The sequence below is a fragment of the Mangrovicoccus ximenensis genome (assembly GCF_003056725.1).
GTDB lineage: Bacteria > Pseudomonadota > Alphaproteobacteria > Rhodobacterales > Rhodobacteraceae > Mangrovicoccus > Mangrovicoccus ximenensis.
This window is the reverse complement of the sequence record NZ_QBKZ01000023.1, coordinates 55,699-110,195: the sequence shown is the minus strand read 5'-3', so window position 1 is coordinate 110,195 and position 54,497 is coordinate 55,699. Positions and strand designations below refer to the sequence as shown.

Here is a 54,497-nt window from a genome sequence, read left to right as displayed (position 1 = left end):
CGTCATGGATCATCCTGCTCACTCCCCGATCACCGGGCCGCCGGTCTGGCGCGCCACGGTCATGCCCTCGGCCACGCGGGTCCGGCAGGCCTGGACATTGGTCTCGCCGTCGACCTCGACGAGGCAGTCGAAGCAGGTGCCCATCATGCAGAACACGCCCCGCGGCTGTCCCGAGACCACGCTGTCGCGCAGCTCCCGTTCGCCCGCCGCGACCAGCGCCGCCGCCAGGCTGTCGCCCTCGCGGGCCTCTATGCTGCGGCCCTCGAAGGTGAAGCTCACCTTCGCGCCGGTTTCCTCAATGCGCCGCGCCATGGAACCTCCGCGTGGAAAAGATGTCGATCTCGGGATCGAGCGCGCCGCGCGCGATCATCGGCGCCAGGGCCATCGCATGGGCCCCGGCCAGGGTGACGCCGGAATGGCAGTTCACGGTGAAGGCGCCGGGCATTTCGGCGCTTTCTTCGTAGACCGGCCCGCCATCCGGGCTGAGGATGCGCACCGCGGCCCAGCTGCGGAGGATCTTCAGCCTCGCCAGATGCGGGAAGCAGCGCACCGCGTTGCGGGCGATCTGGGCCATGGGCGGGCTGGTCGAACGGGTCGAATAGCCCTCGTTCTCATGGCTGTCGCCCATCATGATCGAGCCTTCGGCGGTCTGGCGGACAACATGCGTCGGCATCGGCAGGAAGGGCCGGCAACGCTCGGTGACGAGGATCTGGCCCTTTTCCGGGCGGATCGGCATGTCGAGCCCGACCATCGGCGCCAGCCGCGTGTTGCCGTGCCCGGCAGCCAGAACCAGCTTGGCGCCGCGATAGGTCTGCCCGGCAGTCTTCGCATAGAAGCCGGTGCCGTCCTTTCCGACTTCGGTGACCGGGCCGTCGGTCGCCATCCGCGCGCCCGCGGCCTTCAGCCCGGCATGGAGCCCGCGCAGCAGCCGCAGCGGGCTGGCATGCCCGTCATGTCGCCCGTAGCAGCCGCCGATCACCTCGGGGCCGAGCCCGGGAAGCGCCTCGCGGACCTGCTGCGCGTCGAGGATTTCGGCGCCGTAGCCCGCGCCGCCATTGACGTTGTGCATCCGGTCGTTCAGCGCGCGGGCATTCTCCAGCTCGTCCTCCGAGAGGCAGAGGATCATGCCGCCGGGCTTGGAATAGTCGGGCGAGATGCCGCCCGCCTCCTCCAGCAGTTCCGCGAAGCCCGGCCAGAGATCGGCCGAGCGGCGGGTCCAGCGGGCATAGTCCGGCAGGTTCTTGCCCTTGGTCTGCACCCAGACCAGCCCGAAATTGCCGCGCGAGGCCCGGAGCGCGATGTCGCCCTCGTCGATCACCGTGACCCGCTCGCCCTCGCGGGCCAGCCCCCAGGCCACGGCGGCGCCGACGAGGCCGCCGCCGACGACGATGGTGTCTGCGCTTGGTTCGGTCGTCATGCCTTCTTGCCTTCTCCGATCAAGAGCCTGTCGAGGCCGTAGAGACGGTCGACCAGGATCATCAGCGCCAGGCTGAAGATCACCGTGACCGAGGAGACCGACGCGACCAGCGGGTCGGTGGTCTGGGTGATATGCGAGAACATCCGCACCGGCAGCGTCGTCGTCGAGGGATTGACGATGAAGACCGTCACGGTCAGCTCGTCGAAGCTGGTGATGAAGGCCAGCACCCAGCCGCCGACCACGCCGGGCAGGATCGCGGGCAGGGTGATGCGGCGGAACACCGTCCAGCGCCCGGCGCCGAGGCTTTCGGCCGCGCGGGCCGCCGACATGTCGAGCCCGGTCACGGCGGCCAGCACCAGCCGCAGGATGAAGGGCGTGATGATGATCGCATGGCAGGCGGTCAGCCCGGCGAAGGTGCCGTTCAGCCCGAAGAGGCTGAGGAAGCGCAGGAAGGCGATGCCCAGCACCACGGTCGGCACCATCAGCGGCGACAGGAAGATCGCCTGCAGCGCGTCGCGGCCGCGGAACCGCGACTGGCCGATCGCCAGCGCGGCCGGGATCGCCAGAAGCGTGGCGACGGTGGCGGCGGCGAAGGCGAGCTGCAGACTGATCCAGGCCGCCTGGATGAAGTCGGGATTGTCGAGGATCGCCTCGTACCAGCGCAGCGAAATGCCGCTCGGGGGGAATTCGAGGAAGCCCTCGGGGGTGAAGGACACGCCCAGCACGACCACGATCGGAGCCAGCATGAAGGCGCAGAACAGGATGTTGAAGGCTTTCGAGAAAGCGCCGTTGCGGTTCATTGCAGCCCCTCCCCGAAGCGGCGCTCGACCAGCCGGTTCCAGGCCAGCATCACCGCCATGACCGAGATCAGCAGCAGCATGGCGATGGCGGCGCCCAGCGGCCAGTTCAGCGTGTTGAGGAATTCGTCATAGACGGTGGTGGCGACGACCTTGACCCGGCGCCCGCCGAGGATCGCCGGCGTAGCGAAGGCGGAGGCCGCCATGGAGAAGACGATCAGCGAGCCCGACAGGATCCCCGGCATTGCCTGCGGCAGCACGATCCGGCGGAAAATGGTGAAGGAGGATGCGCCGAGGCTTTCGGCCGCCGCCTCGGTCGCGGGGTCCTTGCGCTGCAGCGCCGCCCAGACGGCGAGCACCATGAAGGGCACGAAGACATGCACCAGCGCCAGCACGATGCCGCCTGAAGTGTACATCATCCGGAAGGGCCGCTCGATCAGGCCCCAGTCCATCAGCGCGGTGTTGATCACGCCGCGGTTGCCCAGCAGGATCGCCCATCCGAGCGTCCGCACGACCACCGAGATCAGGAGCGGACCGATCACGATCAGCACGACGAGCGAGCGCCAGGCCGGGGACAGGCGGTAGAGGATCAGGGCCTGCGGCACGCCGATCAGCGCGCAGATCGCGGTCGTCGCGGCGGCGATGGCGAAGGTGCGGCCGAAGATCTCCCAGAAATAGCCGTCGCCCAGAACTTCGGCATAATTGGCGAAGGAGGCGGTCGGGATGATGCCCTCGTAGAAGTCGAAGCTGTTGAAGCTCAGCACGAAGGTCATGGCGAGCGGCACCAGCAGCAGCACGCCGAACAGCGTCAGCGCCGGGCCGGACAGGAGCCAGGGACGGGAGGTCATGCGGCCTCTCCCGCCGGCAGGATGCGCATGTCGGCGGGGGACCAGTCGAGCCCGACCTCGGCGCCGATCTCGACTTCCTGCGCGCCGGAATTCGGCCGCGCCACGAGAAAGCCGCCGAGGGGCGTGTCGATGGCCAGCATCCATTGCGCGCCGAGGAAGACGCGTTCCTGCACGGTGCCGCGCAGCAGGCCCTCGCCCGGAGCGGCAAGGCGGATGCGCTCGGGGCGGATGGCGATCTCGGCGGGGCCGGGGCGCAGATGCGCGACCGGGCCGCGCAGCGTCACGCCGTTGCAGGCCAGCACCGATCCGGTCGCGTCGCGGCTTTCCAGCATGGCGGCGAAATTGTTGCTCTTGCCGAGGAAGGTCGAGACGAAGCTGCAGCGCGGGGTTTCGTAGACGTTGAACGGGCTGTCGACCTGCTGGAGCTGTCCGCCGTCCATCACCACGACCCGGTCCGACATGGCCAGCGCCTCGGACTGGTCATGGGTGACCATCAGCGTCGTGACCCCGGCCTCGCGCTGGATGCGGCGCAGTTCCAGCTGCATCTCCTCGCGGAGCTTGGCGTCGAGATTGGACAGCGGCTCGTCGAGCAGCAGCAGCTCGGGCTCGATGACGAGCGCGCGCGCCAGCGCCACGCGCTGCCGCTGGCCGCCCGACATTGCGCGCGGATAGCGGTCGGCGAGGGCGCCCAGATGCACCAGCTCGAGCGCCCGCTCGACCCGCGCCTTCAGCTCCTTCTTCGCCACCTTGCGCATCTCCAGGCCGAAGGCCACGTTCTCGCGCACGGTCATGTGCAGGAACAGCGCGTAGCTCTGGAACACGATGCCGAGGCCGCGTTCGCGCGCGGGGATCGCCGCCAGGTCGCGCCCGCCCAGCCGGATATGCCCGGCCGAGGGCTGCTCGAAGCCCGCGATCATCTGCAGGGTCGTCGTCTTGCCGCAGCCCGAGGGGCCGAGCAGCGACACGAATTCGCCCTTCTCGACGCTGCAGCTCAGGCTGTCGACCGCCGTCACCTCGCCGTAGCGCTTGGTGAGGCCGTCCAATGTCAGGAATGCCATCTTCTCTCCCGGATGGTTGCAGGGCGGGGAGGATCCCCGCCCCCGTTTGCCGCGCGGGCGATCAGCGTTCGACTTCGCGCGCCCAGCGGGCGGTCCAGTCCTGGCGGGCCGGGTTGATCACGTCCCAGTCGACGGCGACGAGCGAGTCGATCTTGTCGCCATAGGGCAGCGTCTCGGCCAGCTCCTGCGGCAGCTCGCTCTCGATGTTGACCGGACCGGCGCCGACGGCATCGGCCAGCCGGACCTGGATTTCCGGGTCGAGCAGGTAGTCGATGAAGGCCTGGGCTTCTTCGGGCGCGTCGCTGTCCACCACCGGGCAAGCCGCCAGAAGGAGCGCGACCGCGCCTTCCTCGGGATAGGCGAAGGCGGCCGGGAATCCGGTATCGGCCAGCGACTTGGTGCGGCCCGACCCCCAGATCGACAGCGCGATCTCCTGCGACTGGAAGAGTTCGGACATCTTGCCCGAGGACGGTTCGAACACCAGCACGTTCGGCGCGATCTCGTCGGCCATCGCGCCGAAGCCCGGATCGATGTCGGTCTCGCCGCCGCCCGCGAGCCGCGCCGCCATGACCAGCGCGTGCAGGCCGTAGGTGTTGGTGATCGGCGGGATCGACAGGATGTCGGCGTATTTCGGGTCCTTCAGGTCTTCCCAGCTCTTCGGCGGTTCCCAGCCTTCGCGCTCGAACCATTCGGTGTTGTAGGTGAAGCCGGTGGCGACGAAGCCGAGGCCGATCGAATTCGGGCCGAGCTTGGCCAGGTCGTAGACATCGGCCTTGACCGGGCTGTCGGCGAGCGGCGCGCAGAAGCCGAGCGCATCGGCCTGGTACATCGGACCGTCATCGAGGATCACGACGTCGAGTTCCTGGGAATTGCGCTGCGCCTGCAGCCGGGCGAGGTTCTCGGTCGAGTTGCCCGGCACGAAGGCGACGGTCACGTCATGGGCCGCCTCGAAATCGGGAATGATCAGTTCCTTCAGCAGCGTCTCGAAGGAGCCGCCATAGCCGCCGACGGTCAGGATCTTGTCCTGCGCCAGCGCCGGAAGCGCGGTCGTCAGGCCGAGAAGCGCGGCAAGCGCGGTCGTGCGTTTCATGGTGTTGCATCCCTGTCGTTTTTTCTGATGCGCCGATCAAGCCCGGTGACAGCCAGGGCTGCAAATGAGATTAGTTGGACTTTCCATTCCATCTGGTTATGAGTGACACATGGCACGGGCAAATATGCGGCAGATCGAGGCGTTCAACGCCGTTATGAAATGCGGATCGGTGACCCGGGCCGCCGAGACGCTGTTCATCAGCCAGCCGGCCGTGACCAAGCTGATCCGGGGCTTCGAGGACAGTTGCGGATTCGCGCTGTTCGACGGGCGGGCGGACGGTTGCATCCGACCGCCGAGGCGCAGCGGCTGTTCCTCGAGACCGAGAAGCTGCTGACCGGCGTCGCGCGGGTGGAGAACATCGCGCGCTCGATCCGGGAGCTGGAGCGCGGCGAGGTGGCGGTCACCGCCTATCCCGCGCTCAGCCTGCGCTTCCTGCCGAAGGTCGCCGCCGGTTTCCTTGCCAGCCGGCCGGACGTGCGGCTTTCGATGGAAACGCGGTCCTCGCGGGCGATCTACGAATCCATGCTGACCGGCACGGCCGATTTCGGGATCTCCCTGGTGCCGACCAGCCATCCCGGGCTCGACAGCAAGTTGTTCCACGAAAGCCACATGATCTGCGCGTTGCCGCCGGGGCATCCGCTTGCCGAGCGGCCGGTGATCGACCTGCGGGACCTGGCCGGAGAGCCTTTCATCTCGCTCGGCCGCGACGACCTGTCGGATGTCGTCACGGCAGAGGTCTTCGGCAGGGCCGGGCTGGATGTCGATCCGGTCATCCGCGTGCAGATGGCCGATACCGCCTGCAGTTTCGTGGCCGGCGGGCGCGGCGTGGCGCTGGTCCCGTCGCTGGTGACGGCGGGCTGGCGCGCTGAGGAGGTCACCTTCCGCCCGACCTGGCCCACCGCCAAGAAGGAGATGTGGCTCTATACCCGCACCTACGAGCCGCTCTCTATGCTGGCCGGCAAGCTGCTGGAGCGGATCCGGTCCGAGCTCGACCTTCTGGAAGAGCGCTACCGTCCCGATCCCGAGGCGGTCGCCGCGCTGCCGCCGTTGCCGGCTTTTTGACGCATCCATAACTTCAGGGCATGGATTTCGAAACTCTTGTCATTTGCGCGCGGCCCATGCCCCCGGCAGTCTCCGGCCGGGGCCCGGTCCGGGCCAGTTCAAGGAGTTCACGATGATCACCCGTTCCATCCGCACGAAAATCCATCACCGGATCGTGGAGCACGAAAACACCATCTATATCGGCGGCCTCGTTGCGGACGACCGCACCAAGGACATGAAGGGCCAGACCGAAGAGATCTGCGCCAAGCTCGACGCGCTGCTGGCCGAGGCCGGAAGCTCGAAGGAGAAGCTGCTGTCGGCGATGATCTATGCCACGGATTTCTCGCAGAAGGACGGGCTGAACGAGGCCTGGACGACCTGGCTCGACCCCGAGCACCTGCCGGTGCGCGCCTTCCTCGGCGTGGCGCAGCTGGGCGAGGGCGTTCTGGTCGAGATCGTCGTCACCGCCGCGAAGTGATCTGTTGCATCCGGGCGCGGACCTGCCCCCGGCAGGTCCCGCCCGGAGCTTGGGCAAGGGCAGCCCGGTGCTCCGCCCCGCTGCGGTCGGCGAAGGGCCGGCAGGCTCCGCGAGCGGCATCCGGATATGGGCGGCGGCGATCTGCGCGGGATCGGCGGAACCTGCCTGCAGGGCGGCATCGGCGACGGCCTTCACCGCGGCCCACCCGGCCCAGTCCTCCGACGACATGTCGCGCCCGGAGAGGCGGCGGAACCGCTGGTTGAGCTGCGGCGCGCCATAGCGCTCGAAGGTCCAGTGCCAGGCGCGGGGCACCAGCCCTTCGGAGCCCACAACCGGGCGCGGCGCGTAGGTTGCATAGGGCAGGAACCGCCCGAAATCCCCCACGTCATCGACCAGCCAGACGACGTCGTGCCGGACGCCGCCGCTTAAGAGAGCGATATTGGCCTCGTCCCGGCGGCGCGGATCGTTCGTCAGTTCGAAGGACCGCTCGGCGGCGATGCGCAGCCCGAATTTGCCGGCCGACGCCCGGGCAGCCGCGGCCTGCGCCGCGTCGGCCTCCGTCGGCCCGCGGATGAGCAGCACGTCCCGCCAGTTCCGCGCCCGGAGATACTGGGCCAGAGCGTCGGCCAGCATCGCTTCGGAGGGGATGGCGTGCAGCAGGTTCGGCGCGCAATGCCCGTGCCGCCAATGGTCGGCGCGGTCTCGCAGGTTGATGAACAGCGTGTCGTCGCGGGCCATCTGCAGGGCTTCGGCCATGCCGTCGGGAGGCAGGTCGAGAAGGATCGCCGCCGGACGGCTGTCCTCGATCGCCGCCAGCGCAGGGGCGAGCCTGTCCGCTCCGGCGATCACCTCTTCGGCCGCGAAGGCGAGTCCGAGCGCGCGGCCGAGGACGCGGGTGTCGCGCAGTCCGAGCCGCACGCCCTCGATCGGCCGGTGGCGGTCGCGCAGCGACAGGCCGGTATAGAAGGGCTGCGGCTGGTAATGCGGATCCGCCGCCATGCCGAAATAGACGAGCCGCACGGTGTCCTGCGCTGCGAGCGGCCCGCAGAGCAGGACCAGCAGCAGGAGGCTCCTAAGGAGGCTCCTAGCGATCGTCGATGAGAATGTCATAGGGCACGCGGCCGACCGGGATCGAGGTCAGGGCCTTGAGGCTTCCGGTGTCGATGACGGTGACGTCGTCCGAGAGGCCGTTGGCGACATAGAGGCGGCTTTCGTCCGCGGTCAGCGCCAGCCCCCAGGCGCGGCTGCCGACCAGGACGTAGTCCAGGACCTTGCGCGCGGGCACGTCGACCACCGCCACATGGTTCGCCCGGCCGAGCGCCACATAGGCGCGCGTCCCGTCGGCGGAGATCTCCAGATCGACCGGCGTCACCTGTTCGGGACGGAAGCCGGTCGGCAGGAAGGTGACGTCGCCGACCAGCTTCAGGCTCTCGACGTCGATGATGTCGACGATGCCCGCCAGTTCCGCCGAGACCCAGAGCTCGCGCCCGTCGGGGGTCAGCGCGAAGCGGCGCGGCCGGGTGTCGACCGGGATGTCGGCGATCACCTCCCCGGCCGCGAGGTCGATGACATGCACGAGGCTCGCTGCCTCGGAGGCGACGAAGGCCAGCCGCCCGTCCGGCGTGACCTGGACGCCCTCGGGCTCCTCGCCGGTCAGGAACTCGGCCAGCAATTCGCCGGTGACGATGTCGATCACCGAGGCGGCGGCGTCTTCCTCGTTGGAGACGATCAGCCGCCGCCCGTCGGGATGCAGGTCGAAGGTCTCGGGCGCGGGCACGCCGCGGATGCGGCCGGTCAGCTCCAGCGTCGCGGTGTCGTAGATGGCGATCATGTCGTCATCGGCGCAGCCGACGAAGAAGCTGCTGCGGTCGGCGCTGAAATGCATGCCGCGCGGGCGGGCGCAGGTTTCGATGCTGCGCACCAGCTCCAGATCCGGCGACAGGATGCTGAGCGTGTCGCCGCGTTCGTCGGCCACGATCGCCAGCCCGGTCTGCCCGGAAACGGCCGCAGCGCTCGCCCAAAAGGCGAAGCCGGAAATTCCCAAAACGGATCGGATCTGTGCAAGTCGCATAACGGAGTGCTGTTTTTTTTTTTTTTTTTGGGATAGGCTACGCAACTTAGGGGAGATCGGCAACGCAAACCTTAGGGAGGACACGTCATGGCGGAATGGTCGTCAAAGGCGTCGCTCGTATGTGTGGCTTTGGTTGTTTCGAGTGCAGCGACGGCTCAGGAGGAAACCTCGGCAAGCACGCTCTACGGCGACTTGCAGTCGGTGACGCAAAACATGCTCACGCGGGCGGCGGGGGACGGGAACAATTTCCTGCACACCAACGGGAACTACGCGCAGACGCGCTATTACCCGGCCAGCCAGATCGATGCGGGCAATGTGAGGAACCTGCGTCCGGCCTGGATCTTCCAGACCGAGATCGTGGACACGATGGAGACCTCGCCGATCGTGGTGAACGGCGTGATGTACGTGACCACCGCGTTCAACCATGTCTATGCGCTCGACGCGCGCACCGGCCGCCAGATCTGGCACCACAAGCACGCGATGGGCCCGGTCACCACCTATTGCTGCGGGCCGAACAACCGCGGCGTGGCCGTGGCGGGCGACAAGGTCTTCATGGGGACGCTCGACGCCAAGCTCGTGGCGCTCGACGCGAAGACCGGCAAGCAGCTCTGGGAAACCCAGATCGCCGAGGCCGAGCTGGGCTATTCCGAGACCATGGCCCCGAGCGTGGTCGAGAACATGGTGCTGATCGGCACGAATGGCGGCGAATACGGCATCCGCGGCTTCGTCAAGGCCTTCGACACCGAGACCGGCGAGCTGATCTGGACCTTCCACACGGTGCCCGAAGACTCGACCGGCGTCTGGGCGACGCATGACGCCACCGGGCGCGACATGATGCGCGACATCGAGGCCGAGAAGGCCGCGCTGGCCAGCATGGGCGACCCCTACGAAACGCTCGGCGGCGGCGTCTGGCAGAACCCCGCGGTCGACCTGGAAACCCGGCGCATCTATTTCGTGGTGGGCAATCCCTCGCCGGATCTCGACGGCAGCCTGCGCCCGGGCGACAACCTCTATACCGACAGCCTGGTCTCGGTGGATCTCGATACCGGCGAATATGTCTGCCATTTCCAGTACATCGCCCATGACGTCTGGGATCTCGACGCGGTCTCGCCGCCGATCCTGACCATGGTCCAGGACGAGGCTGGCAATGACGTCAAGGGCGTGCTGCATGGCGGCAAGACCGGCCATGTCTATGTCCACAAGGCCGATGACTGCTCGATGATCCGCTTCTCCGAGGCGATGGTGCCGCAGGAGAACATGTGGACCCTGCCCACCGCCGAAGGCGCGCGGATGCTGCCCGGCGCCAATGGCGGGGTTGAATGGTCGCCGATGGCGATCGATCCGCAGCTGCGGCTGAGCTACGCCATCAACCTGCACCAGCCGATGACCTACACCGTGCGCTCGACCCCCTATCCCGAGGGCAAGCTCTGGCTCGGCGGCTCCTTCGACGTGATCGCCGACGAGGAACAATGGGGCAATGTCACGGCGGTCGATTACGATACCGGCCGGATCGCATGGCAGGTGCGCACCGCCGAGCCGATGATCGGCGGCATCCTGGCGACGGCCGGCGGGCTGGTCTTCACCGGCGAGGGCAACGGGCTCTTCAAGGCCTATGACAGCTCGAACGGCGCCGAACTCTGGCGCTTCCAGGCGGGGGCGGGCGTGAACGCGCCGCCGTCGAGCTACACGGTCGAGGGCCAGCAGTACATCGTGGTCGCGGCCGGCGGCAACGCGCAGCTCAACTACAAGCGCGGCAACAACATCATCGCCTTCACCCTGGCCGACTGAGCGGCGGCAGGACCAAGCAACCGGGGGCGGGCCATGCGTCCGCCCCTTGCCAGGAAGGAGACCTGACCGTGATCCGACGCTTTTCCGCCGGCCTGGCGGCCCCGGCCGCGCTCGCGGCGCTGCTGGCCGCCGCCCCCGCCGCCGCAAAGGAAGATTTCGTGCTCGAGGACGAGGTGGCGGTCTGCACCGGCTGCCATGGCGAGGCGGGCGTGCCGGTGGAACCGGACTATCCGGTGATCTGGGGGCAGCAGTATTTCTACATCTTCACCCAGCTGCGCGACTATGGCGCCGGGCGCCGCCAGAACGACGTGATGACCGGCATCGCCGCGGAATACGACCGAGACCAGGCCAAGCTTCTGGCCGAGCATTTCGCCGGGCTCGCCTGGCCGGACATCCCGTCGCAGACCGAGGAGGGCGATGCCGCGCTTGCCGAAAAGGGCATCACCGGCGGGCAATGCAGCGCCTGCCACGGCAAATGGCAGGGCGACAGCCGCATCCCGCGGCTGGCCGGGCAGCAGGCGGGCTACCTCGCGCGGACCATGGAGGATTTCAAGACGGACGTGCGGATGAACGCGCCGGACAAGAACAGCACCATGAAGCAGCTCGACGATGCCACCATCGCGGCACTGTCGCGCTATCTCTCGGATCTCGACATCCAGTAGCCAGCGGGGTCAGCGGCCGAGCGCAGCCCGGGCCGCGGCGGTGGCGGCCAGATCGGCGGCCGTCAGCCCGTCGCGGCGGCGGCGCGACGCTGGCGCGGTCCGGCATTTCCGGATCGCCCGCGCCCCACAGCCCCTTCTCATGCACCCAGCCGCGGATGCCGTCCGCCGCGATGCGGCACCAGCCGGCCTCGCATTCGCGCAGCGTGGCGATCACGCCTTCCTGCGCCTCGGCGAGGACCTCGCCCGAATCCGAGGGGCTGCGGTGGATTTCCAGCATGTTCTCGTCGACGATCACCGTGCGGGTCCCGCTGAGCAGCACGTAATGCACCCAGCCGCCGAAGCCGTCGCGGTCGACCACCCGGCGCCAGTGGCCGTATTCGGCGGTCACCATCAAGGGCATGTTGCGGTGCTTGAACACCCAGTCGATGCGGTGGTTGGTCGACGGCCCGCGCCGGGCATTCGCCTCGGGCGCCTTCATCGACACCCAGCGGGGCAGGGGCAGGCCGGTTTCCGGGCCGGTGCTCTGCTGCTGGGCCGCTGCCGGGGCCGCCGCGGCAAGCGCGGCCGCCAAGACGGCCCTGTACAATGGTCTCATTGCCTTGCCTCTGCTCTGCCTGGGCTGCGGTTTAAATTGCCGCGCGCGCATCGGGGTTCTTGTGTCCCCTGTTCTAATGCCGCAATTTGCCATCGAATGGGGTTCAAGGAAAGACCGAGGGTGGAGAGAATGGGGCAGGACCGGCTGAAAGTTGTCGTGACCCGGCGGTTGCCGGAAGCCGTCGAGAAGCGTTTGGCGGATCTCTTCGACACGACCCTGCGCGAAGACGACACGCCGATGACCAAGGCGGAGCTGATCGAGGCGATCCGCACGGCCGACGTCCTGGTGCCGACCGTCACCGACCAGATCGATGCGGGGATGATCGCGCAGGCCGGCCCGAACATGAAGCTCTTCGCCAATTACGGGGCCGGGGTCGATCATATCGACGTGCGCACCGCGCGGCAGCGCGGCATCCTCGTGAGCTACACGCCGAACGTGGTCACCGACGACACGGCCGACATGGCGGTCGCGCTGATGCTGGGCGTCACCCGCCGCATTCCCGAGGGCCTGGCGCTTATGCAGTCGGGCCAGTGGAAGGGCTGGGCGCCGACCGCGCTGCTCGGCGGCCGGCTCGGCGGGCGCCGTCTCGGCATCATCGGCATGGGCCGGATCGGCACCGCGGTGGCGCGCCGGGCCAAGGCCTTCGGCATGGAAATCCACTACCACAACCGCCGTCCGGTGCATGCCTCGGTCGCCGAGGAGCTGGGCGCGACCTATTGGGAAGACCTCGACGAGATGATCCGCCGCGCGGACATCCTGTCGGTCAACTGCCCGTCCACCGCCGACACCTTCCATCTGGTGAACGCGCGGCGGCTGAAGCTGATGAAGCGCACCGCCGTGGTGGTGAACGTCTCGCGCGGCGAGGTGATCGACGAGGCGGCGCTGACCCGGGCGCTGCGCGCGGGCGAGTTGGCCGGTGCCGGGCTCGACGTGTTCGAGAAGGGCCCCGAGTCGACGACCCAGCTGCGCGAGCTGCCCAATGTCGTGCTGCTGCCGCATATGGGCTCGGCCACGGTCGAGGGCCGGATCGAGATGGGCGAGAAGGTCATCATCAACATCAAGACCTTTGCCGACGGCCACCGTCCGCCGGACCAGGTCATTCCCGGGATGCTGTGACGACAGGGGGCCGCGCTGCGGCCCCTTCGCGTTTCCGCCCGGGCCTCAGGCGCCGTGGCGCATGTCGACGGCGAAGAGGTCCTGGTCGGGGCGCAGCCGCTTCACCTGTTCGGTGACGTCGGTCATGTAGACCAGCGCGCCGAGGATGCCGCCCTCGCCGGAATTCACCGGCCGCATGTCGCAGCGCATGATCTTGGCGCGGCCGCCTTCGGGCAGGGCGACATGGTAGCTCTGCAGCTTGCCGTCGAAACAGGCATCGAGCCGCGCGCGGGCGCGGGTCTCGAACCGGTGGGCGCCGATCACCTCGGCCAGCGGCATTCCCATCAGCGAGATCTGCTGCCGCCCGAAATGCCGCGCGGTGTCCTCGCTGGTGGCGATGAAGCAGTAATCGGTGCCGATCAGCGACAGCCGGCCGGCGGCGAAAGCCACGTAATCCGCGACCGAGCCGCCGAATTGCGAGGCCCTGCGGCTCTGGGAGGGCGGGGCGTTTGCCGCCGGGGCGGCGGGGCTGCGCGGCCCCTGCAGCTGGTCGCCGCGGGGGCTGGGGCCGCGATCGCCGCCGCGTTCAACGCGCCGCTGGCCGGGGCGTTCTACGCCTTCGAGCTGGTTCTTGCCAGCTACAGCGTCGCGGCGCTGCTGCCGGTCCTTGCCGCCTCGATCGCCGCGACTGCCGTAACCCGGCTGATCGGCGGCAGCCACGGGCCAAGCCTGTTCTTCGCCGGGCAGATCCCGGTGGACGGCTACCTGCCGATCGCGCTTCTGGCGGTGCTGGCCGCGGCAGCCGGCATCCTCGTCATGCGCTCGGTCGCGCTGATGGAGCAGCTTTTCGCCCGAAGCCCGGTGCCCGGCTGGACGCAGCCGATGATCGGCGGGCTGGCCGTCGGCCTGCTGGCGCTCGTCTCGCCGCAGATCCTGTCCTCGGGCCATGGCGCGATGACCCTCGTGCTCGACAGCAACCTGACGGTCGGTGCGCTTCTGGCGCTGCTTGCGCTGAAGACGCTGGCCTCGGTCATCTCGCTCGGATCGGGCTTCCGCGGCGGCCTGTTCTTCGCCTCGCTGCTGCTCGGCGCCATCCTCGGCAAGGCCTTCGCGATCCTCTGGATGCTCGGCTTCGGGCTGCAGATCCCGATCGTGATCTTCGCCGTGGTCGGCATGTGCGCGCTGGCGACCTCGATCATCGGCGCGCCGATGGCGATGAGCTTCCTTGCCCTGGAAATGACCCAGAGTCCGCCGCTCGCCCTTGCCGTGCTGTTCTCGGCCCTGCTCTCGACCTCGATCGTGCGGCAGTTCTTCGGATTCAGCTTCTCGACCTGGCGCTTCCACCTGCGCGGCGAGACGATCCGCTCCGCGACCGATGTCGGCTGGATCCGCGATCTCACCGTCGGACGGCTGATGCGGCGCAGCGCGAACACGATGGCCGCCGGCGCGACCATCGCCGAAGCGCGGCGGCGCTTCCCGCTGGGCTCGACCAAGGCGGTACCGCTGCTCGACGAGAAGGACGGCTATGTCGGCATGTGCCTGCTGACCGACCTGCACTGGGACGGTCAGGATCCGAAGCAGCCGCTGGCCTCCATTGCCCGGTTCGCATCCGCCTGGCTGCGCCCCGAACAGACCGTGCGCGACGCGATCAACGCCTTCGCCCGCAACGAGGCCGACACGCTGGCTGTGGTCGGCAGCGACATGGCGGTGCTCGGCACGCTGAACGAACATTACTGCCTCCGGCGCTATGCCGAAGAGACGAACAAGCGCCTCTATCCCGCGCGGCACTGAAAGGACGCGGCTGGGGCTGCTCCTCCCGGCGGCGGCGGGCGGGGGCGCGCAGCATGCCCTATGGCGGATCGCGCAGGCGCCGGCCGGACGCTTCAAGCAAGCCGCGGAACCGGGGGGGGCGCCTCCGACAGCCTAGGCCGCGACATGGCGGAAATTTCGGGACATTCCCGGACGGATGCTCAGGTTGCCCTGCCCGGAACCGCAGCCGGATGCGGCAAGACGCGATATCAGCGGGGCTGTCACAAATTACGCACGCATTGACATACACAGCTTTCCAAATAAAACGATATGACCGTCCCAGTCGAGAAATGGGCGGAAAATGAGAACCTTATCAGCTTTGGGTTGTATTTTATGAAAAGCATCGTTTCGGCAGTTTGCCTGATGATCGGCACGGCCGTGGGAACGGCAGCCAGTGGAGCGACTTTCTCCTTCACCTACGTGTTCGACAGCTTCGCGAGCATTTCGGGCGACTTCATCGGCACCGAGGCCGGCGGCATCTTCACGGTGGACGACGTGGTGGCCACGATCACCGCGACGGGCGGCTCCCTCGGGGTTGCGTCCTTCCTGGTCGATACCACGGGCGGCGGCTATCACATCTCCGGCGACGTCGATTCCGATCCGGGCACCTTTGCCACGGACGGCTCCTTCTTCGATCTTGCCGTGATCGGCCTGCCCGAGAGCAACGTCTGCCTCAGCGCGCAGGGCTTCTGCCTCATCGGCAGCTTCGCCTCTGCTGCCCTGCCGGGCGGGGCCGCCAGCTACACGCTCAACCCCGCGAACTTCACCGAGACCTCGGCAGTGCCGCTTCCGGCCTCGCTGCCGCTGCTGGGCGCGGGCTTCGGCCTGCTGGGGCTTGCTGCGTCCCGGCGGAAGGCAGCCGCCGCCTGATCCCCACCTGCAGCGGTTCAGGGGCCGTCCCGTCCGGGGCGGCCTTTTCCGTCCGGGACGGACGGTTTGCGGGTTCGGCCAAGGGACCCGCCGGATGCGGCGCCATCATGCCGATCCGCCGCGGCCTGAATGGTCCCGGCAGCGCCCTGGTCCGGCACCCGGCCCGAAACGGCGCCCCCACAGATCGCCCCCTTGTCCGGACGCGGTCACAGTTGCTTCGGCGCATGTCCGCCATCGGCACGCAGCGCGCCGCCGGTGAGGAAGCCGGTCCCGCCGCCAAGCAGGACAATGCGGTCCCGCAGCGCCAGCAGGACCGAGGCGTAGATCCAGCTGACGAAGGCCGGATCGCTGCCGAAGAGCAGGGGCCCGGGCGTCAGCCCGTGCACCATCAGCGCGCCCATCAGCACGGCGGTGATCGTGTCGCCCGGCACGCCGAGCGCGATCAGCGGCACCAGCGAGCCGCCGACCGAGGCCGAATTCGCCGCCTCCGGCGCCACCAGCCCGTCGGGATGGCCATGGCCGAACTTCCCGGGCTCCTTCGACAGGCGGCGCTCCTGCGCATAGGCGATCGAGACCGCGACGGCGGAGCCCGCCGCCGGGATCGCGCCGATGAAGGTGCCGATGAACGAGCCGCGCAGCATCACCTTCCAGCGCGAGGCAAGATCCGCGAGCGGCACGAAGATCCGGCCGATCGGCGGGGCCTTGGCCGGGCCGCCGCGGAAATCGGCGAGGTTCTGCAGGATCTCGCCGAGGCCGAAGAGGCCGATGATCACCGGGATCAGGTTGAAGCCGGACTGCAGCGCGGGCACGTCCATGCTGAGCCGCTGCGCGTCGCTGAGCCGGTCGAAGCCGACCATGCCGAGCATCACGCCGATCAGCCCCACGACGGTGGCGACCAGCGTCGAGCCGTTCGAGGCGAAGGACAGCATGACGATGCCGAACAGCGCGACCGCGGCGAATTCCGGGCTGCGGAAATTGGTCGCGAAGCCCGCCAGCAGCGGCGCCAGCACCACCAGCATGGCAAGTCCGACGATGCCGCCGATGGTCGAGGCGGCGAGCGCATAGGTCAGCGCCTGCCCGGCCTTGCCCTGGCGGGTCATCGGATAGCCGTCGACCTGGGTGAAGATCGAGGCCGGCGTGCCCGGCAGCTTCATCAGGATCGCCGAGACCGAGCCGCCATAGACGCTGGCCATGAAGATCGCGATCAGGAACAGGATCGCCGGACCCGGCTCCATGCCGAAGGTCACCGGCATCAGGATCGCCAGCGCCATGGTCGAGGAAATCCCGGGCACCGCGCCGAGCACCAGGCCCAGCACCGCGCCGATGGCCAGCAGCCCCAGCATCGCCGGATCGGTGGCGAAGCCCGCGAGCGTGTCGAGGAAGGTCGTGAACAGCATGTCGTGCCCCGCTCAGGTCGGAAGGGGAAGCGCCAGGAGGCGGATGAAGACGAGATGGACGAAGGCCGCGGCGCCGATGCCGAATCCGAGTGCCGGCAGCAGGAGCCGCGGGTGCCAGCCGCCTCCCAGCCCGGCCAGCAGGGCGATCCAGACCGTCGAGAAGGCCGCGACGGCCGGGGCGGTGCCGAGGCCGCGCATGAGCGCGGGCATGGCGATGCCGCGCGGCCGGCAACCTGACGGTGAATATGCTCGGTGGCCTGGCTCGCGACCTGATTGACCCNCGTCGCTGGCGCGATCAATTTCCCTGGCGCGCGCATGGGCCTCATGACGATCCTGGCCACGCGACGCGGCTATCGCGAGCTCGGAACATGGGCCCGCCCGCCTCGGACGGTCAGAGCCTTCGGTATCGAGGGGACAGGCTCCCGCGGTGCCGGGCTGTCCCGCGCGCCGCCCGCCGCGGGACACACCGTTCTGGCGGTCATGCATCCGAACCGCCAGGCCGCGGCCCTGGCGAAGTCGCGGGCAGGGCCATCCGGGATGATCCGGCAGCTCAAGACTGCGCGGCAGCGCCGTGAAGGCGCAATCCCGGGCGGTGATCATCTTGAACGCATTGATCCTCGATGTACCAGCCGAGCTGCGCCCGGGAGAGCTTGCCCCCGCCTGGCCACGGCACTGGCTGGCGTTGCACGGCGAAATCCGGGAGCCGGACCGGCACCTCGAGCGCATGGTCCGCGAAAGGGGGCCGGAGCGATGGCGGGGCACGGGATAACGGCCATGACCGTTGCGGAGATGCTGATCCCCGTCGGCGGCAATCCCGGACGGATCAGGTCCGGGGCTGCCTTGGCCAGGACGTGCGGCGTCTGCCCCCTCCCGGCCTCAGGCGGCAAGGCCAGCCGGATGCGGCTGAACCGGGGCGGCAACCGGCAGGCCAAGGCCGCGATCTGCCGCGCCGCGACCGTGCGGAAGGGGGGCGACGGGAGAATGAAGGCCCATGCGGAACGACGCACGGCCGAGGGCAAGACCCGGCGCGAGATCGTGCGCTGCATCAAGCGGCCCGTCATCCGGAAGATGTACCGCCACCCGTGTGTGCCGCAGGAGCGCGCCGGCACCAATTGACGCACATGGGAGCTTCAACGCGATGATGCCTGCGGTCAGCGCACCTTCGTCGGCCCGCCCGCGAAGTGCCTTGCGCTGCGTCGACGGGTGCTGGCCGGAGATGCGGCAGGCCCGCCGTTCCGCAAGGTGGAACTTCTTCCGGAGGATGCCGCTTCGGGAAAGGTGGCGGGCATGGCGCTGAGGGTCCGCCCGTCCGGGGCCGAACCGCTCCGCCCTTCGTTCCTGGCGCGTTCGTGCGGCCGCACTGGCCGGTGGCGCATCCGCGCTCGCTCCGTCGGGATCAGTTTCCCGATTGCCTGGCCGGAGACTGCCCCCGTAGCTGCTCCCTCGCAATTCGGCTCGAACCGGTGGTGCCGCGATGGGGCAACTTGCTCGGGCCAGTGACGACCTTGGCGTGTTCCTGGCGCAACCGATCATGCGTCACGCCGATCGACCGTGCCGCTCCTGGCCCTGCGACGGGAGAAGGGCCGGCTGCCGCCTTGCAATCCGGCTTAGGGGAGGCCCGCTTTTCCGGGGGCAGGCCAACAGGACCGAACTGGCATCAAGGACAACTGGCTTCATCATGGCCGCTGTTTTCCGGGAAACAAGAGCGACTGACATCGCCTGAATTCAGCGCATGGATGGCCTGACTTCAGGCCAAGCCCGGACTCCGGGCGCAGCGGATCAGCGGCGGGCGATCATCGCGATGCGGATCAGGGCGCGCTCCATGAGGGCCATGGGCGGAGCGGCGCTGGAAGACCGCAGGGTCAGATCGGTGTCCGTCAGGATTCCCATGGCCGATTCCAGGCGCCGCATGCCCCAGGCCTGGGCCTGCCGCGCCATGCGGTCGCGGCGCGGGCCGAAGACGGGGGGCTTCATGCGGTTGAGCCCGGATTGCACCCCGCCGGGATCCGCGGCGGCGTAATGGAGCGTGCGGAAATGGCGGGTGGCCGCGATCGCGATGGCGACCGGCTGGATGCCCTGGGTTTCGAGCCGGCGCAGCAGCGGGCCGATCTCGGGGGTGCGGGCCTCGGCCACGACATGCAGCAGGTCGTCGAGATCGGCCTCCTGCGAGAGCGGCGCGACCGCCTCGATATCGGCAGGCGCCACCGGCGCTGAATCGCCCCGCTTGTAGAGGCCGAGCTTGGAGATCACCTGGCCGAAATCGCCGGGATCAAGCGAGCGGGACAGCGCCGCGAGCGCCTCCATGGCGTCGCGCGGCAGGTCGCGCAGGCCCTCGCGGGCAAGCTGCGCCTCGATTTCGGCCCGGCTGGGCGGGTCGTCATAGATGCCGAGCGCATAGGCATTCTTGTGGGTCTCGAAGGCCTTGCGCAGTTTGGAGGTTGCCTTCAGCGCGCCGGCGATGACCACCAGATAGGCATCGCCGGGGGCATGGTCCGCGAGGGCCGCGGCGATCGGGGCCTGCAGCCCGTCGGTCGCGTCCTCGACCAGCACCACGCGCTGGCCGTCGGCGAACATAGAGCGTTCCTTGAGCGCGTCATGCGCCAGCGCGGGATCGCGGCGCAGGTCGGCGGCGGCGATCCGGGTCAGGCCCAGATCGCTGTCCCGGCCCATCAGGGCGGCGACGAGGTCGCGGCGCTTCAGCGAGACCCGCATCGGGTCGGCGCCGTAGATCAGGATGCCGGCATGGCTGCGGTCCGGCCGCGCGATGTAGCCGGCGGCGTCCCGGGCCGCGAGCTTCATTCCCCGGCCCCGGCGGGAACGGAGAGGTAGAGCCGGTCGAGAATGCCGTCGGCGAGGATCACCATCAGCCGCCGGTAGGCGTCGCGCTCGGCGGAATCGGTGGCGACCGTGGTGCCGGTGGAGGAATAGCTGTTGAAGCTGTCATAGCTGCCGCTGGCGACGGTCGTGCCGTCGAGCGTGGTCAGCACGTATTGCGCTTCGCCCAGCAGGTTGTAGCGCCTCGTGTCCTGGTTGCGGGTCAGCGCGATCCGCTTGGTCTCGGTCTCGACCGTGACCGCGAGACGGTAGCGCGGCGCCTCGGGCGGGCCGAGCCGGTCCTGCAGGCGCTGGCGCAGCGTGAAGCCGTTCGAGGTCGCGGGGGTGTCGAGGATCACCGCCCGGTCGAGCGCGCTGCCAGTTCCGCCCGGGCCGTAGACCGGGGCGAAGCCGCACTGGCGGCGCTGCGCCTGCTCCTGCGCCAGCACAGGGGCGAGCGCGGCGACGAGGCGGTTGCCGAGGCGATGGGCTATCTGGACCGCTTGGCAGATGCCTTTGCCCGGCGCGGCAGCACCGCGGAAGCGCCTGCGGCGGAAGCCTACGACCTCGGCATGGTTCTGCGCGCCTCGGCGGACATGTTCCGAGACGAAGCGGCGGCGCGGGGCATCGCGCTGGATGTCAGCGGGGCCGAAGTGCTGACCCGCGTGCCCGCTCTGGCCGTGATGCGGATCGTGTCCAATCTGACGGTCAACGCGATCCGCCATTCCGGCGGCAGCCGGGTGGAGCTGATGCTGGAGGCCCGAGCCGAATCGGCAGAGGTCAGCGTCGAGAATGACGGAGCGCGGCTGACGGCAGAGGCGTTCTCCCGCTATCTGCTGCACGGCGAAAAAGGGGCGATGTCCGAAGGGGACGGCCTCGGCCTCGCGATCATCTCGGAGCTCTGCGCGACGCACGGGCTCGAGCTGTCGCTGGATGCGGCCCGGAGCACGGGCACCCGGCTGACGGTCACGCTGCCGCGGGCCTGACGCCACCCTGCGCGGATAGCGTGATTTATGCACAGAAGCTTCGATTGATCCGCGTGTAGCGGCATCGCTCGGCACATGGATGCCGACCCTTTTTGCATGATTTCTGTGGAGTTCTCATGAAGAACGCAAACGTGGTGATCCGGCCCTTTGACGCGGCAACGGATCTGAAAAGACTGTCGGCCATCTGGTTCGACGCCTCGCTGAAGGCGCACCCCTTCATCGGTGAGAAAAGGCTGACGGAACAGCGCAAGCTGATCGAGGAGGAGTATCTGCCGAAGGCGGAGACTTCCGTGGCTTGCCTTGACGGAGAAGCTGTTGGCTTCATTAGCCTTCTGGGAAGTTTCATCGGCGGGATATTCATCGCGCCGGACCGGCAAGGTCACGGTATCGGGCGCACGCTTATCGCCGATGCCTTGACCCGGAAGGACGAACTGTCCCTAGAGGTCTATACCGAGAATGAACAAGCCGTCCGCTTTTACAGGGCGCTCGGATTTCAAGAGGTTTCCCGGCGCGCGGTCGATGATTTCGGGTTCCAGTTCCCGAATGCGGCACTCCGTATAAAGAGCTGAGAACAGGTCTGGCAGGCTATTCCCTGCCAGGCCACATTCGCAAATGTCCGCTCCGTCCGCTCCCCGGTCGGCCAGCGCGTCGAGAATGCTGCCGAGAGGGTCGAGCCAGGGCCATCGCGTTTGGAACCCGCCGTCGCCGCGACCCCGGCAAGGACCAGCCGGTCCGGACCGCCGAGCAGCCCGCCGCAGACCGTGCCCGCGAGGATGCCGAGGAAGGTCACGGCTTCGAGCCGGCCATTGGCGCCGACCAGCTCCTCGGGCCGCAGCCGCTCGGGCAGCCAGCCAAGCTTCAACGGGCCGAAAAAGGCGCTCTGCGTGCCCATCAGGAAGACCAGCGCCAGGATGGCGGGAATGTTCTGGGCGGCCATCGCCGCGGTCGCCAGCGCCGCCAGAAGGCATTCCGAATGCTTGGTCCAGCGGATCATCCGCGCCTTCTCGATCCGGTCGGCCAGCGCTCCGGCCAGCCCGGAGAAGAGCACATAGGGCAGCATCAGGAGCCCGCCCGCGGCAAGCCCCAGCGTGGCGGCCTGCTCCGCGGGCACGGTCATCGCCGCAAAGACCACCAGCGCGGCCTTGATCAGGTTGTCGTTGAGCGCGCCGAGCATCGCCGCGAGATAGATGCCGAGCCGCGGGGCCGTCGGATAGGCTTTCCGGATCATTGCGCGTCCTCCGCCCCGGCGGTGCCGAGCAGCCGCAGGATGCCGGCCCGGATCGGGCCTGCATGCTGGATGGCAGGCGCGGGCAGCCGCCCGAACTGGGCGAAGGTCAGCGGCTGGAAGGCCGCGCCCAGCGTCATCGCGGTCAGCAGGTCGGGATCGCCTTGACGTATCTCGCCCTGCGCCTGCGCCCGGACGAGTGCGGCGCGCACCACCAGCAGCGGCGTCATGTCCTCGGGGCCGATCGCCCGCGCCAGGATGTCGTGCTGCCGCCCGAGCAGGAAGAGCACGAGGTCGGGATCGCGGTCGAACGTGTCGAGCAGCACCTGCAGATAGGCGCCGATCTTGGCGCCGATCGCGGCCTCTTCCGGCGCTGCCCCGAGAAGCCGCCCGGCGAGGCCGAGATAGGCGGTGCGGAACACCCGGACCGCCAGCTCCTCCTTGCTGTCCATGTGGCGGTAGAGGGCGGATTCTCCGACGCCGCAGGCCTTCGCGATGTCCTTCGTGGTGACCGCGGCATAGCCGCGTTCCGCGAAGAGCCGCAGCGCCATCCGCTCGATCAGGGCCCGCCTTTCGGTGCCTGCCTTTGCCATGTCCATTCCTGCCCGTTCCGTGTGTGAGTATTCACTCACATTTAGCCGTGCCCCGGCGCCGGGGCAACCGGGGCATCCGTCGGGCATTCCATACCTTTCCGGTGCGGCTGCCGCGGGGTCTCCGGAGGAAGGCCGCCGGAACCCGCCTCCGGCTTGCGCAGGGCGGACAGCGTTCCGCTGCCCCTGCTCCGGCCGGGACGCGGATGGCAGCGCCGGTTGCGGCAGCTCGAAGCCCCGGGATGCAGGCGGCGGCTAGGGACGCGGGCGGGGCTGCCGCGGCGGATCGCGCACCGCGCGGCAGAGGCGGTGGTCTGCGACGCCTCGCAGATGCTCGCCGGCAATATCGGCAAGGCCGGGGATCTGGTGCAGGATTTCATCGACTATGCCGGAACGACGGCGGCGGCCATGGAGGCCGCGCGCGATGCCGGGTTCGACCGCGCCGTCCGCGAGGCGCTCGACGCGGCAACGGAAAAGGCGCGGGACATGTCCCGCGCCTCCTGAGGATCAGTCGATGTCGAAGACCACGCCCTGGGCGAGCGGCAGCTCCTTCGAGTAGTTGATGGTGTTGGTCGCGCGGCGCATGTAGGCGCGCCAGGCGTCCGAGCCGGACTCGCGCCCGCCGCCGGTTTCCTTCTCGCCGCCGAAGGCGCCGCCGATCTCGGCGCCCGAGGTGCCGATATTGACGTTGGCGATGCCGCAATCCGAGCCGCGGGCGGACAGGAAGGTCTCCATCTCGCGCAGGTCGGTGGTGAAGATCGACGAGCTGAGGCCGCCGCCGACCGCGTTGTGCTGCTCGATCGCCTCGTCCAGATCGGCGTATTTCATCACGTAGAGGATCGGCGCGAAGGTCTCGCGCAGAACCGGGCCGTCATGCACCGGCATTTCGACGATCGCCGGCTTCACATAGTAGGACGTGTCCGGCCCGACGGCCTCGCGGCCACCTTCATGGACAATTCCGCCCAGAGCTGCCGCTTCCTCCAGCGCCTTGGCCATTCCGTCGAAAGCCGCCTTGTCGATCAGCGGACCGACCAGCGCCGAGGTCTCCAGCGGATTGCCGACAGTGACCGAGGAATAGGCCTTCTTCAGCGCGGGCACGATCTGGTCATAGACGCTCTCATGCACGAAGAGGCGGCGCATGGTGGTGCAGCGCTGCCCGGCGGTCCCCATGGCACCGAAGGCGATGGCGCGCAGGGCCATGTCCATGTCGGCAGACGGGCAGACGATGCCGGCATTGTTGCCGCCGAGCTCCAGGATGCAGCGGCCGAAGCGCGCGGCGACCTTCGGGCCGACGATCCGGCCCATCCGGGTCGAGCCGGTGGCGGAGATCAGCGCGACCTTGTCGCTCTCGACCAGCACCTCGCCCAGTTCCGGCCCGCCGACCAGCACCTGGCTCAGCCCCTCGGGCGCGTCCTCGCCGAAGCGCGCGATGGCACGGTCGAGCACCGCCTGGCAGGCCAGCGCGGTCAGCGGGGTCTTTTCGGAGGGTTTCCAGATCACCGGATCGCCGCAGACCAGCGCCAGCGCCGAGTTCCAGCACCAGGGCGCGCAGGGGAAGTTGAAGGCGGTGATGATGCCGACCACGCCCAGCGGGTGCCAGGTCTCCATCATGCGGTGGCCGGGGCGCTCGGTGGCGATGGTCAGCCCGTAGAGCTGACGCGACAGGCCGACCGCGAAATCGCAGATGTCGATCATCTCCTGCACTTCGCCGAGGCCCTCGGAGGGCGACTTGCCGGCCTCGATCGACACCATCCGGCCGAGCTCGTCCTTGGCCTTGCGCAGCTCTTCGGCATAGAGCCGCACCAGTTCGCCGCGGCGCGGTGCCGGCACCATGCGCCATTTGCGGAAGGCGTCCCGGGCCTTGGCGACCATCGCCTCGGCTTCGGCGGCAGAGTGCGTCGCGAGCGTCGCGACCGGCTCGCCGGTGACGGGGGAGATCACGGCCAGGCCGGTTGCCTCGAGCGATGCGGTGACGCCGCAGGCCTCCATGGTCTCGCGGGTGACGGTCGACAGCGGTTTCGTCAGCATGGTCAGGTCCTTGTCCTTGATGGGGTCAGGCCACGGCGCGGGCCAGATCGGCGCGCGCCCGGGCGAGCGAGGCAGCTTCGGCCTCGGCATAGAGCTGGTGGAGATCGGTGACAGGCGCGCCGAGATCTTCCTCGAAACGCGCGCGGTTGGGGTTGGCGGCAAAGGCCTGCGCCGCGCCGTCGCCCAGGTTCGACTGGAAGATGCCGGCCGCGGAAACCGGCAGGAAATCTTCGTAGGTGATCGGATCAGCGCGCAGAAGGCCCGCCGCGACCAGTTCCGCCGCGCTGCGCGACAGGTCCGCCTCGGTGGCGTCTCCCACGGGCGAATAGCGGAAATAGCCGTAGCCTTCGGTCCGAAGCGTCTCGAGGTCGTCGGGGAAAGCGGCGAAGCTGTCTTCCAGCGCGGCTACGTATTCGGCCGCGTTCGATCCGTCTGCCTTCGGCGTCACCTTGGCGCGGGTTTCGGCCAGCAGCCGGTCATAGAGCGCCTGCCCCTTCGGGGTCAGCGCCAGGCCGCGCTGCTCGATCTCGCCGAAGCGCGCGGTGTGGCTGCCCGGCGCATCGGTGCCGTCGGAGAGGAACGCGACCGGCTCTTCCAGCGCCTTGAAGGAGGTCTGGCGCAGCAGGATCGGAACCCGGCGCGCGGGCGGGCCCTCGATCACCGCCTTGGGCGCGATCCCCTCGGCGGGCATCCGCGCCTGCACCGCGTCGATATCGAGCGTCCGAGGCGTCAGGTGGTTGATGTGCGGTCCCTTGAAGCTGACCACATCGGCGACCAGCCGGTGCGCGTCATGCAGCCGGCGGTAGAGCGCGGCGGTGACATTGGCCTCGGCATGCCAGCGGAAGGTCTCCAGCGCCTCGGCGACGAAGGCCTGGGCATCCGCCTCGGACAGCCCGCCCTCGGCCTCGGCCTTCGCGATGAGGGCAAGGCAGGCAGGCGTGTAGATCTGCCGCGCAGCCAGCACCTCGGCCGCCTCGGCACGCAGGCGCGCGTCGCCGATCAGGTCGAGGCGCAGGAGCGAGGTGAAGACGCGGAACGGGTTCTTCGCCAGCGAGGCCGGATCGACTGGGCGGAAGGCGGTGGAATGCACCGGCACGCCCGCCACCGAGAGGTCGTAATAGCCGACCGGGACCATGCCCATGACGGCGAAAAGCCGCCGCATCGTCGCCAGCTCCCCTGCCGTGCCGAGCCGGATGGCGCCATGGCGCTCCTCGCTGATCCGGGCGAATTCGCCCAAGGTTTCCAGACGCGCCTTCTCGGCCGGGTCGGCGGCAAGGGTCTCGCCGTTCACCGCCTCGACCAGCCCGGCCAACGTGCCGTAGGCGGGCACTTCGGTGCGGTACATGGCCGACATGGCACGCGCGAAACGGGCGCGGATCTCGTCGGGGGAAACATAGGAATGGGTCATCGCGTGTCCTGCGGTCCTGTGCCGGTCGCCTGCATCCTAGACGCGGATGGCGGCCCGCCGCCAACGACAGTTGCACATGGCTTCATTCCCGTCCGGAATGGCTTGCGGCCCAAGCCATGCGCATGGCAAATGATGAATGATGTCCTCCCGGAGCCGTCCACGATGCTCGAACGCCGCAACCTGCCCGACCTGAAGCTCTTGCAGACCTTCGAATGCGCGGCACGGCACCGCAATTTCACCCGCGCGGGCGAAGAGCTGGCGCTGACCCAGAGCGCGGTCAGCCGCCAGATCCGCGAGCTCGAGGCGCAGCTCGGCAAGCCGCTTTTCGAGCGGGTGCGCGGCCGCGTCGTGCCCACGCCCGCGGGCGAGGTGCTGCGACGCCGCGCTGCACCTGGAAGCGCTCGCCCTCCATCGCCGCCGCCTGCCCGTCCGGCATGGCCATGGCCAGCAGCGGCGCGGCGGCACGGTCATCGATGGCGGCGGGCTGGCCCTCGAGCATCGCCCTGATCGTCGGCGCCGTCATGCGTCTTCTCCTTCTGTCGGGGCGGCAGCCTTGTTCTCGGTGCCGTTCTGGTTCGGCGGCGGGTAGAGCTGGTCGCCCTCTTCCGTGTCTTTCAGGCCCTCGCCGCGGCGGGCTTCGTTCGCCTTCATCCACGGCCCGCCCACGGCCTGGTTCAGCGCCTCGTAGCGCTCCTTGGTCGTGGCGGTCAGCAGCGCGTCGTAGTCGTGGCGCAGCACCAGACCGGCGCGGCGCTCGGCCTCGGTCAGGATGCCGAGCGCGGTCTGCGCCTCGACGAAGCCGCCCCAATGGCTTAGACAGTCGGCGCGGTAGTCGATCGCCTGCTGCTGGCCGTTCGCCTTCACGCCATGCTCGAGCATCTGCAGCTTCGACGGCGGCACACGGTAGAGCGCCGCGATCTGCTCGCGGTCCATCTTGCGGCTCTCCAGCAACTGCTGGTCGGCCGGGCTCATGCTCAGCGTCTTGATCTCGTCATCAGGCCCGACGATCGGGATGTCGCCGTTCTCCATCGCCTGGCGCAGCCGCCGGACCTTGCGCTGGTAGGCCTCGTCATCGTCGAAGTATTCTTTGACCTTCGCATAGCCCTTGATGTTGGTGCCGCTCGCCGCCTTGGCCGCCGCCTCCTGCCCGGCCAGCGCGATGCCGACCGACTCGGCCGCGACCGCAAGCGGGCTGCGCCCGGTCCAGCCGTCCTCGCTCATGTAGCGCAGATGGGCAATCACCCGGCCCGGCGCGCGGCGGTGGATCTCCGCCCCGTCCTCGAACTGGTAGAAGCGCTCGCGCCCGTAGCGCAGCGGCGTGATCAGGTCGTTGTGGATGTGCTCGATCAGCACCAGCTCGCCCGCCCCGTCGCGCGGCGCGTAGGCGAAGGCCTCGCCGCGCAGGCAGAAGGCATAGCCAAGGGCGAAGCGCGCCCCTATCGCCGCGACGCCGGGCGAGCTCTCGACGTTCAGGAGGTAGTTCGCCGGATGCTCCGGCACCGGCTCCTCGCGCCCGTCCCGTCCGCGGCGCATCACCTCGAGCGGCAGCTTCGACAGGTCGCCCGCGATCACCGAGCAGCAGGCCGTCACGGTGGCATGCCGCTGGGCGATGACCGGAGAAACCGGCGGCAGCCCGGCCACGCGGGTGCCCGACCCGCCGAAGCCGATCTCGCGCCGCCAGCCCGCCTCGGAGGACGTGCCCACGGAAGCGGTAACATCCGAGGCGGTGACGACCGGCTCCAGCCTTGCGGCCGGCGGTTCCTGGCGGAAAGGGTTCCAGAGTTTCACAGCGTCTCCAACTCGCGCGCGCGGATGCGGCCCTCGCCGAGCGTCGCCCGGCCGACCGCCATGATCATCGCCACCGCGGCGTCGATCCGGCCGCGGCTCCGCTTCTTGTTCGGCTTGATGTTGAGGCTGGCATCCTCGTCGCGATGGGTGTTGCCCACATGCTGGGCCAGCACCGGGTTGCCGCCATGGCGCAGGCGCCTGTCGGCGACCAGCTCCTCGACGCGCTGCATCGGCCGCGACATCGACGCGAAGCCCTGGCGGTGCTCGACCATCGGCAACCCCGCCGCCTCGAGCTCCTTCGCCATCTCGGCCATCCGCCAGGGGTCATAGGCGACCTCCTGCACGTCGAAGGCCGACTTGATCCACTTGAGCCGCTTCTTCACCTCGCCCCGGTCGATATTGCCGCCGGGATGCACCTCGAGCCAGCCTTCCTGCTGCCAGCCGATGTATTCCCGGCACTCGGTCTGGGCGCGGTGGATGAAGCCCGAGGGGCCCTCGGCGATGAAGACATAGGCCAGCAGGTGGACCTCCTCGCCGACCGGAACGGCGACAACGACGGCCGTCGTGTCGGTCGTGTCCGAGAGGTCGAGCCCGACCCAGGCGCGCCGTCCGTAGAGCGTGCGCGGATCGATGGCCGCATCGGCGCCGCCGCGGTTCCAGCTGTCGGAGGCGATCCAAGCCTCGGCGCCCTCGGTCCAGAGATTGAGGTGAAAGCGGCGGAAGTTCGGCATCTCGGCGGTGATCACCTGGGCGCGCTCGCCCGCCTTGCGCACGGCCGAGAGCGGCTTCGACACGCCGAGGTTCGGATTGCCCATCGCCCAGGCCGCCGGGTCCATCGGATCGCAATCGGCGGGCGGCTCGGCGACATAGGCGAAGAGGCTGTCGTCGTGGTGGCCGCCGCGCAGCACCTTCTCGGCATAGGTCCGCAGTTCGCCGCAGATCGAGCCGTTGCGGTCGTGCCCGGCGGTGGTGATCGCCCAGTCGATCGGCTGGGCGCGGGCGATCATCGACTCGCGGATGGTCTCGGCAAGCTCGCGGTCGGTCCAGCGGTGAAGCTCGTCGCGCGCCAGGAAATGCGGGTTGATGCCGTCCGAGCTGTCGCCGTCGCGCGACAGGCACTTCATCACGCCGTCGGTGTCGGGCTGCTCGATCTCGTACTTGTAGACCGCGAACCCGCGGCTCAGCAGCGGCGAGCGCTTCAGCGCCCGCTTCAGGCCCTTGAACAGGAGCCCGGCCTGGTCGCGGGTCGTGGCCGCGCAATAGCCCTGCGGCGCGGCCTCGCCGTCGAGGAGCTGCGTGTAGAGCATCGGCACGGCGGTGTCGGTGGTCTTGCCGTTCTTCTTGCCGACCTGGTGGTAGGTGTCGCGGAACCGGCGCAGCCCGGTGTCCTCGTGCTTCCAGCCGAAGACCGAGCCCATGCGGAAGACCTGCCACGGCTCGAGGATGAAGGGCTGTCCGGCCTTCGATCCCTCGCTGTGGCGGATCATGGCGGCGAAGCGGATGATCATGTCCGCGGCCCCGCAGTCGAATACCAGCCCGCGGGCCGCTCCCTCCTCGAGGTCGCGCAGGTGCCGCTCGCAGGCCAGCCGCACCAGCTCCCCCGCCACGACGCGCCCCTCGGCCACGTCCAGCGCGTAGCGCGACACGGCATGGTCAATCGGCTGCATCATTGCCCTTCAAGGCGCCCATGAGCTGCTCCATGAAGCTGCCCTGCCCCTCGCCGCTCAGCCGCTGCTCGTCGACCGGCGTCATCCCGAAGACAGCGCCGAGGCGCTGCATGGTGGCAACCACCTCCTGGCGCTGCTTCCAGACTGCGGTGTGCTTCTGCTGCAGCCCGTTGCGGGTCTTCACTTCGTACCAGCTGCCATAGGTCGCGATCTCGCCGGTGAAGCGGATGAAGTCCGCGCAGGCCTCGCAATAGGCGGCGAAGCTGTGCTCGTAGTGGCCCTCGAGCCGCTTCTTCTGCGCCATGACCGGAGCAAGCTGCTCCCAGACCTTCGTTCCCTCCGTCGACATCCACTCGGGAGCGTCCGGGATCTGGATCGTCGTCTCGCCCGCGAATGGAAGCACGTTCCGAGGTTCCGGCTTTGCCCCCCTCATGTCCGTTCACCTTGGGCTTTTTTCTCCAAATTGCCGCGTGCAGAAAGGGAGGGAGAGCGCCGGTCGTCAGCCGGGACCCCGGATTCTTGACCCACCCCCGGGGCACCGGCGCCATGCCAGACCTCGGCCGCCGTCTTGCGGCTGTGGCAGGGCTTGCAGAGCGGCTGCCAGTTCCGGCGGTCCCAGAACAGGGCACGGTCGCCGCGATGCGGGACGATGTGGTCGACCTCCGTCGCCGCGGTCACCAGGCCGAGCCCGGCACAGTCGCGGCAGGTCGGGTGCTTCGCCAGGAAGGCGGCCGAGGCCTTGCGCCAGGCGCGGCTGTAGAGCTTGCGCCATTGCCGTTCGGCATCGCTGCGCCGGTTCTTCGCCGCCGACTTCCCGGCCAGGCGCCGCGCTTCGTGCCCGGCACAGCGGGCGCACCCGTCCTGTGCCAGCTCTTCGCAGCCGGATGTGACGCAGATCAGTTTTGGCATGGCATGAGGTCGGAAAAGGAAAGCGCCCGCGCAGTTGCCTGCCGGGCGCATTTCCTGATCATGCACAAGTGATGGGCGCGGACGGACTTTAAGTCAATCCCCTTTCGCTCAGCAGGCCCGCAGCCGCTCCAGGACGGCGCCCAGAGCCTCGGCCAGCGCGCGGCGCGTCTCCTGCTTCTCCGCCCAGCCGAAGGCCCTGAGAACCTCGCTCAGCGACTGTCCGCCGAGGCAGACCCGTTCGGCCAGCGCCCGGTCGGGGATCGAGGCCCGGGTGCCGCGGGCCGACGGCCGGACACGGCCGGGGCGTTGTCCGCCAGCGCAGCCCGCGGCCTTGCCGGGACCGTCTGCGCGGGTCCGGCAGCACGCGGACCCGCGCCGGTGCTCCTGGTCAGGGATAGGCGGCGCTGTGGAAGTCGATCTCGAGCTGCTGCGCGCGGCCGAAGATGGCGCTGCAGCGGGCCTTTGCCTCTTCCGGCAGCTCCGCGCCGAGCGCGTCGAGGCTGTCCTTCAGCCAATGCGCCCCGTCGCGGAAGCCGTCGGAGACATGCATCCCGATCCAATGCGCCAGATCCGGGTCGGCGGGCATATGCGCGGCGACCGCATCGTTCCAGGTCAGGTACATCCATTCCGCGGCGAACATCGCGGCGAGAATTTCGGGATAGCTGCCGGTCTCGGCGATCTCCAGCATGCCGCCGCCGAAGGCGGCGACGTCCGGATGCGCCAGAAGCGCCTCGTCGCGGACGATCCCGCGCGCGGCGAAGACCCGCTCGAAATAGGCGATCTGCTCGTTGGCCAGCGCGTCGAGCACGGCGATCAGCTTGCGCCTCGCGGCCATGTCCGGGGCCTTGGCGACCGCCAGCGCGAAGATCGAGATCGCGGTCTCGACGAAGCCGCCCTCGATCTGCAGGTAGCGGTCGAAGACCTCGCGGGGCAGCCGGTCAGCGGCGATGTCCTGCACGAAGCGATGGCTGGTCATGGCCTCGAAAACCGCCGCGTTCTCGGCGAGGATCCGGTCGGACAGGGCGTCGGTCATGCCTCGAGCGCCTCCTGCGCGGTCTTGACGAAGGCTGCTGCGCGGGCCGGATCGACCGGGTTCCACCAGACGCCGCCCTCTTTCAGCGAGGAGGCGACGATGACGCCGCTGGTCAGGCCGAGGATCTCGCAGACATTGGCCTCGGTCACGCCCGAACCGACCAGGACCGGCAGATGGGTCGCCCCGCCGATGGTGCGGATCTCTTCGGTCGCGGCACTGTCGCCGGTGCGGTTGCCGGTGGCGATCACGCAATCGGCGTCGAAGAAGGCCAGGTCGCGGGTCAGCTCCTCGACCGAGCGGTCGGCGGTGATGGCATGGGCACCGTGCTTGACATGGCTGTCGGCGAAGATCTTCACGCCGTCGGCCCGCAGCGCCGCCCGGTAGCGCATCGCCTCGGCGGCGCGGCCCTCCATGAAGCCCTCGTTGGCGACATAGGCATTGGCCCATTGGTTCACCCGCACGAAGGCGGCGCCGCCCGCGACGGCGGTGGCGATGGCCGGGATCGGCGCATTCGCCAGCACGTTGATGCCGAGCGGCACGCCGAGCGCGCGGCGGATACGGTCGGTGATCACCGACAGGAAGGCGGCGGTCTCGTAGCCGATGTCATCGGGCTTGGAGAACGGGATGTCGCCGTGGTTCTCGATGATCAGCCCGTGGAAGCCGGCTGCGACCAGCGCTTCGGCATCGCGCATGCAGGTGTCGTAGAGGCTGTCGACCGCGGCGCCGCGGTAGCGCGGCGCGCCGGGAAAAGCCGGGCAATGCACCATGCCGATCAGTGCCTTGGGGCGCCCGAAGATGTCGCGGATCGCGTCGGAGGCGATATTGGAGATTGTCTGAGTCATTGGTCGTCCTGTCGGGATAACGGGGGAGGCGCGGGGCGCGCCTTGGATCAGGCGGGGCAGGCCCGGTTGATGGCGGTCATCAGCGCTTCGACGCGGGCGGGATCGACGGGATTCCACCAGACCGCATCCTTCTTCAGGCCGCCTCCGCTGCAGTCCCGCGACCGCAGACGCCGTCCCGCATGTCCGGCGCATCGGCAAAAGCGGCCGGGGCCAGCCCGCCGCCAGGTCCGGCAGACAGGGAAGGTCGCGCGATCGGCCGGGCCAGCCAAGCATCGCGGGAATGCGCCAGGATTGCGTCCCGCGGGGCGGCACAGAGATGCGCGCGACCGGCGACCGGCAAAAGGCCGGGATTTTCCGGATGGCTTGCAGGTCTCCGGCGGTCCGCTTGCGGAGTTGCCGCTCTCCGGCCGGCGCTGCTTCCGATCGGCATGGCAAAACCCTCCATTGCGAAGAACGTGCTGAAACCTGCCGGATAATATTTACGAATGATTATCTAAGGGAAAGGATTGCACGCGGACGATGTGCAATCAAGCGCGCAGGGCCGCCGGAGCGGCAAGGCACGTGCAGATGGCGCGCGATGCGCACCGGCGCACGGCGAAGGCCGGGTCCGGGCGGCCTCCGGACGCGGTTCCGAAGAATGGGGGGCGCTGGCCGGAAGGGGCCGCGCGGCCGGCCGGGGCTACTCGGCGACCTTTTTCACGAACTGGGATTTCAGGCTCATCTGGCCGATGCCGGGGATCTTGCAGTCGATGTCGTGATCGCCGCCGACCAGGCGGATGCCGCGCACCTTGGTGCCGACCTTGACGACCGAGGAAGACCCCTTGACCTTCAGGTCCTTGATCACCGTGACCGTGTCGCCGTCAGCGAGGACGTTGCCGACGCTGTCGCGGATCTCGCCGCCCTCCTCGGCAGCCGCGCCGGGCGACCATTCATGCCCGCATTCGGGACAGACAAGCAGGGCATCCGCCTCGTAGGTGTAGGCGGAGGAACATTCGGGGCACGGGGGCAGCTGATCGGTCATGCCATCGCCTTAAGCCCGCCGCCCGGATCTGGCCAGCGGAAAACGCGCCGCCTCAGCCGAGATAGACCCGGCCGCGCGGATAGCGCACCCGCGGCTGGCCGCGCGTCGCGAGGAAGAAGCCCAGCGTCAGCGGCCCGACCCGGCCGAGGAACATCAGGATCATCACCACGCCGCGGCCGATCCCGTCGAGCTCGGCGGTCGCGCCGCGCGACAGGCCGACCGTGCCGAAGGCCGAGACCACCTCGAAGGCCAGATCGGTGAATTCGCCGTCATGCGAGATCGAGATCGCGAACATCGCCGTCATGATCGCGATGGTCGAGACCGTGGCCAGCGCCATCACCTTGAACACGTCCTCGGGGCCGAAGCTGCGGCCGAAGGCGCGCATCACGGTCTCGCGCCGGAAAAAGGCGATGGTGGCGATGATCAGCACGCAGACCGTCGTCACCTTGATGCCGCCCGCCGTCGAGGTGGAGCCGCCGCCGATCACCATCAGCGCCATGGTCAGCAGCACCGTGGAATCGTGGAGTGCTGCGGTGTCCACCGAATTGAACCCCGCGGTGCGCGGACTGATCGCCTGGAACCAGGCGGCGCCGAGCTTGGCTGCGGCCGAATGCAGCCCGCCGAGCGTGCCCGGATTGCGCCATTCGAGCAGCGCGAAGAGCACCCAGCCGAGCAGGATCAGCACCGCCGAGCCGGTCAGCATCAGCTTGGAATGCAGCGTCAGCCGCTGCCAGCTGCGCGCCTCGGCGATGTCGCCCAGCACGATGAAGCCGAGCCCGCCCGCGAGGATCAGCCCCGGAATGACGAGGTTGATCACCGGATCGGCGACATAGCGCGACAGGCTGTCCGGGAAGAGCGCGAACCCCGCATTGTTGAAGGCCGAGACCGCGTGGAACAGCGCCATCCACAGCCCCTGCCCCGCGCCGAATTCCGGCACGAAGACCAACGACAGGAGCACGGTTCCGGCCAGCTCCGAAACCGCCGCCACCCAGAAGACCAGCCAGACGATGGTGCGCAGCTCGTGATAGCCCGACTGGTTCAGCTCCTCGCGCAAGAGCAGCTTCGACGGGATGCCGACCGGCACGCCGAGCAGGAACAGCAGCAGCACCGCGAAGGCCATCAGCCCGAGCCCGCCGAGCTGGATCAGCACCAGGATCACCGCCTGCCCGGCAAAGGTGAAGACCGAGCCGGCATCGACCACGGCCAGCCCGGTCACCGTCACCGCCGAGACCGAGGTGAAGACCGCATCCGCCCAGTTCAGGCTGCCGTCATGGCAGAGGGGCAGCTTCAGCAGCACCGCGCCCGCCAGGATGCAGCAGAGATAGAGCAGCGCCAGCGTCGCGGGCGGCGAATGCACCAGCCCGCGCGACAGCGCCGGAACGCCGCGGCGGATCAGGGCCATGGCAGGGTCGCCGCGAATTCGCGCAGGTCGGCGCGCCGCCCGAGCAGGATCAGAAGGTCGTCCTTCTTCAGCGTGCAGTTCTGGCCGTCGAAGCCGAGATATTCCGTGCCGCGCATCGCGCCGATGCAGCGCAGGTCGTGCCCGGCATGCTTCAGGTCGCAGAGCTGGGTGCCGTCGAGCTTCTCGGGGACCTTGAAGTTCACCACGTGGAAGCCGTTGCCGAGGCTGACATAGTCGCGCACGATCGGGTTGTGCAGCACCTGCGCGATATGCCGGCCGACCTCCACCTCGGGATGGATGATGCGGTCGACCTTCAGCTTCGACAGGATGCGGTGATGGGTCTTCGACGAGGCCTTGGCCCAGACCGTCGGCACGCCCATGGTCTTGAGGTTGATCGCCGCGATGATGCTGGATTCGAGATCGTCGCCCATCGCCACCAGCGCGGTGCCGCAATCGCCGATCCCGGCCTCGCGCAGCGCCTCTTCGTCGCGCACGTCGATGATCGCCGCGCGGCTCAGTTCGTCGGCCAGCGCATTGACGCGGGCCTCGTCATTGTCGACGCCGATGACGTAATTGCCGAACCGGATCAGTTCGCGCGCGACCGTGGCTCCGAAGAGTCCCAGCCCCAGGACGGCGAAGCTGCCGCTCTTGCGGGGGCCGGAGGGTTTGAGAAGCGCCATGTCCGCCTTCCTTGCTGTCCTCAGCCAAGGCGTATTGCGCTGCGTGCGCCGGAGCAAGGGGTCTGGCCCTGCCCCGGCGGAAGACGCAGGGGGACTGTGCCCGGCTGCCTGCGAAAGCGACAGCCGGCCACCGGATCAGCCGCCCGCGGCGGGCGCCATGCCCGCCACCGCCGCCGCGGCCACGAGCGCCGGATTGCTGCCGTCCCCGGCGATGCCGGAGAGGCCGTAGGCGGCGATGCCCCCGGCGGCGGCAGCGCCCGCGATCGCGTCATTGCCGCCGATATTGAGGATGGTCAGCGGCCGCGCCCCGGCGGCGAAGCCGCTGGCCTGGAGCTGGAACAGCTGTTCGCCGAGATCGACGACCAGATCGCCCGGATCGGTGACGGCGCGGGCGCCGCCGAAGGCGAAATTCGCCAGCGTCCCGGCGCCGAGCCCCCAGGCATCGGCGAGGATGTCGACATAGGTGTCCCCGCCGGTGAAGCGCCCGTCATTGTAGGGCGGCGGCGGATAGAGCCCTCCGGTGGCGGAATGCAGGTTGCCCGTGTCGCTGAGGCTGTCGCCCAGGATGACGACGCGGTCATAGCCTGCCGGCAGCGTGGCGGCGGCCAGCGGCGCGGCAAGGCAGAGGGAAAGGCCGAGGGCGGCCGCGGAAAAGGCAGAGGTCATGAAGGCTCTCTTTCGGAAAAGCGATGCCCTCACGGTAGCACGGATTTCCGCGCCGCCCTACTTGAACGGTGCCATGCCCGCCCGGGCCAGCTCGTCGGCGCGCTCGTTCTCGGGATGCCCGGCATGGCCCTTGACCCATTCCCAGGTCACGTCATGGCGCGCCCGCGCCTCGTCGAGACGCTTCCACAGGTCGACATTCTTCACTGCCGAGCCGCCTGCCGTCTTCCAGCCCTTGCGCTTCCAGCCGGCCAGCCATTGGGTGATGCCGTTCTTCACATAGGCGCTGTCGGTGACCAGCGTCAGCTTGCTGGGGCGGCTCAGCGCCTCCAGCGCCGAGATCGCGGCCAGAAGTTCCATGCGGTTGTTGGTCGTGTCGGCCTCGCCGCCGTTCAGCTCGCGTTCCTTGACGACGCTGTCGCCCTCTCGGGCAATCAGGATCACGCCCCAGCCGCCCGGGCCGGGATTTCCGCTGCAGGCGCCGTCGGTATAGGCAAATAGGTCAGGCATGGGCTGTCACGATCACGAAATTGGAGAGGGTGCCGTCAAAGCCTTCATCTGCGCCGGTGTCAATCTCCAGCCGGGAAAACCCGGTCCGGTGCAGCAGCTCGGCCAGGGCCCCTTCGCCGATATAGGCATAGCGGCGCCCGATCCGGTCGCGGGCCGTGCCGGTCCCGGTCTTCATCGCGATCAAGAAAGGCGCGCCGGGTTCCAGCGCGGCATGGATGTCGGCGACATGGCCGGGCAGGGCGCGGGCTTCGGCATGGAGCAGGCTGAAATGCGCCCAGATCCCGTCGAAACGGCCGAGGCCGGGAAGGGCGGAGAAGCCGGCCACCGTGACCTCGAGCCGGTAGCGGCGCATCGCTTCGGCGGCCATGCCCGCGGAGGCATCGAGCGCCACGGCGTCGAAGCCGCGGCCGCGCATCCGGGCTCGTGACCGAGACCCGGGTGTTCTGCCTCGACCGGGCGGCGGAGCGTGCCTTCGCGCCCTACTGGTACCTGATCCGGCCGGTCAGCGGGCTGATCCGCCGCCGCCTCCTGGCCATGGCCGCCCGCGCCGCCGAAGCGGCGTGACAGCTGGCCCCGTGGCGCCGATGGCGCTAGAAAGGGAGCAGGAGGAACGCCCATGCGCCTGACCGAAATCGAGTACCGCGACGCGCCGCCCGTCGAGGGCTACGGCCCCGGCTTCTTCCGCATCGGCGGCGAGGTGATCGAGGGCGGGCTGCTGGTGCTGCCGGGGCTGCGCCGGACCTGGGGCGGCTATGGCGAGCTGGCGACGATCCTGAAGCATGCCGGGCAGATCGACGTGCTGTTCATCGGCACGGGGGCAGAGATGGATTTCCTGCCGCGGGAGCTGAAGGCGCAGCTCGAGGCGGCGGGGATCGGCGTGGAGCCGATGGCCAGCCCGGCGGCCTGCCGGACCTACAACGTTCTCCTGGGCGAGGGCCGCCGCGTCGGGCTGGCGGCGCTCGCCGTCTAGGCCTCAGCCGCGGCCGCGATAGGGCGGCACGCCCTGGTCCGGAATCCAGACGCCCTCGGGCGCCGCGCCGGTCTGCCAGAACACGTCGATCGGGATGCCGCCGCGCGGATACCAGTAGCCGCCGATCCGGAGCCAGCGGGGCTTGAGCGTCTCGACCAGCCGCGACGCAACCATGAGCGTGCAGTCCTCGTGGAACGAGCCGTGGTTGCGGAACGAGCCCAGGAACAGCTTCAGCGATTTCGACTCCACCAGCCATTGGTCCGGCACGTAGTCGATCATCAGATGCGCGAAATCCGGCTGCCCGGTCATCGGGCAGAGCGAGGTGAATTCCGGGCAGGTGAAGCGCACCAGGTAATCCATCCCGGCGCGCGCATTCGGCACGCGTTCCAGCGTCGCGGCCTCGGGGCTGGCGGGCATCTCGTTGCTGCCGCCGAGCTGGGTCAGGGCAGAGAAGCGCTCTTCGGTCATCAGTGTCCTCCGGCTGAGGGATCGGGGGCGAAATTCTTTTCGGGCTCCGAAACCGCGCTGACCGCGGCGTCGCGCGGCAAGCTGAAGGCCAAGGCCGACGGCGGCAGCCGCGGCGCGGAAGAAGCCCTCAAGATCACCGAGGACAACGAGCGGCTGATCGGCTCGGTGCTCCTGGGCAACAACCTGGTGAACATTCTCGCCACCTCGCTGACCACTGCCCTGTTCACGCGGGCCTTCGGCGACGGCGGCGCGACGCTGGCGCTGGCGACGCTGATCATGACCTTCCTCGTGCTGATCTTCGCCGAGGTGCTGCCCAAGACCTACGCGATCACCAATGCCGAGGCCGCGGCCGCCGCCGTCGCGCCGCCGATCTCGATCATCATCCGCGTTTTCTCTCCGGTCGTGATGGCGGTGCGGGCACTGGTGCGCACCGTGCTGAAGCTCTTCGGGGTGGAGACCGATCCGCAGAACAACGTGCTGGCCGTGCGCGAGGAAATCTCGGGCGCGCTGGCGCTGGGGCATTCCGAGGGCGTGGTCGAGAAGGAGGACCGCGACCGGCTTCTGGGCGCGCTCGACCTGGCCGACCGGACCGTCGAGGAGGTGATGAAGCACCGCTCCGAGATCGAGATGGTCGATGCCGACGCGCCGCCCGCCGNAGGTGCTGGCGCAGTGCCTCGCCTCGCCGCATACCCGGCTGCCGGTGTTCCGCGAGGGGCTTGAGAACATCATCGGGGTGATCCATGCCAAGGACCTGCTGCGCGGGCTCGCCAAGGCACGCGCCGAGGCCGACGATCCAGCTGCCGTGGCCGAGGATTTCGATTTCCTCGAGGTCGCNGCGGAAGCCCTATTTCGTGCCCGAGACCACGACGCTCGACGACCAGATGCGCCAGTTCCTCAAGCGCCACACCCATTTCGCGCTGGTGGTGGACGAATACGGCATGCTGCAGGGCCTGATCACGCTGGAGGACATCCTCGAGGAGATCGTCGGCGAGATCACCGACGAGTTCGACACCGGCGAGACGCAGGGCATCGAGAAGGCGCCCGACGGCCAATACCTGGTCGATGGCTGGGTGACGATCCGGGACCTCAACCGCGCCAATGACTGGCAGCTGCCGGATACCGAGGCCAACACCATCGCCGGGCTGGTGATCCACGAGGCGCAGATGATCAGCCCGAAAGCACGAGCAGCCCCAGCACCGCGAGCGCGGTGATCCAGAAGGCTGCATCGAAAGCCGTGGTGGCGGTGTCCATTCCTTAACGTCCTTATGCCTGTCTAGGGGTCTTATGATAGGGCGCAATGACGTGTTCAAGAAGGACGGCGGATGAAGGTTGTTCAGCTGGGCGAGATCGCGGGACCGGTGATGGCTTTCGGGCGGCCCGCGTCGAACCTGCAGGCGGTGATGGCGCTGATGGGGCAGGCGGCGCGGCGCGGCGTGGCGCGGGAGGCGGCATCGCCGACATTGCCGGAGGTGACCTCGACCGCCGGGATCTCCAATCGCCGTCGGGGAAACGGTCTGCCGGACCGTCTCCTGACCCTCCTCGATCTCGTCAATTCCAAGGTGGATCTTGCGCCGTGAGCGGGCCGCGCCACCGGTCCGAGCGCAGCGGCGAGCGAGGCGCTGAAGCAGCGTGGATCGCTGACGGTCTGGTTCGATCCCTCGATGCAATGGGACGCGGTGCCGTCCGGGCGTCGCGGCCGACAACGGGCCTATAGCGACGCCGCGATCCAGGCTTGCCTGACCCTCAAGATCCTCCTCGGGCTGCCGCTCCGCCAGGTAACCGGCTTCATGGCAAGCCTGTTGGAACTGTCCGGGCTGGGGTGGTCCGTGCCGGACTTCAGCACGCTGTCACGCCGCCAGAAGACATTGGACGTGACCGTTCCGTTTCGCGGTTCGAAAGGTGCCTTGCACCTGCTCATCGACAGCACCGGCATCAAGGTGGAAGGCGAAGGTGAGTGGCACACGCGCAAGCATAGCGGCTCGAAACGAAGGGCTCGCCATTGTCCTCGGACCAATGGCGGACATGGCTCGCGGCGCAAGATCCACCTCGGGATCGATGAGCAAACATTGGAGATCCGGGCTGTCGAGGTCACCTCCAGCAATGTCGGCGATGCCGAGCCGGTGAGCGCCACCGGTCCGGGCGAACCGGCGAGGGATGCTGCCGGAGCTGCTCGCCCAGATCCCGGCGGACGAGGAGATCGCCACCGTCACGGCCGACGGCGCCTATGACGCGCGCGGCTGCCATGATGCCATCGCGGCCCGCGGCGCGGCGGCGGTCATTCCCGCAACGCCAGGCCCTGGAAGCCGGACACGGCGGGAACTCGCGCACGCAACGAGATCCTGCGGGCGTCGAAACACCTGGGCCGGGCGCTCTGGCGGAACTGGAGCGGGTACCATCGCCGCAGCAGGGTCGAAACGAAAATGAACTGCGTGAAGCTGCTCGGGCAGAGGCTGATGGCCCGCGACTTCGACCGCCAGGTGGCCGAGGTCCAGATCCGGGTGGCGGCCCTGAACCGCTTCACTGCCCTCGGCATCCCGACGACCGTGGCCATAGGATAAGTGTGTCCGGGGAAAGGGGAATTGCGGTCATCAGCTGATTTGCGCAACAGCGCCACGTGAAGGCGACTTCGGGAGCCGGGTCTGCCACGTCTTCAAGACCCCGCTCTGGCGCAGCGCAATCCGTCTGGAAACGGATGTCCGGCTTGCTCCGATTTGCATTCAATAGATACGTCTTGCCGCAAGGCGGGCCAGCTCTAGGCCCCATGATCGCGTGGTGAGGCGACTAGGTCGGCGCCTCTCCCGCGATCATGGGGCCTGAAGCTGCATTTGATGCAGGCGTCGATTAACGGCAATCTAGAGCCCAAGACGATGCGCCATCCGAATGCAAATTGAAAGGCTCCGGCAATGCCCTCCCTGCTCCATTTGCGCACCAGCCCGGCGCCGCGCGAGACGCTCCCGTCCTTCATGTCGCGCCTCGCCGCTTGCAACAACGTGAGCCTGCAGGATTTCGCGATCGACATGGGCCTGCCCTTACGGTGGACCCTGCTCGGCCGCGCTGACGGGATTGCCCGGCTTTCGGAAGTTTCAGGGCTGGCGGAAGACGAAATGCTGGAGCTCCGTTCTTGGACCAGCATTCCCGTCGGGAGCGTCCGCATGCAGTTCCGCGGCGAGTTGATGGTATCGCGCGCATTGCGCAATCCGCTCATGCGCGGCTGTGCCGATTGTCTCCGCGAGGACCTGCAAGCGTCCCCGGATGTTCCGCTGTCGGCGATGGCCATGCACGGCGACTGGCAGTTCCGGGAGACCTCGGTCTGTGTCCGTCATCGACGGAAGCTCTCCGATCTCTGGCAGGAGGCCAACCTGGTTGCGCGGCAGGACGTCTAGGGCCAGCTTGGCGGCCTCCTGAACCGGATTGCGGACGGCGAATTGCAGGGCGGACATGCGGAGCCCAGCGCCTATGATCTCTGGCTCGACAGGCGCCTTGCGACCGGGCGCGATCCAACTTGGCTTGCGGAGCATTCCATTTTCGCGGCAGCGACTGTCTGCCGCCACCTCGGACTGAACCTCGTCGACGCGGAAAGCCTTTCCGCTTCGGGCGGCGACCTTGCGGGCGAAGCCCAGGCGGCAGGGTTCGGGGTGCTCAGCCGCGGTCCGCAGGCCTTCAGGGCAGCTCTCGACGCACTCGCTGCCGCTGCCGCAGGATCCGGTGCCAAGCCTCACGCGGCCTTCGGCAGCCTCCATGAGATCTTCCGGAAGAATTACGCTGACTTTCCCGAATTCGACGGGTTCCGGGACATCTTGCGGGACTGCGTCCTCGACCACTGGCCTTTTGCGGCATGTGCCACCGTTCTCGGAAAGGTCCAGCAGGAACGCAGGCTGCAGTCGGTGCTGGCCGCATCCCAGGCGACGGGAGCGGACCCGATCGTCATCCAGGCCCTTCTCGTCGAAGCGGGAGCGCTGGCGGCGGATGATCCGCGCAGCTTCGCGCGGCAGACCTTCGATGCCCGGCGCCATGGCGGGATGATTGCCGAGATTCCGCAGCTCGTCTGCATCTCGCGGATGTGCGCGGAAATGGGAGCCTCCAAGCGGGAGTTCGAGTGCCTGGAGGCGGATGGCGTCCTTCACCCCGTGATCCGGAACCCTTTGGTCAATAATCGGTGGCGCCTGTCAGATGGCCTGCACCTTGTCGAGGAGCTTCTCGCCACGGCGTGTCCGGTTGCCCGGGACAATGACGCCTGGGAGACGCTGCAGGCAGCGCGCCGCCGCATGGGCATGGGGCTGAGGATCCTGTTGGAGGGGCTTCGCCGCGGCATGCTGCGGGCCGGACAGCAGACCGGCCGGTCAGGCTATGCGGCGCTCCTGATCGCAAAGGAAAACGTCGACTGTCTTGCCCGGGCATTCCAGGAGGTACAGCCGGAAAGGGTGCCCGGCGCCCTGGCCCTGTCCGCATTTTCCCGGAGCATCGGTCTGCGGGATCGCAGCTGCTTCCGGTCCCTCGTGGAAGACGGCCACACTCCCGCCAGCGCCATCCGGCATCTCGCCACCGGACCGGCCCTCCCTGCATTGAGCGAAGCGCATGTGGCGCAGTTCCACCGCCGGTTCGTGACCGTGCCCACCCTGGCGGCCGAACTCGGCCTTCATCGAAACACCGTCCGGACCTGCCTTCGCGACGCGGGCGTGCCGCGCTTCTCTCCGGGCGGGAAGGATTACGGGAACATATACCTCCGGCAGGATTTCGATTTCCGCATCTTCTTGCGCCGCTAAAGTACTCTGCGGCGATTCTGGGGCAAGGTCCGTTCCGGAAGCTCCGGACAAGCCGGGCGCGGGCGCCGCGCCATTGCAACCACATCCCCTCGCCAAGGTGACCACCCTCCAACGAGCGTGCGGACGTGCCTGAGACATGGGTAGGTTGCCTTCTCTTGAGTTGGGCGCACGCCCCAAGACAACTCAAGAATTTTATCTTTTTATTTCAACTTCTTGCCGTAGATCGGAAGACTTTCACCTCCCAATCCGAAGAAATCTGTTGACAGGCATGTGCAAGCTTATGCACGAAATGTGCAAACTTATGCCTTATTGGCAATTATAGGTGTGATGGTGGGTGATAAGAGATTCGAACTCCTGACATCTTCGATGTGAACGAAGCGCTCTACCACTGAGCTAATCACCCGGTAGAGCGCTCTCTAAAGGGATGCTCCGGGAGCTGCAAGAGGGTTTTCGGCAAAAAATGAGATTCCGCAGCGGCAAGTCCGCAGGGCAGCGCCGGGGCGCCGCCCTGCCCGGCCGGTCAGGCGGGAAGACCCAGCCGCTCGCGCACGATGCGGGCGAAATCCTCGCCGCGTTTCTCGAAATTCGGGTACTGGTCGAAGCTCGCCGCAGCCGGGGCCAGCAGCACGGTCTCGCCCTCTCCTGCCTCGGCCATGGCCTGGGCCACCGCCTGTTCCATCGTGCCGCTGATCTCGTGGTCGAGCCCGCCGAGCTGCAGCGCGAAGTCGCGCGCCGAGTGGCCGATCAGGTAGGCCTTCACCACCGCGCCCAGATGCGGCGCCAGCGCCCCGATGCCGCCATCCTTGCCGAGGCCACCGGCGATCCAGCGGATCTTCGGGAAGGCCTGCAGCGCCTGGGCGGCGCTGTCGACATTGGTGGCTTTCGAGTCGTTCACATAGGTGACGCCCTTGGCTTCGGCGATGATCTGGCTGCGGTGCGGCAGCCCCTGGAAGCTGAGGAAGCCGGCCTCGATCTCGCGCGGCGCCAGCCCCAGCGCGCGCAGCGCGGCATAGGCCGAACAGGCATTCTGGTGGTTGTGGCGTCCCGGCAGGCCGCGGATGCCGCGCAGGTCGATCGAGCCCGCCTGGCGGCCCTTACGGTATTCCGACAGGAAGCCCTTGCGGGCGAAGACGTTCCAGCCCGGCCCGTCGAGCTTCTTCGTCACGCTGATGCGCATCACCCGGTCGTCGCCCGGCGCCTCGGCGAGCTGGCCCGCGAGGAACAGGCCCTCGTCCTCGTCGACGCCGACCACCGCGCGGTCCGGACCGCCCTCGGCGAAGAGCCTGCGCTTGGCCGCGAAATAGCCGCCCATGCCGCCATGGCGGTCGAGATGGTCAGGCGAGAGATTGGTGAAGACGGCGACATCCGGGGTCAGCGCGCGCGCCAGGTCAGTCTGGTAGCTCGACAGCTCCAGCACGATGACGCCGCCATCGCCCGGCGGATCGATGTCCAGGACGCCGCGGCCGATATTGCCGGCAAGCTGCGCTTCGCGCCCCGCCTCGAGAAGGCAGTGATGGATCAGCGCCGTGGTGGTGGACTTGCCGTTCGAGCCGGTGATCGCCACCACTTTCGGCGGCACGTCGAATTCAAGCCATTCGCTGCCCGCCAGCGAGCGGAAGAACAGGCCGATGTCGTTGTCGACCGGCACGCCCTCCTCCAGCGCGGCCCGGACCGCCGGATGGGGATGCGGATAGAGATGCGGAATGCCGGGGCTGACCACCAGCCGGTCGAGCCCGCGCAGGGCCTCGGGCTTGGTCAGGTCGCGGATTTCGTGGCCCGCCTCCTCGGCCTTGGCACGGCCTTCCGGGCTGTCGTCCCAGCAGACCGCCTCGGCCCCGCCCTCGCGCAGCGCTGCCGCCGCCGAGAGCCCAGGGCGGCGGTTACACACCTCAGCCCGGACAGTTCGAACAGGCTCGCCACGAAGCCTGTCGTCTGGCGGAGCGGCAGCCCGAGAAGGACCTTGAAGGTCAGGCAAGCTTGGATTGCGGCATCACTGTACGCCTGCTGGCGGCCGCGACGCCCGGACGGCACCGTCTCCCACTGCATCGAGGGATCGAACCAGACCGTAAGCGATCCGCGCTGCTTCAGCGCCTGGTTATACGCGGGCCAGTTGGTGGTCTTGTAGGTCGGCTTAGGCGGTCTGCTCATGCAAGCTCGCTACTACATTGGATTCACGAAGTGAATCCCGGAGCATCTTTGTGCAACAACGCCACGTCGCGGGCAACCGTGGCGCCGGTGGCGCCGCGAAAGTGCCGGAGACGGACGGCTTCGACGCCGAGGCGGCGGCCCATGCTGCCTTAATGAGCCGCAAGGGCGACCGCTTGGAGTTCACGCTGGTCCGCGCCAGCGGATCGAACGGTCCGGGCGGGGACCGTTCGAAGGCGCAGATGGAGAGCTTCCTCGTATCGCTGAAGACCAAGCTGGTGCACCGCACCAGGTTCCGGTCCCGCCGCGAGGCCAAGGCGGTGCTGTTCGAATGCATCGCCATCTTCTGCACCCGCCAGCGCCGCCACTCGAGCATCGGCTGCCGGACACCGGAGCAGGCAAGGAGCGACATGGCCGCCGCGACGGCCGCATAGCGAATATCAGTCCGGTCCGGGATCCGGGGGCAAGGCCAGATCAGCTGTCAAGTTCCGCATCCCAGTAGAGATAATCGACCCAGCTTTCGTGCAGGAAGTTCGGCGGGAAGCGGCGCCCCATGTTGCGCAGCTCCTCCGAAGACGGCTGTCTCGGCGGTTTCTTGAGGGAAAACCCCACCTGCTTCAGCGTCTTTGAGCCTTTCTTCAGGTTGCAGCGCCCGCAGGCCGCCACCACGTTTTCCCAGGACGTGATCCCGCCGCGCGCACGCGGCACCACATGGTCGAAGGTCAGGTCGCCCTTCGATCCGCAATACTGGCAGCCGAATTCGTCCCTCAGAAATAAATTAAAGCGCGTGAAGGCCACGCGCTTTTGAGGTTTGACGAATTCCTTGAGAACGACCACCGACGGTATTCGGATCTCGGTGGTCGGGCTCCTGACCACATGGTCGTACTCGGCTATGATGTTCACCCTGTCGAGGAAGGCAGCCTTCACGGCTTCCTGCCACGGCCAGAGTGACAGCGGATAATAGGAGAGCGGACGGTAATCCGCATTCAGCACCAAGGCCGGATGGTGTTTGAGACTATTGGGTTCTCGGACGAAAGCCGTCCTGAAATCTGCCTGCATGGGTGAAGTGTCCTCGCCCTGTCTGCCCGTCGCGGCACCAGAGCGGGCCGTCCCACCCTAGCTATCCTGACTATATATCGCGTTTTCCACGGCACAAGTCCCGCAACATGCGGTATAGTTCAGGTATCCAATAAACATGTTATGCGACGCTGGCGTGACAGGGCGGGGACTCAGGCCCCCGCCTTGCCCTCCATCTGCTGGCGCAGGAAGGCCAGCGCGGTGCTCAGGCCGTCGGGATCGATGCCGTGGCCGGTGCCCTTCATGGTATGGGCATAGGTCTCGAAGCCCGCCGCGCTCAGCGCGTTCCCGGCCTCCTGCATGGCCGAATAGGGCACGACCTCGTCGGAATCGCCGTGGATCAGGATGACCGGCGGCTTCACCTTGGCCTCGGCTTCCAGGGTCTCGGGCTGCATCAGGCGGCCGGAGAAGCCTACCACGCCGCCGATCGCCTCGTCACGGCGCGGGGCGACATGGAGGCTGAGCATCGTGCCCTGCGAAAAACCGAAAAGATAGAAATTTTGGGGACTTACCCCGGTCTCGGCCAGAGTGTCGTCGATGAAGCCCTGCAGGTCCCCGACCGCCAGCGCCATGCTGGCCCGGGCCGCGGCTTCGCTCGATCCGTCGATCCAGGGCAGCGGGAACCACTGGAACCCCATCGGGTTCCCGGCGCAGGGCTCGGGCGCATCGGGGGCCAGGAAGAGCGTGTCGGGCAGGTAGCCGCCGAGCGGCTGCGCAAGGCCCAGAAGGTCGGCCCCGTTGGCACCGTAGCCATGCACGAAGGCCACCACGGTCTTCGTCTCGCCCGATTTCGGCTCCACCCGTCCGACGGTCAGCTTGCGCGTCATCTCATGCCCTCGCGTTGCTTTTCCACCCGGTAGTAGGCCCAGAGCAGCCGTGCCGCAACCGCGCGCCACGGGCTCCAGGCTGCGGCCATATCGCGCAAGATCCGTTCGCTCGGGCGTCCGTCCAGCTCAAAAAGCAGGCGCGCCGCCTCCTGAAGTGCCAGATCTCCGGGCGCGAACACGTCTGCACGGCCAAGGCTGAACATCGCGTAAATCTCCGCGGTCCAGCGGCCGATTCCCGGAACTGCGACCAGCGTGGCGATGACCTCTTCGGACGGGACCTCGCGCAGCGCGGCAAAGCGGATGCGCGACGCGGCCAGTTCGCGGGCATAGCGGATCTTCTGGCGCGACAGGCCGCAGGCGCGCAGCTCTTCGTCCCCTGCCCCGAGGATCTTGCGCGGACCGGTCAGCCGGGCGGCCTTCAGGCGGCCCCAGATGGCATCGGCCGCCGCGACCGAGACCTGCTGCGAGACGATGGCCGACAGCAGCGGCTCGAACCCGTCGCGGCGGCGCCGTCCGCGCCACCATCGAGGCGATGTCCGGAGAAGCACTCGCGGCCTTCCTCGGACGCAGCCGCCATGGCCGCGGCGCTGCTGCGCAGAAGGGCTGCCGCCACGGGCAGCGCGCGCGGCAGCTCGCCGGAACCTTCGGCACCGGGACGGTTCGGGTTCCTCGTGCCCGGATCGAAGAATTCGACCGTTAAGCGATCGATCCGGGGGATCGATCGTAGGGAGAATGCGGGCAAGGTCACCGCGTGGCGGTCGAAAGCGCTGCCGCGCTGCAGGCGGCTGACGAAGAGCGGGGAGGGAAGCAAACAGCGTGGGGCGCTGTTTGCCCGGCGAGCGGGGCGCTGATCGCGGCGGTCTGCCTGGCGGGGACCGGCACGCGCCGGGTGACGCGGGCGCTGTCCGGCCTGTTCGAAGGGGCCGTCAGCCGGGAATGAGCGCCTGCGCGCCACCGGTCCGGGCGCAGGCGCGAATGGCAGCCGGGCCTGGCGGAAGGCGAAGGTCGAGTGGGAGGCCTGCTCTGCCCGCGATCCGGCCGACGGGGACAGTGCCCGGGTCCGGCATCTCTCTCGGACGGATCGCGGTCGATGCCTCGCTTCCGGACGGCACCGTCATCCGGACCCGGCCGGACCGCAAGGCCAGGAACATCCCGGTTCTGGCGGCGATCCGCTGCCCCGGCAGGGCAGTGCGCAACGATGTCCCGAGAGGGGGCGTGCGCCGCGACGGGCAGAAAGTGCTGTTATCCATCAAGAACATGGGCGGCGAGAGCACCGCGGCCCGGGGCCGGTTCCCCGCCGATCCCGATGCCCGCGGCCTCGGACGGCCCGAATGCGCCGTCGTCGACCGCACGCCCGGGCTCGAAGCCGCGCTCGTGGCGCTCCGGGCGAAGACCTGCCGATCCAGCGCTGCACGGTTCACAGTGAGACCGGGAATGCCACTGGTCCGAATGACCGGTCGAACCCGGACCCTCCTGGCGCAGGCCCCCAAGCGCCTGCACGGCGAGCTGGCCGAGGATTGCCGCGACCTGATCCATGCCGGCACCGACGCCGGGGGGAGCTCAGGCGCAAGATGTTGCCGCGCGCAAATGGCGCCTCAAGTGCCGGGCGGCGGCCGGCAGCCTGGAAGGGCCGGGCGACCGGCTCTCCAGCGTCACCTGGCTCGATCCGCCGCAAAATGGAAACCTGCGGGGACGACCAACGCGACAGAGCCCCTGAACGAAGCGTTCCGCCGCCGCATCCAGCCCCGGACCGTGCTGCGCTGCGCCGGGACCGTGCCGATGCTGCTCTGGGCGCTGCTGGCCTCCGGGCAGGGCCGATCGGCATTTTCCAACACATTCGCGACACGAGCCGATGGTCCCCGGCGGCATCGGATTTGTTCAGGCGCGAGGACAGGACCTTGTGGGCAACCCTCGCATCCACACAGGTCACGGCCAAACCCGGATCGCTCAGCGACCGCTGGAGCGAGACCGACAGTTGACTGCTTTCGTGAACAGTCAGCACCGGTACAATCCGCTTCTCTGTGGAAAACCTTGCCACGGCTGCAGGATCGCAGGCGACGCTCCTCCGGGCCTGGACGGCCCCGGTCTCGTCGACGACACGGATCGAAAATTCCTTGACGGATACATCGAGCCTGGCATCGTGCTTCATGGTCGTTCTCCTTCCAGCGACGTCATGTGAGGCTGAGGGTACCGGACTTCGCTCGCCATCGGGGAGCGACCGGCCAAATCACGCCATGTCGCCGGATGTCGGCCAATTTGTCGGCAGGCTAAGCTACGGCATCGATTTCATGTCAGGCGGCGATCTGCAGTTCCGGGTCCGGCTGCCATGGGCCTCGTCCGGCACCAGGAGCGCATGCGATGAGTGCGGGCGTCTTTCTTTGCAGTCGCCGATCCAGGCACCGATTCCCTTGTGAACCGGCATTGTTGCAGAACTCGCGGGCTTCCGGGATTCACGGCGTGGATCCGGTGGGTTGAGAGCCTTCCATGACGAAGATCGGCCCGTCACGACGCGCCGCCCCCGCAGACAGCCGCCGCGCCCTGCCCCAACGGGACGCCCCGGGCCTGGCGGCGACATCACCACGACCGGTCCGCCGCTGCGCCGAGCGGCAAGGCGGGAAGGCAGCAGATCAGGGGGGCAGCCTGAGATCCGTCCGCGCCGGGGTCATTCGGACCATCCAGCCCTCCCGGCCGGGAGACCACAAGTTTCATTTGGAGCAGGCTGCCGCCGTGGCAGCTTGGGCCGAAGGAGGCTGGATCGACGGAAAGCCGCTGTGGAATGCCGGACTGCCTCGGCCACCTCCGTCGGCATTCCGGCTGCCATGCCAACCCGGTGACGCAGGGCGACCCGGCTTGCGTCCGCTGCCGTCAGTCCGCCGTGGCGCGGCAACAGGCGGCAACATCTCCCGGTTGAAATGCCGTCACGCGCTCCTCCGCCACCGTCCCGGTCCGACGGGGCCCGGAGGCCTCCGCTCTTGCCTCATGGCTTCGACAGCTCCCGCTGCAGGATGGGAGCCATCACGCAAATCGGCGTGATGGCGGGGGATGGACCGCACCGCCCCGGGCTGTCAGGAACCGCGCCCGAGCATGGCCGCCCCTTGCGCTGCCGTCGAACCTGAACGGATATCCGGCAGACCGGAATGCGGCATCTCGAGACCCCGACATTGCCGGGCAAGGTCCGGCACGGAGCCGACCGAGCCGCGCACGGCACCCCGATGCGCCCTGCCGCGCCCGGTTGCCCCATTTCCGGCCCTCAGCGGCCGATCCCGGGCCGCTGGCCGTGATCCCGGCGCAACGCTTTCCGGGACGCCGGGGCCCGGGAGCAGCGCCTTGCCGCCAGCGGTCCGGTGCCTCAGGCGAACCAGGAGGCCTCCACCTCTGCCGGGGCGATGCCCGCAAGGAAAAGCTCGGTGCCGTTGCTGAAGCCCACCAGCGTGCCGCCCGCAGTGGACAGGAAGGACCACCCGGAAAAGCCGCCCGGATCCTCGCCGGCGAGCTGCACAAGGTCGCCATCGCCTGCGTCGAAATCGAGGATGATCAGCCGCGTGCCGGTGCTGCCGTCCGGCGCGCGGGCGGTGAAGACGAAAGTGTCCGCCCCGAGCCCGCCCCAGGCCGTGTCGATTCCGGGACCGGTGCCGCCATCGAGCGTGTCGTCGCCGCCGCCGCCGTCGAGATAGTCCGACCCGGCCCCGCCCGAGAGGCTGTCATAGCCGCGCAGGCCGAAAAGCGTGTCGTTCCCGGCGCCGCCATCGAGCGTGTCGAAGCCGGCATTGCCCTCCAGCCGGTTGTCCGCGTCATTGCCGACCAGCCGGTCATGCCCGGCCGAGCCGCTGATGCCCTCGACATTGCGCAGCACGTCCATGCCGCGGCCGGTATCCTGCGCATAAAGCCGGTTGAGCGAGACCGTCACCGCGATGCCGCCCGCATAGGAGACCATGTCGAACCCGTCGCCGCCATCCATCACGTCATCGCCGTCGCCGCCGCGCAGGTAGTCGTCGCCCGCCCCGCCCCGCAGCGTGTCGTTGCCCGAGCGGCCCAGAAGCGTGTCGTCGCCGCCCATGCCCTCGAAGATGTTGGCCCAGGAATCCCCGGCGAAGCGGTCCGCCCAGGCGCCGCCGCGCAGGTTTTCCACCTCCTCGAAGAAATCCCGGCCCTGCCCGGTCTGCTGCGCCGTGTCTTCGAACAGGTCGACCCTGAGCGGCCCGCCGTCGAGCAGCACCCAGTCGGAGCCCGGCCCGCCATAGAAGGCGTCGTCGCCGCCGCCGCCCTGCAGCGTGTCGTCGCCCGCCTCGCCCATCATCAGGTCGTCATTGGCGCCGCCGATCATCAGGTCGTCGCCGTCGCGGCCGTAGAATTCGTCATCGCCGCCATTGCCGGTCATCGTGTCGCCGAAGGGCGTGCCGATGAAGCTGTCTTCGCTGGCCGTGCCGACATAGCCGGCCTCCGCCAGATCGCCCGCCGCCGATCCGGTGATCCGGTCATGAGAGCCCAGCAGCCCGGTGTCGTGGACCAGCGTTCCCGCATCGGCGTCGTAGAGGAAGAACTGGGGCTGGCCCGAGCCCTGCACGGCGGTGATCCTGAGCACGCGGTCCTCGGCGCAGATTGCCAGAACGGTGCCGAGCCCGACATATTGCAGGTCGGTCACCGCGCCGCTGCGGATCGACATCACCGACAGCACCCCGGTCTGGCCGATGGCGAAGGCGAAGCCGCCGATCCGGGCCATACCGCCCTGGATGCCGTCGGCGAACTGGCCGATCCGGGTCAGGCTTCCATCCTGCTCCTGCCGCCAGAGCAGGCCCGCCGCGGTGCCGATCAGCAGCCGCCCGGACCCGTCCGCATCGAGCCCCGCAATGCCGCCGCCGACCGCAATTTCGGCGACCTCCTCCAGCTGTTCCTCGGGATCGGCATCGGCGGCGATCTTCAGCCGGTAGACCTTCGTTTCCGTGCTGCCGTAGAGGACGCCCCCCGCGCCCACCGCCAGCCCGGTCAGCGCCACGCCGAAATCCGCCACCTCCAGGGTCCGGCGCTCTGCCAGATCGGCGAGCAGGACGCGGCCGTCATCGGTGGACAGGAACACGGGCATCGGCGACCTCGCTCAGACAGGGTTTGCACGCACGAAGCGCGGTATACGGCGAATTCACCATATCCGGCTTAACGCCGCCCTGCCGGATGATTTGCATTTATGATTAATGCGACCAATCCGGCCTCCGCGGGGGCACCGCTTGACCCCGGGCCGCGCATCGGGCATGGCGCGCACACGACCAATACCCGCAACCGGGCGTTCCGTGGGCGCCAAACCGACGAGGAGGACCTGAGATGTCCCAGATCACCGTCACCTTCCCCGATGGCAATACGCGCGACTACCAGGCCGGCATCACCGCCGGCGAGATCGCGGCCGACATTTCCCCCTCTCTCGCCAAGAAGGCGATTTCGGCGCAGCTCGACGGCGCGCATTGGGATCTGGCCTGGCCGATCGAAGCCGACGCCGCCATCGCGATCAACACGCTCAAGGACGACGCCCCGGCGCTGGAGCTGATCCGCCATGACCTGGCGCATATCATGGCCCGCGCCGTGCAGGAGCTCTATCCGGACGTGAAGGTCACCATCGGCCCGGTCCGCGACCATGGCTGGTTCTACGATTTCGACCGCGAAGAGCCCTTCACCCCCGAGGATCTGGGCGCCATCGAGGCGAAGATGAAGGACATCATCAACGCCCGCGACGCGGTCCGCACCGAGGTCTGGAGCCGCGCCGACGCGATTGCCCATTACGAGAAGACCGGCGAGCCCTACAAGGTCGAGCTGATCAACCGCATCCCGGGCGACGAGCCGATCCGGATGTACTGGCACGGCGGCTGGCAGGATCTCTGCCGCGGCCCGCACCTGCAGAATACCGGGCAGGTCCCGGCGGACGCGTTCAAGCTGACCCATGTGGCCGGCGCCTACTGGCTGGGCGACAGCACGCGCCCGATGCTGCAGCGGATCTACGGCGTGGCGTTCAAGAACCGCAACGACCTGAAGGCCCACATGCAGATGCTGGAGGAGGCCGCCAAGCGCGACCACCGCAAGCTGGGCCGCGAGATGGACCTGTTCCACATGCAGGAAGAGGCCCCTGGCCAGATCTTCTGGCACCCGAACGGCTGGAAGATCTACACCACGCTGCAGGACTACATGCGCCGCCGCCAGGAGCGCGACGGCTATGTCGAGGTCAACACGCCCCAGGTGGTGAACCGCAAGCTCTGGGAAGCCTCCGGCCACTGGGAGAACTACCAGGAGAACATGTTCATCGTCGAAGTCGACGAGGACCATGCCCGCGAGAAGACCGTCAACGCGCTGAAGCCGATGAACTGCCCGTGCCACGTGCAGGTGTTCAACCAGGGCCTGAAATCCTACCGCGACCTGCCCCTGCGCATGGCCGAATTCGGCTCGTGCAACCGCTACGAGCCCTCGGGCGCGCTGCACGGCATCATGCGGGTGCGCGGCTTCACCCAGGACGACGCGCACATCTTCTGCACCGAAGAGCAGATCGAGTCCGAGACCAAGAAATTCATCGAGTTCCTCGCGGGCATCTACGCGGATCTCGGCTTCACCGACTGGTCGATCAAGCTCTCCACCCGCCCCGAGAAGCGGATCGGCACCGAGGAAAGCTGGGACCATGCCGAGGAAAGCCTCGGCAATGCCTGCAAGGCGGCCGGCTATGATTACGAGATCCAGGAGGGCGAAGGCGCCTTCTACGGGCCGAAGCTGGAATTCGTGCTGACCGACGCGATCGGCCGGGACTGGCAATGCGGCACGCTGCAGGTCGACCCGAACCTGCCCGAGCGGCTGGACGCGAACTTCATCGCCGCCGACGGGGCCAAGCACCGTCCGGTGATGCTGCACCGCGCCGTGCTGGGCTCGTTCGAGCGCTTCATCGGCATCCTGATCGAGGAACACGCGGGCAAGCTGCCGTTCTGGCTGGCGCCGCGCCAGGTGGTCGTCGCCTCGATCGTCTCGGATGCGGATGACTACGTGGCCGAAGTGGTCGCGGCCCTGAAGGCAAAGGGCATCCGCGCAGAGGCCGACACCCGCAACGAGAAGATCAACTACAAGGTCCGCGAACATTCCGTGGGCAAGGTTCCGGTGATCCTCGCCTGCGGCATGAAGGAAGTCGAGGAGCGCACCGTGACCGTGCGCCGCCTCGGCGAGAAACAGACTTCGCAGGACACGCTCGACGGCATCGCCGCCGCGCTGGCCGCCGAGGCAACTCCGCCGGATCTGCGTTGATCGTGCTCGGAACCGACGCCACCGACCTGCTGACCGCCGAACGCTTCCTGCGCTTCGGCGGGCTCGAGGCCGGGCCGGAATACGACACCGTCACGCTCTGGGTGGATTCCGCCGAGCTTGCGGATGACGGGGAAGACGGCAGCGGCAACCCGCTGTTCGACAGCCTCGTCGGCATCCCGAAGACGATCGAGACCGGCCCCGGCTGCCTGCGCTACTGCATCACCTTCCGCGACTGCCTGTCCTATGCCTGGCGCGACGAAAGCTACGGCCTGCCGGAGGACACGGACGCGGAGGACGGCCCGGAAGCCGGGGCGCCGCTGCTGCGGCAATACCAGGGCTCGGCCTTCCTCGACTACGTGGCGCAGGCCACCCGCGCGGGCGAGGTGCTCGACGTGCCGTTCCTGC

At 68.4% G+C, this 54,497-nt stretch carries 57 protein-coding genes, 1 tRNA gene and 4 pseudogenes (1 of these 62 running past the window's edge); 25 read left to right on the top strand and 37 right to left on the bottom strand.

From position 1 onward, the window contains the following. Positions 1-18: 18 nt before the first annotated feature. From C7T91_RS25900 to C7T91_RS25875, 6 genes are all read right to left on the bottom strand, one after another. On the bottom strand, positions 19-312 hold the full coding sequence (locus tag C7T91_RS25900) for a (2Fe-2S)-binding protein (RefSeq protein ID WP_108262546.1): 294 nt from the start codon (positions 310-312) through the stop codon (positions 19-21). Then, positions 296-1,417 carry an NAD(P)/FAD-dependent oxidoreductase gene (locus C7T91_RS25895; protein ID WP_108262544.1) on the bottom strand — a complete coding sequence of 374 codons (1,122 nt, stop codon included), beginning with the start codon at positions 1,415-1,417 and terminating at the stop codon, positions 296-298. Before C7T91_RS25895 ends, C7T91_RS25900 begins: the two co-directional genes overlap by 17 nt. Continuing rightward, positions 1,414-2,217 (bottom strand): ABC transporter permease, encoded by an 804-nt coding sequence (locus tag C7T91_RS25890; protein ID WP_108262542.1) that lies wholly within the window; start codon positions 2,215-2,217, stop codon positions 1,414-1,416. Before C7T91_RS25890 ends, C7T91_RS25895 begins: the two co-directional genes overlap by 4 nt. Next, on the bottom strand, positions 2,214-3,062 hold the full coding sequence (locus C7T91_RS25885; protein WP_108262540.1) for an ABC transporter permease: 849 nt from the start codon (positions 3,060-3,062) through the stop codon (positions 2,214-2,216). The genes C7T91_RS25890 and C7T91_RS25885 overlap by 4 nt, the downstream gene beginning before the upstream one ends. After that, complete coding sequence (locus tag C7T91_RS25880; protein WP_108262538.1) at positions 3,059-4,120, bottom strand: ABC transporter ATP-binding protein; 1,062 nt, start codon at positions 4,118-4,120, stop codon at positions 3,059-3,061. Before C7T91_RS25880 ends, C7T91_RS25885 begins: the two co-directional genes overlap by 4 nt. Positions 4,121-4,181: 61 nt before the next feature. Then, complete coding sequence (locus C7T91_RS25875; protein WP_108262536.1) at positions 4,182-5,210, bottom strand: ABC transporter substrate-binding protein; 1,029 nt, start codon at positions 5,208-5,210, stop codon at positions 4,182-4,184. Between the two features lie 109 nt (positions 5,211-5,319). On the opposite strand from C7T91_RS25875, the gene C7T91_RS40035 reads away from it, so the two are divergent. From C7T91_RS40035 to C7T91_RS25860, 4 genes are all read left to right on the top strand, one after another. Further along, positions 5,320-5,544 carry a helix-turn-helix domain-containing protein gene (locus tag C7T91_RS40035; protein WP_161556116.1) on the top strand — a complete coding sequence of 75 codons (225 nt, stop codon included), beginning with the start codon at positions 5,320-5,322 and terminating at the stop codon, positions 5,542-5,544. Further along, on the top strand, positions 5,490-6,272 hold the full coding sequence (locus C7T91_RS25870) for a LysR substrate-binding domain-containing protein (protein WP_161556115.1): 783 nt from the start codon (positions 5,490-5,492) through the stop codon (positions 6,270-6,272). The genes C7T91_RS40035 and C7T91_RS25870 overlap by 55 nt, the downstream gene beginning before the upstream one ends. 112 nt (positions 6,273-6,384) lie before the next feature. Beyond that, positions 6,385-6,729 (top strand): RidA family protein, encoded by a 345-nt coding sequence (locus tag C7T91_RS25865; protein WP_108262532.1) that lies wholly within the window; start codon positions 6,385-6,387, stop codon positions 6,727-6,729. 651 nt (positions 6,730-7,380) lie between these two features. Continuing rightward, entirely contained in the window at positions 7,381-7,830 is a 450-nt protein-coding gene (locus C7T91_RS25860) for a hypothetical protein (protein WP_145963025.1), read from the top strand. On the opposite strand, the gene C7T91_RS25855 is transcribed toward C7T91_RS25860, so the two are convergent. Continuing rightward, entirely contained in the window at positions 7,814-8,704 is an 891-nt protein-coding gene (locus C7T91_RS25855) for a PQQ-dependent catabolism-associated beta-propeller protein (protein ID WP_201742264.1), read from the bottom strand. The two genes, C7T91_RS25860 and C7T91_RS25855, sit on opposite strands and share 17 nt — an antisense overlap. A gap of 309 nt (positions 8,705-9,013) precedes the next feature. Here C7T91_RS25855 and C7T91_RS25850 point away from each other — a divergent pair, with 309 nt between their 5' ends. Both C7T91_RS25850 and C7T91_RS25845 read left to right on the top strand, forming a co-directional pair. Beyond that, complete coding sequence (locus tag C7T91_RS25850) at positions 9,014-10,588, top strand: pyrroloquinoline quinone-dependent dehydrogenase (protein WP_201742263.1); 1,575 nt, start codon at positions 9,014-9,016, stop codon at positions 10,586-10,588. A gap of 68 nt (positions 10,589-10,656) precedes the next feature. Beyond that, on the top strand, positions 10,657-11,250 hold the full coding sequence (locus tag C7T91_RS25845) for a c-type cytochrome (RefSeq protein ID WP_108262524.1): 594 nt from the start codon (positions 10,657-10,659) through the stop codon (positions 11,248-11,250). Here C7T91_RS25845 and C7T91_RS25840 read toward each other — a convergent pair. Then, on the bottom strand, positions 11,138-11,836 hold the full coding sequence (locus C7T91_RS25840; protein ID WP_330848894.1) for an SH3 domain-containing protein: 699 nt from the start codon (positions 11,834-11,836) through the stop codon (positions 11,138-11,140). The two genes, C7T91_RS25845 and C7T91_RS25840, sit on opposite strands and share 113 nt — an antisense overlap. Positions 11,837-11,974: 138 nt before the next feature. Between C7T91_RS25840 and C7T91_RS25835 the strand changes: the two genes are divergently transcribed. After that, a complete protein-coding gene (locus C7T91_RS25835; protein WP_108262520.1) occupies positions 11,975-12,961 on the top strand; it encodes a 2-hydroxyacid dehydrogenase in 987 nt (328 codons plus the stop codon). 45 nt (positions 12,962-13,006) lie between these two features. Here C7T91_RS25835 and C7T91_RS32930 read toward each other — a convergent pair whose 3' ends face one another. Beyond that, positions 13,007-13,390, bottom strand: coding sequence for a PAS domain-containing protein (locus C7T91_RS32930; protein WP_161556114.1), 384 nt, complete (start codon positions 13,388-13,390; stop codon positions 13,007-13,009). A 24-nt stretch (positions 13,391-13,414) separates the two neighbouring features. Here C7T91_RS32930 and C7T91_RS25830 point away from each other — a divergent pair, with 24 nt between their 5' ends. Further along, on the top strand, positions 13,415-14,731 hold the full coding sequence (locus C7T91_RS25830; protein WP_161556113.1) for a chloride channel protein: 1,317 nt from the start codon (positions 13,415-13,417) through the stop codon (positions 14,729-14,731). A 351-nt stretch (positions 14,732-15,082) separates the two neighbouring features. Next, positions 15,083-15,619, top strand: coding sequence for a PEP-CTERM sorting domain-containing protein (locus C7T91_RS25825; protein WP_108262516.1), 537 nt, complete (start codon positions 15,083-15,085; stop codon positions 15,617-15,619). Between the two features lie 206 nt (positions 15,620-15,825). On the opposite strand, the gene C7T91_RS25820 is transcribed toward C7T91_RS25825, so the two are convergent. Both C7T91_RS25820 and C7T91_RS25815 read right to left on the bottom strand, forming a co-directional pair. Then, a complete protein-coding gene (locus tag C7T91_RS25820) occupies positions 15,826-17,016 on the bottom strand; it encodes a tripartite tricarboxylate transporter permease (RefSeq protein WP_201742262.1) in 1,191 nt (396 codons plus the stop codon). A 12-nt stretch (positions 17,017-17,028) separates the two neighbouring features. Further along, a complete protein-coding gene (locus tag C7T91_RS25815) occupies positions 17,029-17,226 on the bottom strand; it encodes a hypothetical protein (RefSeq protein WP_108262514.1) in 198 nt (65 codons plus the stop codon). Between the two features lie 105 nt (positions 17,227-17,331). Between C7T91_RS25815 and C7T91_RS40030 the strand changes: the two genes are divergently transcribed. Next, the gene (locus tag C7T91_RS40030) at positions 17,332-18,132 is read left to right on the top strand and encodes a transposase (RefSeq protein WP_108262512.1); all 801 of its coding nucleotides are present in this window, start codon (positions 17,332-17,334) and stop codon (positions 18,130-18,132) included. A 663-nt stretch (positions 18,133-18,795) separates the two neighbouring features. Here C7T91_RS40030 and holA read toward each other — a convergent pair. Together holA and lptE are read right to left on the bottom strand one after the other, a co-directional pair. Then, on the bottom strand, positions 18,796-19,815 hold the full coding sequence (holA, locus tag C7T91_RS25805) for a DNA polymerase III subunit delta (RefSeq protein ID WP_108262510.1): 1,020 nt from the start codon (positions 19,813-19,815) through the stop codon (positions 18,796-18,798). After that, the gene (gene lptE, locus C7T91_RS37045) at positions 19,812-20,279 is read right to left on the bottom strand and encodes an LPS assembly lipoprotein LptE (protein ID WP_236638511.1); all 468 of its coding nucleotides are present in this window, start codon (positions 20,277-20,279) and stop codon (positions 19,812-19,814) included. Before lptE ends, holA begins: the two co-directional genes overlap by 4 nt. 36 nt (positions 20,280-20,315) lie before the next feature. Here lptE and C7T91_RS37040 point away from each other — a divergent pair, with 36 nt between their 5' ends. Then, a complete protein-coding gene (locus tag C7T91_RS37040) occupies positions 20,316-20,816 on the top strand; it encodes a sensor histidine kinase (protein ID WP_108262506.1) in 501 nt (166 codons plus the stop codon). Positions 20,817-20,932: 116 nt separating this feature from the next. Beyond that, a complete protein-coding gene (locus C7T91_RS25790) occupies positions 20,933-21,385 on the top strand; it encodes a GNAT family N-acetyltransferase (RefSeq protein ID WP_108262504.1) in 453 nt (150 codons plus the stop codon). Here C7T91_RS25790 and C7T91_RS25785 read toward each other — a convergent pair. Beyond that, positions 21,310-22,044, bottom strand: a complete 735-nt coding sequence (locus C7T91_RS25785; protein WP_108262502.1) for a hypothetical protein — start codon at positions 22,042-22,044, stop codon at positions 21,310-21,312. The two genes, C7T91_RS25790 and C7T91_RS25785, sit on opposite strands and share 76 nt — an antisense overlap. After that, entirely contained in the window at positions 22,041-22,634 is a 594-nt protein-coding gene (locus C7T91_RS25780; RefSeq protein ID WP_161556110.1) for a TetR/AcrR family transcriptional regulator, read from the bottom strand. Before C7T91_RS25780 ends, C7T91_RS25785 begins: the two co-directional genes overlap by 4 nt. A 216-nt stretch (positions 22,635-22,850) precedes the next feature. Here C7T91_RS25780 and C7T91_RS25775 point away from each other — a divergent pair, with 216 nt between their 5' ends. Then, the gene (locus tag C7T91_RS25775; protein ID WP_161556109.1) at positions 22,851-23,135 is read left to right on the top strand and encodes a pyrroline-5-carboxylate reductase dimerization domain-containing protein; all 285 of its coding nucleotides are present in this window, start codon (positions 22,851-22,853) and stop codon (positions 23,133-23,135) included. Positions 23,136-23,138: 3 nt separating this feature from the next. Here C7T91_RS25775 and amaB read toward each other — a convergent pair whose 3' ends face one another. Next, a complete protein-coding gene (gene amaB, locus C7T91_RS25770; RefSeq protein WP_108262554.1) occupies positions 23,139-24,659 on the bottom strand; it encodes an L-piperidine-6-carboxylate dehydrogenase in 1,521 nt (506 codons plus the stop codon). 25 nt (positions 24,660-24,684) lie between these two features. Beyond that, positions 24,685-26,067, bottom strand: coding sequence for a 2-oxoadipate dioxygenase/decarboxylase HglS (gene hglS / locus C7T91_RS25765; protein WP_108262496.1), 1,383 nt, complete (start codon positions 26,065-26,067; stop codon positions 24,685-24,687). A 162-nt stretch (positions 26,068-26,229) separates the two neighbouring features. Between hglS and C7T91_RS38735 the strand changes: the two genes are divergently transcribed. After that, positions 26,230-26,574: a LysR family transcriptional regulator gene (locus tag C7T91_RS38735; protein ID WP_330848893.1), complete on the top strand. Its 345-nt coding sequence runs from the start codon at positions 26,230-26,232 to the stop codon at positions 26,572-26,574. Positions 26,575-26,586: 12 nt separating this feature from the next. On the opposite strand, the gene C7T91_RS25755 is transcribed toward C7T91_RS38735, so the two are convergent. The 12 genes from C7T91_RS25755 to C7T91_RS25695 form a co-directional block, all read right to left on the bottom strand. Further along, a complete protein-coding gene (locus C7T91_RS25755; protein ID WP_108262494.1) occupies positions 26,587-27,855 on the bottom strand; it encodes a phage portal protein in 1,269 nt (422 codons plus the stop codon). After that, positions 27,852-29,522: a terminase large subunit gene (locus tag C7T91_RS25750; RefSeq protein WP_108262552.1), complete on the bottom strand. Its 1,671-nt coding sequence runs from the start codon at positions 29,520-29,522 to the stop codon at positions 27,852-27,854. Before C7T91_RS25750 ends, C7T91_RS25755 begins: the two co-directional genes overlap by 4 nt. Then, positions 29,509-29,955 (bottom strand): P27 family phage terminase small subunit, encoded by a 447-nt coding sequence (locus C7T91_RS25745; protein ID WP_108262492.1) that lies wholly within the window; start codon positions 29,953-29,955, stop codon positions 29,509-29,511. The genes C7T91_RS25750 and C7T91_RS25745 overlap by 14 nt, the downstream gene beginning before the upstream one ends. Then, on the bottom strand, positions 29,952-30,431 hold the full coding sequence (locus C7T91_RS25740; protein WP_108262550.1) for an HNH endonuclease signature motif containing protein: 480 nt from the start codon (positions 30,429-30,431) through the stop codon (positions 29,952-29,954). Before C7T91_RS25740 ends, C7T91_RS25745 begins: the two co-directional genes overlap by 4 nt. Before the next feature lie 388 nt (positions 30,432-30,819). Further along, the gene (locus C7T91_RS25735; protein WP_108262490.1) at positions 30,820-31,464 is read right to left on the bottom strand and encodes a TenA family protein; all 645 of its coding nucleotides are present in this window, start codon (positions 31,462-31,464) and stop codon (positions 30,820-30,822) included. After that, positions 31,461-32,306: a BtpA/SgcQ family protein gene (locus C7T91_RS25730; RefSeq protein WP_108262488.1), complete on the bottom strand. Its 846-nt coding sequence runs from the start codon at positions 32,304-32,306 to the stop codon at positions 31,461-31,463. The genes C7T91_RS25735 and C7T91_RS25730 overlap by 4 nt, the downstream gene beginning before the upstream one ends. Before the next feature lie 679 nt (positions 32,307-32,985). Next, positions 32,986-33,327: a zinc ribbon domain-containing protein YjdM gene (locus C7T91_RS25720; protein WP_108262486.1), complete on the bottom strand. Its 342-nt coding sequence runs from the start codon at positions 33,325-33,327 to the stop codon at positions 32,986-32,988. 52 nt (positions 33,328-33,379) lie between these two features. Continuing rightward, entirely contained in the window at positions 33,380-34,729 is a 1,350-nt protein-coding gene (locus tag C7T91_RS25715; protein ID WP_108262483.1) for a TrkH family potassium uptake protein, read from the bottom strand. Then, positions 34,720-35,409 carry a potassium channel family protein gene (locus C7T91_RS25710; protein ID WP_108262481.1) on the bottom strand — a complete coding sequence of 230 codons (690 nt, stop codon included), beginning with the start codon at positions 35,407-35,409 and terminating at the stop codon, positions 34,720-34,722. The genes C7T91_RS25715 and C7T91_RS25710 overlap by 10 nt, the downstream gene beginning before the upstream one ends. A gap of 135 nt (positions 35,410-35,544) precedes the next feature. After that, positions 35,545-36,075, bottom strand: coding sequence for an SGNH/GDSL hydrolase family protein (locus tag C7T91_RS25705; RefSeq protein ID WP_108262479.1), 531 nt, complete (start codon positions 36,073-36,075; stop codon positions 35,545-35,547). Positions 36,076-36,132: 57 nt separating this feature from the next. Next, positions 36,133-36,582, bottom strand: coding sequence for a ribonuclease HI (gene rnhA, locus C7T91_RS25700; protein ID WP_108262477.1), 450 nt, complete (start codon positions 36,580-36,582; stop codon positions 36,133-36,135). Continuing rightward, positions 36,575-36,997, bottom strand: a complete 423-nt coding sequence (locus tag C7T91_RS25695) for a class I SAM-dependent methyltransferase (protein WP_108262475.1) — start codon at positions 36,995-36,997, stop codon at positions 36,575-36,577. Before C7T91_RS25695 ends, rnhA begins: the two co-directional genes overlap by 8 nt. A gap of 8 nt (positions 36,998-37,005) precedes the next feature. Here C7T91_RS25695 and C7T91_RS33945 point away from each other — a divergent pair, with 8 nt between their 5' ends. Beyond that, positions 37,006-37,146: a hypothetical protein gene (locus C7T91_RS33945; protein WP_201742261.1), complete on the top strand. Its 141-nt coding sequence runs from the start codon at positions 37,006-37,008 to the stop codon at positions 37,144-37,146. 52 nt (positions 37,147-37,198) lie between these two features. Further along, on the top strand, positions 37,199-37,552 hold the full coding sequence (locus tag C7T91_RS25690) for an Mth938-like domain-containing protein (RefSeq protein ID WP_108262473.1): 354 nt from the start codon (positions 37,199-37,201) through the stop codon (positions 37,550-37,552). Between the two features lie 3 nt (positions 37,553-37,555). On the opposite strand, the gene queF is transcribed toward C7T91_RS25690, so the two are convergent. Beyond that, positions 37,556-38,020, bottom strand: coding sequence for a preQ(1) synthase (gene queF, locus C7T91_RS25685; RefSeq protein ID WP_108262548.1), 465 nt, complete (start codon positions 38,018-38,020; stop codon positions 37,556-37,558). Positions 38,021-38,053: 33 nt separating this feature from the next. Here queF and C7T91_RS25680 point away from each other — a divergent pair. From C7T91_RS25680 to C7T91_RS25660, 5 genes and pseudogenes are all read left to right on the top strand, one after another. Continuing rightward, positions 38,054-39,189, top strand: a pseudogene (locus C7T91_RS25680) (HlyC/CorC family transporter); the annotation flags it as partial. Between the two features lie 153 nt (positions 39,190-39,342). Beyond that, positions 39,343-39,597, top strand: coding sequence for a hypothetical protein (locus C7T91_RS25675; protein WP_108262471.1), 255 nt, complete (start codon positions 39,343-39,345; stop codon positions 39,595-39,597). 42 nt (positions 39,598-39,639) lie between these two features. Then, positions 39,640-40,578 (top strand): annotated as a pseudogene (locus C7T91_RS25670) (IS5 family transposase). Between the two features lie 345 nt (positions 40,579-40,923). Further along, complete coding sequence (locus C7T91_RS25665; RefSeq protein WP_108262469.1) at positions 40,924-41,403, top strand: TniQ family protein; 480 nt, start codon at positions 40,924-40,926, stop codon at positions 41,401-41,403. Between the two features lie 252 nt (positions 41,404-41,655). After that, a complete protein-coding gene (locus C7T91_RS25660; protein ID WP_161556108.1) occupies positions 41,656-42,783 on the top strand; it encodes a hypothetical protein in 1,128 nt (375 codons plus the stop codon). 328 nt (positions 42,784-43,111) lie between these two features. Here the strand turns inward: C7T91_RS25660 and C7T91_RS25655 are convergent. From C7T91_RS25655 to C7T91_RS25645, 3 genes and pseudogenes are all read right to left on the bottom strand, one after another. Next, positions 43,112-43,186, bottom strand: a tRNA-Val gene (locus C7T91_RS25655). Between the two features lie 117 nt (positions 43,187-43,303). Next, positions 43,304-44,671: a UDP-N-acetylmuramoyl-L-alanine--D-glutamate ligase gene (murD, locus tag C7T91_RS25650; RefSeq protein WP_108262465.1), complete on the bottom strand. Its 1,368-nt coding sequence runs from the start codon at positions 44,669-44,671 to the stop codon at positions 43,304-43,306. 2 nt (positions 44,672-44,673) lie between these two features. Beyond that, positions 44,674-44,931 (bottom strand): annotated as a pseudogene (locus tag C7T91_RS25645) (transposase); the annotation flags it as partial. A 50-nt stretch (positions 44,932-44,981) separates the two neighbouring features. On the opposite strand from C7T91_RS25645, the gene C7T91_RS25640 reads away from it, so the two are divergent. Next, entirely contained in the window at positions 44,982-45,362 is a 381-nt protein-coding gene (locus C7T91_RS25640; protein ID WP_145963024.1) for an IS3 family transposase, read from the top strand. A gap of 40 nt (positions 45,363-45,402) precedes the next feature. Here C7T91_RS25640 and C7T91_RS25635 read toward each other — a convergent pair whose 3' ends face one another. From C7T91_RS25635 to C7T91_RS25625, 3 genes are all read right to left on the bottom strand, one after another. After that, entirely contained in the window at positions 45,403-45,987 is a 585-nt protein-coding gene (locus C7T91_RS25635; protein ID WP_108262461.1) for an HNH endonuclease, read from the bottom strand. A 170-nt stretch (positions 45,988-46,157) separates the two neighbouring features. Continuing rightward, positions 46,158-46,832, bottom strand: coding sequence for an alpha/beta hydrolase (locus C7T91_RS25630; protein ID WP_108262459.1), 675 nt, complete (start codon positions 46,830-46,832; stop codon positions 46,158-46,160). Continuing rightward, the gene (locus C7T91_RS25625) at positions 46,829-47,380 is read right to left on the bottom strand and encodes a DNA-3-methyladenine glycosylase family protein (protein WP_108262456.1); all 552 of its coding nucleotides are present in this window, start codon (positions 47,378-47,380) and stop codon (positions 46,829-46,831) included. Before C7T91_RS25625 ends, C7T91_RS25630 begins: the two co-directional genes overlap by 4 nt. Between C7T91_RS25625 and C7T91_RS37035 the strand changes: the two are divergent. Further along, positions 47,344-48,644 (top strand): annotated as a pseudogene (locus tag C7T91_RS37035) (transposase); the annotation flags it as partial. The gene C7T91_RS25625 and the pseudogene C7T91_RS37035 overlap by 37 nt on opposite strands. A gap of 1,537 nt (positions 48,645-50,181) precedes the next feature. Here C7T91_RS37035 and C7T91_RS25615 read toward each other — a convergent pair. Then, positions 50,182-51,912: a calcium-binding protein gene (locus C7T91_RS25615; RefSeq protein ID WP_108262452.1), complete on the bottom strand. Its 1,731-nt coding sequence runs from the start codon at positions 51,910-51,912 to the stop codon at positions 50,182-50,184. Between the two features lie 233 nt (positions 51,913-52,145). On the opposite strand from C7T91_RS25615, the gene thrS reads away from it, so the two are divergent. Then, on the top strand, positions 52,146-54,092 hold the full coding sequence (gene thrS, locus C7T91_RS25610) for a threonine--tRNA ligase (protein WP_108262450.1): 1,947 nt from the start codon (positions 52,146-52,148) through the stop codon (positions 54,090-54,092). Beyond that, a protein-coding gene (locus C7T91_RS25605) for a hypothetical protein (protein ID WP_108262448.1) crosses the window boundary here: on the top strand, positions 54,089-54,497 show its 5' portion. It continues 128 nt past the right edge of the window; only the first 409 of its 537 coding nucleotides appear in the window; the start codon lies at positions 54,089-54,091; the stop codon falls past the right edge of the window. The genes thrS and C7T91_RS25605 overlap by 4 nt, the downstream gene beginning before the upstream one ends.

Excerpts from the sequence above, each read along its gene's own strand:
- C7T91_RS25665 (WP_108262469.1), top strand. The coding sequence starts at position 40,924 with ATGCCCTCCCTGCTCCATTTGCGCACCAGCCCGGCGCCGCGCGAGACG.
- rnhA (WP_108262477.1), bottom strand. The coding sequence starts at position 36,582 with ATGCCTGACCTATTTGCCTATACCGACGGCGCCTGCAGCGGAAATCCC.
- C7T91_RS25675 (WP_108262471.1), top strand. The coding sequence starts at position 39,343 with ATGAAGGTTGTTCAGCTGGGCGAGATCGCGGGACCGGTGATGGCTTTC.
- C7T91_RS25695 (WP_108262475.1), bottom strand. The coding sequence starts at position 36,997 with ATGCGCGGCCGCGGCTTCGACGCCGTGGCGCTCGATGCCTCCGCGGGC.
- C7T91_RS25895 (WP_108262544.1), bottom strand. The coding sequence starts at position 1,417 with ATGACGACCGAACCAAGCGCAGACACCATCGTCGTCGGCGGCGGCCTC.
- C7T91_RS25705 (WP_108262479.1), bottom strand. The coding sequence starts at position 36,075 with ATGACCTCTGCCTTTTCCGCGGCCGCCCTCGGCCTTTCCCTCTGCCTT.
- C7T91_RS25885 (WP_108262540.1), bottom strand. The coding sequence starts at position 3,062 with ATGACCTCCCGTCCCTGGCTCCTGTCCGGCCCGGCGCTGACGCTGTTC.
- C7T91_RS25710 (WP_108262481.1), bottom strand. The coding sequence starts at position 35,409 with ATGGCGCTTCTCAAACCCTCCGGCCCCCGCAAGAGCGGCAGCTTCGCC.
- C7T91_RS25730 (WP_108262488.1), bottom strand. The coding sequence starts at position 32,306 with ATGACTCAGACAATCTCCAATATCGCCTCCGACGCGATCCGCGACATC.
- holA (WP_108262510.1), bottom strand. The coding sequence starts at position 19,815 with ATGAAGCTCGCGGCCCGGGACGCCGCCGGCTACATCGCGCGGCCGGAC.
- hglS (WP_108262496.1), bottom strand. The coding sequence starts at position 26,067 with ATGACCCATTCCTATGTTTCCCCCGACGAGATCCGCGCCCGTTTCGCG.
- C7T91_RS25740 (WP_108262550.1), bottom strand. The coding sequence starts at position 30,431 with ATGCCAAAACTGATCTGCGTCACATCCGGCTGCGAAGAGCTGGCACAG.
- C7T91_RS25630 (WP_108262459.1), bottom strand. The coding sequence starts at position 46,832 with ATGACGCGCAAGCTGACCGTCGGACGGGTGGAGCCGAAATCGGGCGAG.
- C7T91_RS40035 (WP_161556116.1), top strand. The coding sequence starts at position 5,320 with ATGGCACGGGCAAATATGCGGCAGATCGAGGCGTTCAACGCCGTTATG.
- C7T91_RS25835 (WP_108262520.1), top strand. The coding sequence starts at position 11,975 with ATGGGGCAGGACCGGCTGAAAGTTGTCGTGACCCGGCGGTTGCCGGAA.
- C7T91_RS25875 (WP_108262536.1), bottom strand. The coding sequence starts at position 5,210 with ATGAAACGCACGACCGCGCTTGCCGCGCTTCTCGGCCTGACGACCGCG.
- C7T91_RS25690 (WP_108262473.1), top strand. The coding sequence starts at position 37,199 with ATGCGCCTGACCGAAATCGAGTACCGCGACGCGCCGCCCGTCGAGGGC.
- queF (WP_108262548.1), bottom strand. The coding sequence starts at position 38,020 with ATGACCGAAGAGCGCTTCTCTGCCCTGACCCAGCTCGGCGGCAGCAAC.
- C7T91_RS25850 (WP_201742263.1), top strand. The coding sequence starts at position 9,014 with ATGCTCACGCGGGCGGCGGGGGACGGGAACAATTTCCTGCACACCAAC.
- thrS (WP_108262450.1), top strand. The coding sequence starts at position 52,146 with ATGTCCCAGATCACCGTCACCTTCCCCGATGGCAATACGCGCGACTAC.
- C7T91_RS25865 (WP_108262532.1), top strand. The coding sequence starts at position 6,385 with ATGATCACCCGTTCCATCCGCACGAAAATCCATCACCGGATCGTGGAG.
- C7T91_RS25720 (WP_108262486.1), bottom strand. The coding sequence starts at position 33,327 with ATGACCGATCAGCTGCCCCCGTGCCCCGAATGTTCCTCCGCCTACACC.
- C7T91_RS25815 (WP_108262514.1), bottom strand. The coding sequence starts at position 17,226 with ATGCCCGCGCTCATGCGCGGCCTCGGCACCGCCCCGGCCGTCGCGGCC.
- C7T91_RS25790 (WP_108262504.1), top strand. The coding sequence starts at position 20,933 with ATGAAGAACGCAAACGTGGTGATCCGGCCCTTTGACGCGGCAACGGAT.
- amaB (WP_108262554.1), bottom strand. The coding sequence starts at position 24,659 with ATGCTGACGAAACCGCTGTCGACCGTCACCCGCGAGACCATGGAGGCC.
- C7T91_RS25880 (WP_108262538.1), bottom strand. The coding sequence starts at position 4,120 with ATGGCATTCCTGACATTGGACGGCCTCACCAAGCGCTACGGCGAGGTG.
- C7T91_RS25890 (WP_108262542.1), bottom strand. The coding sequence starts at position 2,217 with ATGAACCGCAACGGCGCTTTCTCGAAAGCCTTCAACATCCTGTTCTGC.
- C7T91_RS25820 (WP_201742262.1), bottom strand. The coding sequence starts at position 17,016 with ATGCTGTTCACGACCTTCCTCGACACGCTCGCGGGCTTCGCCACCGAT.
- C7T91_RS37040 (WP_108262506.1), top strand. The coding sequence starts at position 20,316 with ATGGGCTATCTGGACCGCTTGGCAGATGCCTTTGCCCGGCGCGGCAGC.
- C7T91_RS25615 (WP_108262452.1), bottom strand. The coding sequence starts at position 51,912 with ATGCCCGTGTTCCTGTCCACCGATGACGGCCGCGTCCTGCTCGCCGAT.
- C7T91_RS25735 (WP_108262490.1), bottom strand. The coding sequence starts at position 31,464 with ATGACCGACGCCCTGTCCGACCGGATCCTCGCCGAGAACGCGGCGGTT.
- C7T91_RS40030 (WP_108262512.1), top strand. The coding sequence starts at position 17,332 with ATGGGCCTCATGACGATCCTGGCCACGCGACGCGGCTATCGCGAGCTC.
- C7T91_RS25750 (WP_108262552.1), bottom strand. The coding sequence starts at position 29,522 with ATGCAGCCGATTGACCATGCCGTGTCGCGCTACGCGCTGGACGTGGCC.
- C7T91_RS25900 (WP_108262546.1), bottom strand. The coding sequence starts at position 312 with ATGGCGCGGCGCATTGAGGAAACCGGCGCGAAGGTGAGCTTCACCTTC.
- C7T91_RS25745 (WP_108262492.1), bottom strand. The coding sequence starts at position 29,955 with ATGAGGGGGGCAAAGCCGGAACCTCGGAACGTGCTTCCATTCGCGGGC.
- C7T91_RS25825 (WP_108262516.1), top strand. The coding sequence starts at position 15,083 with ATGAAAAGCATCGTTTCGGCAGTTTGCCTGATGATCGGCACGGCCGTG.
- C7T91_RS38735 (WP_330848893.1), top strand. The coding sequence starts at position 26,230 with ATGCTCGAACGCCGCAACCTGCCCGACCTGAAGCTCTTGCAGACCTTC.
- C7T91_RS25635 (WP_108262461.1), bottom strand. The coding sequence starts at position 45,987 with ATGCAGGCAGATTTCAGGACGGCTTTCGTCCGAGAACCCAATAGTCTC.
- C7T91_RS25785 (WP_108262502.1), bottom strand. The coding sequence starts at position 22,044 with ATGATCCGGAAAGCCTATCCGACGGCCCCGCGGCTCGGCATCTATCTC.
- C7T91_RS25780 (WP_161556110.1), bottom strand. The coding sequence starts at position 22,634 with ATGGCAAAGGCAGGCACCGAAAGGCGGGCCCTGATCGAGCGGATGGCG.
- C7T91_RS25715 (WP_108262483.1), bottom strand. The coding sequence starts at position 34,729 with ATGGCCCTGATCCGCCGCGGCGTTCCGGCGCTGTCGCGCGGGCTGGTG.